Origin of the sequence: Acidicapsa ligni, from assembly GCF_025685655.1 — a bacterium.
Lineage (GTDB): Bacteria > Acidobacteriota > Terriglobia > Terriglobales > Acidobacteriaceae > Acidicapsa > Acidicapsa ligni.
Genome location: NZ_JAGSYG010000004.1, coordinates 402752 through 460422 on the forward strand (window position 1 = coordinate 402752; position 57671 = coordinate 460422).

The 57671-nt window shown below is 58.3% G+C and carries 53 protein-coding genes (2 of these 53 running past the window's edge); 33 read left to right on the forward strand and 20 right to left on the reverse strand.

Annotated features, from left to right (window positions below; translation table 11 throughout):
• Window positions 1-94 carry the final stretch of a translation initiation factor IF-3 gene (gene infC / locus OHL19_RS15930; RefSeq protein WP_263358944.1) on the forward strand. 521 nt of this gene lie to the left of the window's left edge, so the window shows 94 of its 615 coding nt (coding positions 522-615); its start codon lies beyond the left edge, outside the window; it ends in the stop codon at window positions 92-94.
• An 88-nt stretch (window positions 95-182) separates the two neighbouring features.
• Window positions 183-2360, forward strand: a complete 2178-nt coding sequence (locus tag OHL19_RS15935) for a S9 family peptidase (protein ID WP_263358710.1) — start codon at window positions 183-185, stop codon at window positions 2358-2360.
• A gap of 63 nt (window positions 2361-2423) precedes the next feature.
• On the opposite strand, the gene OHL19_RS15940 is transcribed toward OHL19_RS15935, so the two are convergent.
• Window positions 2424-4736 carry a carbohydrate binding family 9 domain-containing protein gene (locus OHL19_RS15940; RefSeq protein WP_263358711.1) on the reverse strand — a complete coding sequence of 771 codons (2313 nt, stop codon included), beginning with the start codon at window positions 4734-4736 and terminating at the stop codon, window positions 2424-2426.
• A gap of 490 nt (window positions 4737-5226) precedes the next feature.
• On the opposite strand from OHL19_RS15940, the gene rpmI reads away from it, so the two are divergent.
• The 7 genes from rpmI (at window position 5227) to OHL19_RS15975 (ending at window position 10980) form a co-directional block, all read left to right on the forward strand.
• Window positions 5227-5424, forward strand: coding sequence for a 50S ribosomal protein L35 (rpmI, locus tag OHL19_RS15945; RefSeq protein WP_263358712.1), 198 nt, complete (start codon window positions 5227-5229; stop codon window positions 5422-5424).
• Between the two features lie 186 nt (window positions 5425-5610).
• On the forward strand, window positions 5611-5985 hold the full coding sequence (gene rplT / locus OHL19_RS15950) for a 50S ribosomal protein L20 (protein WP_263358713.1): 375 nt from the start codon (window positions 5611-5613) through the stop codon (window positions 5983-5985).
• Window positions 5986-6152: 167 nt separating this feature from the next.
• Window positions 6153-7235 carry a phenylalanine--tRNA ligase subunit alpha gene (gene pheS / locus OHL19_RS15955; RefSeq protein WP_263358714.1) on the forward strand — a complete coding sequence of 361 codons (1083 nt, stop codon included), beginning with the start codon at window positions 6153-6155 and terminating at the stop codon, window positions 7233-7235.
• Complete coding sequence (locus OHL19_RS15960; protein ID WP_263358715.1) at window positions 7232-7594, forward strand: four helix bundle protein; 363 nt, start codon at window positions 7232-7234, stop codon at window positions 7592-7594. The genes pheS and OHL19_RS15960 overlap by 4 nt, the downstream gene beginning before the upstream one ends.
• A 68-nt stretch (window positions 7595-7662) precedes the next feature.
• Window positions 7663-9804, forward strand: a complete 2142-nt coding sequence (gene pheT / locus OHL19_RS15965; RefSeq protein WP_263358716.1) for a phenylalanine--tRNA ligase subunit beta — start codon at window positions 7663-7665, stop codon at window positions 9802-9804.
• A gap of 99 nt (window positions 9805-9903) precedes the next feature.
• Complete coding sequence (locus tag OHL19_RS15970; protein WP_263358717.1) at window positions 9904-10644, forward strand: hypothetical protein; 741 nt, start codon at window positions 9904-9906, stop codon at window positions 10642-10644.
• 9 nt (window positions 10645-10653) lie between these two features.
• Window positions 10654-10980, forward strand: coding sequence for a cell division protein ZapA (locus OHL19_RS15975; protein WP_263358718.1), 327 nt, complete (start codon window positions 10654-10656; stop codon window positions 10978-10980).
• Between the two features lie 31 nt (window positions 10981-11011).
• Here OHL19_RS15975 and OHL19_RS15980 read toward each other — a convergent pair whose 3' ends face one another.
• Together OHL19_RS15980 and OHL19_RS15985 are read right to left on the reverse strand one after the other, a co-directional pair.
• Window positions 11012-11242 (reverse strand): hypothetical protein, encoded by a 231-nt coding sequence (locus tag OHL19_RS15980; RefSeq protein WP_263358719.1) that lies wholly within the window; start codon window positions 11240-11242, stop codon window positions 11012-11014.
• Between the two features lie 114 nt (window positions 11243-11356).
• A complete protein-coding gene (locus OHL19_RS15985; protein WP_263358720.1) occupies window positions 11357-12457 on the reverse strand; it encodes a hypothetical protein in 1101 nt (366 codons plus the stop codon).
• 291 nt (window positions 12458-12748) lie between these two features.
• On the opposite strand from OHL19_RS15985, the gene OHL19_RS15990 reads away from it, so the two are divergent.
• The 3 genes from OHL19_RS15990 to OHL19_RS16000 all read left to right on the forward strand — a co-directional run bounded on the left by OHL19_RS15990 (window position 12749) and on the right by OHL19_RS16000 (window position 16779).
• Complete coding sequence (locus OHL19_RS15990; protein WP_263358721.1) at window positions 12749-13705, forward strand: catalase family peroxidase; 957 nt, start codon at window positions 12749-12751, stop codon at window positions 13703-13705.
• Between the two features lie 88 nt (window positions 13706-13793).
• Window positions 13794-15386, forward strand: coding sequence for a S10 family peptidase (locus tag OHL19_RS15995; protein ID WP_263358722.1), 1593 nt, complete (start codon window positions 13794-13796; stop codon window positions 15384-15386).
• Between the two features lie 334 nt (window positions 15387-15720).
• Complete coding sequence (locus OHL19_RS16000; protein WP_263358723.1) at window positions 15721-16779, forward strand: thioredoxin-like domain-containing protein; 1059 nt, start codon at window positions 15721-15723, stop codon at window positions 16777-16779.
• A gap of 1 nt (window position 16780) precedes the next feature.
• On the opposite strand, the gene OHL19_RS16005 is transcribed toward OHL19_RS16000, so the two are convergent.
• Entirely contained in the window at window positions 16781-17959 is a 1179-nt protein-coding gene (locus OHL19_RS16005) for an acyltransferase family protein (protein WP_263358724.1), read from the reverse strand.
• A gap of 460 nt (window positions 17960-18419) precedes the next feature.
• Here OHL19_RS16005 and OHL19_RS16015 point away from each other — a divergent pair, with 460 nt between their 5' ends.
• From OHL19_RS16015 to OHL19_RS16045, 7 genes are all read left to right on the forward strand, one after another.
• Window positions 18420-19226 carry a prolipoprotein diacylglyceryl transferase gene (locus OHL19_RS16015; RefSeq protein WP_263358725.1) on the forward strand — a complete coding sequence of 269 codons (807 nt, stop codon included), beginning with the start codon at window positions 18420-18422 and terminating at the stop codon, window positions 19224-19226.
• 10 nt (window positions 19227-19236) lie between these two features.
• The gene (locus tag OHL19_RS16020; protein WP_263358726.1) at window positions 19237-20319 is read left to right on the forward strand and encodes an RluA family pseudouridine synthase; all 1083 of its coding nucleotides are present in this window, start codon (window positions 19237-19239) and stop codon (window positions 20317-20319) included.
• Between the two features lie 16 nt (window positions 20320-20335).
• Window positions 20336-21367, forward strand: coding sequence for a VWA domain-containing protein (locus OHL19_RS16025; RefSeq protein ID WP_263358727.1), 1032 nt, complete (start codon window positions 20336-20338; stop codon window positions 21365-21367).
• 195 nt (window positions 21368-21562) lie between these two features.
• Complete coding sequence (locus OHL19_RS16030; RefSeq protein ID WP_263358728.1) at window positions 21563-22864, forward strand: MFS transporter; 1302 nt, start codon at window positions 21563-21565, stop codon at window positions 22862-22864.
• A gap of 126 nt (window positions 22865-22990) precedes the next feature.
• Window positions 22991-24244 (forward strand): tyrosine--tRNA ligase, encoded by a 1254-nt coding sequence (gene tyrS, locus OHL19_RS16035; protein WP_263358729.1) that lies wholly within the window; start codon window positions 22991-22993, stop codon window positions 24242-24244.
• A gap of 57 nt (window positions 24245-24301) precedes the next feature.
• Window positions 24302-24736, forward strand: a complete 435-nt coding sequence (gene parS / locus OHL19_RS16040) for a type II RES/Xre toxin-antitoxin system antitoxin (RefSeq protein WP_263358730.1) — start codon at window positions 24302-24304, stop codon at window positions 24734-24736.
• Window positions 24737-24739: 3 nt separating this feature from the next.
• Complete coding sequence (locus OHL19_RS16045) at window positions 24740-25219, forward strand: RES family NAD+ phosphorylase (RefSeq protein WP_263358731.1); 480 nt, start codon at window positions 24740-24742, stop codon at window positions 25217-25219.
• Window positions 25220-25234: 15 nt separating this feature from the next.
• On the opposite strand, the gene OHL19_RS16050 is transcribed toward OHL19_RS16045, so the two are convergent.
• Window positions 25235-25813 carry a hypothetical protein gene (locus tag OHL19_RS16050; protein WP_263358732.1) on the reverse strand — a complete coding sequence of 193 codons (579 nt, stop codon included), beginning with the start codon at window positions 25811-25813 and terminating at the stop codon, window positions 25235-25237.
• 23 nt (window positions 25814-25836) lie between these two features.
• Window positions 25837-26115, reverse strand: a complete 279-nt coding sequence (locus tag OHL19_RS16055) for a helix-turn-helix transcriptional regulator (protein WP_263358733.1) — start codon at window positions 26113-26115, stop codon at window positions 25837-25839.
• Between the two features lie 105 nt (window positions 26116-26220).
• On the opposite strand from OHL19_RS16055, the gene OHL19_RS16060 reads away from it, so the two are divergent.
• The 5 genes from OHL19_RS16060 (at window position 26221) to coaE (ending at window position 30391) form a co-directional block, all read left to right on the forward strand.
• Complete coding sequence (locus tag OHL19_RS16060; protein ID WP_263358734.1) at window positions 26221-27027, forward strand: ATP-binding cassette domain-containing protein; 807 nt, start codon at window positions 26221-26223, stop codon at window positions 27025-27027.
• Window positions 27028-27030: 3 nt separating this feature from the next.
• Entirely contained in the window at window positions 27031-27660 is a 630-nt protein-coding gene (locus OHL19_RS16065; RefSeq protein WP_263358735.1) for an ABC transporter permease, read from the forward strand.
• Window positions 27657-28538 carry a glycine betaine ABC transporter substrate-binding protein gene (locus OHL19_RS16070; RefSeq protein WP_263358736.1) on the forward strand — a complete coding sequence of 294 codons (882 nt, stop codon included), beginning with the start codon at window positions 27657-27659 and terminating at the stop codon, window positions 28536-28538. Before OHL19_RS16065 ends, OHL19_RS16070 begins: the two co-directional genes overlap by 4 nt.
• A gap of 226 nt (window positions 28539-28764) precedes the next feature.
• Window positions 28765-29679: a bifunctional 5,10-methylenetetrahydrofolate dehydrogenase/5,10-methenyltetrahydrofolate cyclohydrolase gene (locus OHL19_RS16075; protein ID WP_263358737.1), complete on the forward strand. Its 915-nt coding sequence runs from the start codon at window positions 28765-28767 to the stop codon at window positions 29677-29679.
• Window positions 29680-29683: 4 nt separating this feature from the next.
• Entirely contained in the window at window positions 29684-30391 is a 708-nt protein-coding gene (gene coaE / locus OHL19_RS16080; protein WP_263358738.1) for a dephospho-CoA kinase, read from the forward strand.
• A gap of 2 nt (window positions 30392-30393) precedes the next feature.
• Here coaE and OHL19_RS16085 read toward each other — a convergent pair whose 3' ends face one another.
• Window positions 30394-31950 carry an acido-empty-quinoprotein group A gene (locus OHL19_RS16085; RefSeq protein ID WP_263358740.1) on the reverse strand — a complete coding sequence of 519 codons (1557 nt, stop codon included), beginning with the start codon at window positions 31948-31950 and terminating at the stop codon, window positions 30394-30396.
• A 536-nt stretch (window positions 31951-32486) separates the two neighbouring features.
• Here OHL19_RS16085 and OHL19_RS16090 point away from each other — a divergent pair.
• Window positions 32487-33638 carry a S1C family serine protease gene (locus tag OHL19_RS16090; protein ID WP_263358741.1) on the forward strand — a complete coding sequence of 384 codons (1152 nt, stop codon included), beginning with the start codon at window positions 32487-32489 and terminating at the stop codon, window positions 33636-33638.
• Between the two features lie 86 nt (window positions 33639-33724).
• Here the strand turns inward: OHL19_RS16090 and OHL19_RS16095 are convergent, their stop codons facing one another.
• Window positions 33725-34003 (reverse strand): hypothetical protein, encoded by a 279-nt coding sequence (locus OHL19_RS16095; RefSeq protein ID WP_263358742.1) that lies wholly within the window; start codon window positions 34001-34003, stop codon window positions 33725-33727.
• 312 nt (window positions 34004-34315) lie between these two features.
• Here OHL19_RS16095 and OHL19_RS16100 point away from each other — a divergent pair, with 312 nt between their 5' ends.
• Both OHL19_RS16100 and OHL19_RS16105 read left to right on the forward strand, forming a co-directional pair.
• Entirely contained in the window at window positions 34316-34573 is a 258-nt protein-coding gene (locus OHL19_RS16100; RefSeq protein WP_263358743.1) for an antitoxin, read from the forward strand.
• Window positions 34570-34986 (forward strand): type II toxin-antitoxin system VapC family toxin, encoded by a 417-nt coding sequence (locus OHL19_RS16105; protein ID WP_263358744.1) that lies wholly within the window; start codon window positions 34570-34572, stop codon window positions 34984-34986. Before OHL19_RS16100 ends, OHL19_RS16105 begins: the two co-directional genes overlap by 4 nt.
• Before the next feature lie 21 nt (window positions 34987-35007).
• On the opposite strand, the gene purN is transcribed toward OHL19_RS16105, so the two are convergent.
• The 3 genes from purN to OHL19_RS16120 form a co-directional block, all read right to left on the reverse strand.
• Complete coding sequence (purN, locus tag OHL19_RS16110; protein WP_263358746.1) at window positions 35008-35631, reverse strand: phosphoribosylglycinamide formyltransferase; 624 nt, start codon at window positions 35629-35631, stop codon at window positions 35008-35010.
• A complete protein-coding gene (gene purM / locus OHL19_RS16115) occupies window positions 35628-36749 on the reverse strand; it encodes a phosphoribosylformylglycinamidine cyclo-ligase (RefSeq protein WP_263358747.1) in 1122 nt (373 codons plus the stop codon). Before purM ends, purN begins: the two co-directional genes overlap by 4 nt.
• A gap of 92 nt (window positions 36750-36841) precedes the next feature.
• A complete protein-coding gene (locus OHL19_RS16120; protein ID WP_263358748.1) occupies window positions 36842-37291 on the reverse strand; it encodes a thiol-disulfide oxidoreductase DCC family protein in 450 nt (149 codons plus the stop codon).
• A 120-nt stretch (window positions 37292-37411) separates the two neighbouring features.
• Between OHL19_RS16120 and hemL the strand changes: the two genes are divergently transcribed.
• Complete coding sequence (gene hemL, locus OHL19_RS16125) at window positions 37412-38704, forward strand: glutamate-1-semialdehyde 2,1-aminomutase (protein ID WP_263358749.1); 1293 nt, start codon at window positions 37412-37414, stop codon at window positions 38702-38704.
• A 342-nt stretch (window positions 38705-39046) separates the two neighbouring features.
• Here the strand turns inward: hemL and OHL19_RS16130 are convergent, their stop codons facing one another.
• Window positions 39047-39790, reverse strand: a complete 744-nt coding sequence (locus OHL19_RS16130; protein ID WP_263358751.1) for a polysaccharide deacetylase family protein — start codon at window positions 39788-39790, stop codon at window positions 39047-39049.
• A gap of 149 nt (window positions 39791-39939) precedes the next feature.
• Here OHL19_RS16130 and panB point away from each other — a divergent pair, with 149 nt between their 5' ends.
• Both panB and panC read left to right on the forward strand, forming a co-directional pair.
• On the forward strand, window positions 39940-40842 hold the full coding sequence (gene panB / locus OHL19_RS16135; RefSeq protein WP_317890581.1) for a 3-methyl-2-oxobutanoate hydroxymethyltransferase: 903 nt from the start codon (window positions 39940-39942) through the stop codon (window positions 40840-40842).
• A gap of 1 nt (window position 40843) precedes the next feature.
• A complete protein-coding gene (panC, locus tag OHL19_RS16140) occupies window positions 40844-41698 on the forward strand; it encodes a pantoate--beta-alanine ligase (RefSeq protein ID WP_263358752.1) in 855 nt (284 codons plus the stop codon).
• A 104-nt stretch (window positions 41699-41802) separates the two neighbouring features.
• Here panC and OHL19_RS16145 read toward each other — a convergent pair whose 3' ends face one another.
• The 3 genes from OHL19_RS16145 to bcp form a co-directional block, all read right to left on the reverse strand.
• Window positions 41803-42309, reverse strand: coding sequence for a c-type cytochrome (locus OHL19_RS16145; RefSeq protein ID WP_263358753.1), 507 nt, complete (start codon window positions 42307-42309; stop codon window positions 41803-41805).
• Window positions 42310-42382: 73 nt separating this feature from the next.
• Complete coding sequence (locus OHL19_RS16150; protein ID WP_263358754.1) at window positions 42383-43057, reverse strand: DNA-3-methyladenine glycosylase; 675 nt, start codon at window positions 43055-43057, stop codon at window positions 42383-42385.
• Window positions 43058-43059: 2 nt separating this feature from the next.
• Entirely contained in the window at window positions 43060-43524 is a 465-nt protein-coding gene (bcp, locus tag OHL19_RS16155) for a thioredoxin-dependent thiol peroxidase (protein WP_263358755.1), read from the reverse strand.
• Here bcp and OHL19_RS16160 point away from each other — a divergent pair.
• A complete protein-coding gene (locus OHL19_RS16160) occupies window positions 43499-45268 on the forward strand; it encodes a hypothetical protein (protein ID WP_263358756.1) in 1770 nt (589 codons plus the stop codon). The two genes, bcp and OHL19_RS16160, sit on opposite strands and share 26 nt — an antisense overlap.
• A gap of 127 nt (window positions 45269-45395) precedes the next feature.
• Here the strand turns inward: OHL19_RS16160 and OHL19_RS16165 are convergent, their stop codons facing one another.
• From OHL19_RS16165 to OHL19_RS16180, 4 genes are all read right to left on the reverse strand, one after another.
• Window positions 45396-46982 carry an efflux transporter outer membrane subunit gene (locus OHL19_RS16165; protein WP_263358757.1) on the reverse strand — a complete coding sequence of 529 codons (1587 nt, stop codon included), beginning with the start codon at window positions 46980-46982 and terminating at the stop codon, window positions 45396-45398.
• A gap of 2 nt (window positions 46983-46984) precedes the next feature.
• A complete protein-coding gene (locus tag OHL19_RS16170; RefSeq protein WP_263358758.1) occupies window positions 46985-48235 on the reverse strand; it encodes an efflux RND transporter periplasmic adaptor subunit in 1251 nt (416 codons plus the stop codon).
• Window positions 48232-51507 (reverse strand): efflux RND transporter permease subunit, encoded by a 3276-nt coding sequence (locus OHL19_RS16175; protein ID WP_263358759.1) that lies wholly within the window; start codon window positions 51505-51507, stop codon window positions 48232-48234. Before OHL19_RS16175 ends, OHL19_RS16170 begins: the two co-directional genes overlap by 4 nt.
• Window positions 51508-51714: 207 nt before the next feature.
• Window positions 51715-53175 (reverse strand): UbiA family prenyltransferase, encoded by a 1461-nt coding sequence (locus OHL19_RS16180; protein WP_263358760.1) that lies wholly within the window; start codon window positions 53173-53175, stop codon window positions 51715-51717.
• A 140-nt stretch (window positions 53176-53315) separates the two neighbouring features.
• Here OHL19_RS16180 and OHL19_RS16185 point away from each other — a divergent pair, with 140 nt between their 5' ends.
• Both OHL19_RS16185 and glpK read left to right on the forward strand, forming a co-directional pair.
• Window positions 53316-54710 carry a DUF2252 domain-containing protein gene (locus OHL19_RS16185; protein ID WP_263358761.1) on the forward strand — a complete coding sequence of 465 codons (1395 nt, stop codon included), beginning with the start codon at window positions 53316-53318 and terminating at the stop codon, window positions 54708-54710.
• A 185-nt stretch (window positions 54711-54895) separates the two neighbouring features.
• Window positions 54896-56419 carry a glycerol kinase GlpK gene (gene glpK, locus OHL19_RS16190; RefSeq protein WP_263358763.1) on the forward strand — a complete coding sequence of 508 codons (1524 nt, stop codon included), beginning with the start codon at window positions 54896-54898 and terminating at the stop codon, window positions 56417-56419.
• Between the two features lie 104 nt (window positions 56420-56523).
• Here glpK and OHL19_RS16195 read toward each other — a convergent pair whose 3' ends face one another.
• Window positions 56524-57671 carry the final stretch of an FAD-binding and (Fe-S)-binding domain-containing protein gene (locus OHL19_RS16195; protein ID WP_263358765.1) on the reverse strand. It continues 1753 nt past the right edge of the window, so the window shows 1148 of its 2901 coding nt (coding positions 1754-2901); the start codon falls outside the window, past its right edge; it ends in the stop codon at window positions 56524-56526.

The following is a 57671-nucleotide window of genomic DNA, read 5'->3' on the forward strand; positions in this document are numbered from 1 at the left end:
CGCGCCACAGCAGGCCGCTGCACCAAAGCAGGCACCGGCACCGGCCGCAGCACCGCAGGAACCTGTCGCAGTCGCCGCAGCCCCGCAAGTCTGATTCCCAAAAGCTGCACAATCAAAGCCGCCTCGGCAATCGAGGCGGTTTTTCTTTTGGACAGCCGTTTTTGCCCATGTATTCTGGCCAAATGAATCAGCGATTCTCCAGCTTGTCTCGTTTCTGCCTTGGCGCATGCCTGCTCGTCTGCATCTCATCGGCTCCCCTCTCAAAAGCCGAAAATCCACGCTTTCCCAACAGCGAAGATCTGCGTCACATCCGGGCCATCGGCGGTCAGCAACTCTCGCCAGACGGTAAGTCCGTCCTGTTTTCTCTGACGGATTCCACAGCCGACGGCGCCAAGACCCACATCTGGCTGGCCTCCGTCGATGGCAGCCCAGCCCGTCAGCTCACCTACTCTCCCGCAGCCGACAAACGCGGCGAACGCGGCGCAACCTGGGCTCCCGATGGCAGCGCCATCTTCTTCCTGGCCAAACGCGGCGAAACAACACAGCTCTTCCGTCTTCCCTTCATCGGCGGCGAAGCCATGCCCTACGACCTGAAAGTCGTTCCCACCGTCGATGACTCCAAAGAAAAAGACGCGATCCCACCAGCGAAAGTGGATGTGACCCCACTCCTCAAGCCAGAATCCAAACCCGATACCAAGCCTGAGCCCATCGCCATCAACGTAAGCGGATACGCCGTTTCGCCCGACAATCACTGGCTCGCCGTCTGGGCCTCCGATCCGGAAACACCCGGTGAAAAGAAGGCTAAAGAAGCCAAAGCCGATGCCGTCTGGGTCAACCACGAGCACCACGGCGAACGCCTCTACCTCGCAGCCTTCAAATCCGATGGCACTTTAGACGGAGCATTGAAGCTGGTATCCGTTGCCCCCGATGTGCAGGAGGCCTCATGGTCCCCCAAAAGCGATCGTCTCATCGCAGTCACGGAGGAGCCGAACGAAGTCAGCGACCTCGGACCGGCCGCCAAAGCCTGGCTCGTCCAAACCAGCGCGCTGAATAAGTCAGACGCTAAATCAGACGCCAAGCCAGTCGCCCTGACCAGTCTCCCCGCCACCATTCGCGGCGGCTTCGCCTGGAGCGAAGACGGCACGCAAATCGTCTTCGGCGCACAAACCCCGGAAGACGCGCCGCCCGGAGTGGAAGAACTTTTCGCCGTCTCCGTGGATGAAAGCGTCGCCAAACCCCGCCGTCTCATGGCCGACTTTATCGGAGGCCTCGGCTATGGAGAACCAGTCTTCCTGCCCAACGGCAAAGTTCTCGCTGCTACCTCCGAAGGCACTCGCCTCTCAGTCAAAAAACTCTCTCTGGACGGCAAATCCGCTCCCGAAACCATTCAGCAAGCTACCCCGGTTATCGTCGGATTAGCCACCAACCGCAAACAAACCGGCTGGGTCTGGCTGGCCGAGGGCAGCGACCATCCGCAATCGCTCTGCTACTCCGCGACACTCGGCGGCGACTGCAAAACCCTCTCCACGCCCGACCTCGCCGCCCAGCACTTCCGCGCCGTCAAATCGCAGCTCGTCCACTGGCAAAATGAAGGCCTCACCATCGAAGGCCTGCTCTACCTGCCGCCCGACACCGGCGACAAAAAAGTCCCTCTGATCGTCGATGTCCACGGCGGCCCTCTCGGCACCTGGGAAGATCGGTACGAAGAGTGGACCGGCTTCCTCGTAGGCCACGGATGGGCCATCCTGCGCCCCAATCCCCGTGGCTCCAGCGGCTACGGCGTTAAATTCGCCGCCGCCAACAAAAATGATCTGGGCGGAGCCGACTTCCGCGACATCATGACCGGAGTCGACACCGTACTGAAAAATTACCCAATCGACTCCAGCAAAATGGCGCTCATGGGCTACAGCTACGGCGGAGAGATGGCCGGCTTTACCGAAGGCAAGACCGATCGCTTCAAAGCCATCATCTCCGGCGCTCCCGTAATCAATCAGTTCAGCGAATACGGCACCGAACGCGGTTCCTGGTACGACCGCTGGTACTTCGGTAAGCCCTGGGAGCATGTCGAGGACGCCTGGCGTCAGAGCCCGCTTTCCGGCGCATCCAAGGCGAAAACGCCCTTCCTGCTCCTCCAGGGCGAAGCCGACGTAACCGACCCGCTGGGGCAATCGGAGGAAATGTACCGCGCACTGCGTCAGGCCGGTGTTCCCGTGGAGATGGTCACTTATCCTCGCGAAGACCACGGCCCACTGGCTCGCGGCATCTTCGGCTATCCCGTCCCCGAACCGTGGCACGGCTTCGACGGCCGCCAGCACATCGTCCAGTTCCTGCAAAAAGGCTTCGGCGAAGAGCAAAAATAACGAGAGCGGATGCCCGGAGTATGCCCAGATCTCAACCCCGGGATCTGGGCATACATCCAGCCTCTACAATCGGAAAGTCCACTGAATCTTGGCCGTAATCGACTCCGCATCCGGATCCAGATTCGCACCGGGATGCGTCACATCCCGTATCCATGTCCGATCCCAGATCACATAAAAGTCGTCCCCTGGCTTGAACGTCCAGCGCATGCGTGTGTTGCTGCTCAGGGCAAAAGAAACATTGTCGTACTGCACAAACGTGCTCAGGGAGAGATCCGGACTCCACGACAGCGCCCCATTGAACTGCCACAACTTCTCCACAAAATTCCCCTGCGGCGTGTGCCCGAAATAGTTATCGGCTGCCAGTCCAAACTGAGCCTTCCCGTGCAGCGGAGTCCAGTTCAGAGAATTCGTCTGGTGGTACAGGTGCCCGTTGTAATAGCCACCCACAGAGCTATCGTTCGTAAACTGAAGCACCCTCTGCGGACTGGTCGTAATCGAGATGCCATAGCGCTGAAAGTCGAAAGAGCCCACCGGATAACTCACCTTCGGAACAATCGCAAAAGGTGTGGTCAGCGTCTCATGATCCGTATATCCGCCCAGGAAAATGGAGTCCCCGGAATTCATCGTTAAATGCACCGGTTTGAACCGGATGATCTGCGATTGCAAATTGCCGCTGGTATCGGTGATCCGGCTAAAGGCCAAGTCATACGAAGCCTGCCGAATCGCCCCAAACGGTCCGGAAGGCAAAGGGCGCGGGCGATACGAACACGAAGCATCCGTCTGATGCGTCTGAGGCCTCGGAATAAACCCCAGCAACGGCTCGAAGCCATCCCCAAAGCGGCCCATTCCCGCCGTACAGTTCACCAGGTCATTCGGATAATCGAAGCGAACTCCCCACGCCTGCCTGGTCCCCAGCGGAACATCCCCCTGCGTCGTCGCCGCCCATCCGCCCAGTTGTAAACTGCGCTTCTTCAGAAAAGTAGAAGTCTGCCATATCGCATCCACTCCCGCCAGCGTGTTTGAAACCAGCGCTTCCGGATCGCCATGCGTCATCATCGTTCCCACCCGAAGATGCTTGTCCACGTCGTAGGCAATTCGGCTGGCAAAAAGATTGGTTGCCTCCACCCGCTGCGAGGGCAGCCCCAATGTCGAAACCACGATCTCCGGAACGTTCGTGCTCCCCGTCTCCACATCCAGGCCCGCTACGCTCCACCGCCCAACATGGCCATTCAGCTTCACGCCTCCGCGCAACGGAATGTCATATCCATCCAGCAGGCCGATATTGCGGCTAAAAAACGGTACAAACGTCGTTCCCAGGTCCAGCCCGAAGACATATTGGTTCGCGCCCTCCAGGAAAAACTCCCGCTTCTCCGGAAAGTACAGTGGAAACGGAGTGATATTGATTTGGCGCGAATCCACCTCCGTCTCGGCAAAATCGGTATTGACCGTAAACACGCTCGCCAGTTGCGGAGTAATTCTCCACGTCAGCTCGCCACCCCCTGCGCCAAGCCAGTTGCGATCCGGCCCCAGAAAGTTATGCAGCATCTCGCCGCGGGCATAAGGCGCAATCTCAATTCCATGCCCCTGCTTCAGCGGAGTCATCACCTCCAGCACCCCCGCCCGGCTCATATCGAAGAGGTCTGAATCCAGTGTCGGAGAAGCCCAGCGCAGCTCCGTCAAATCACGCGTGATTGACCGGTCCAACTGCAGACCCCAATGCGTAGTCCTGCCGCCAAACCCCAGCGTCTGCGCCGGAATCCAGATCTCCGCCGTCCACCCATCCGCAGTCTTCGATGTCCGCGCATTCCAGATGCCGTCCCAGTCCAGCGAAACATTCCCCGGCCCGGCCACCAGTCCATCCACCCGTCCAGCCGCCGCATTGATCTGGAAATAGTAGGCTGTCCGCTTGTCCCCAAACGAATCCAGCTCTACGGAAACAGTATCGTCCCCGCTCTGATCGCCATCCCTCGTCAACGTGTGTGTATTGATTGCCGATGGTTTTGGATCATGGCAGTTGAAGCCAAAAATCAACGCATCGCCCGAAACCAGCACCCGCACTTCTGTTAAATAAGGAGTCGGCTTGCCAGGAAGAGGAGATTGCTGGGTAAGCAATATTGGCTCCGCATCGATCCACGCCAGCTCATTCAATTTGCCATCAATCGTGATTTCCCCGCTTGCCTGTCGCGCATGAACCGTCGGAGCAGACGCAATGGAAGGCATCTCTGGAACCTGCCCAGCGGCAGCAACAGGGCAGAGCATCGCACCAGGCGCAGCCACCCCATACAGCAATACCCAAACCAATACCCGAATTTTCAGCGCCAACAAACGCACGTGTGCGCGCTTCTCATGAAAAATTCCTGGCACAGGTGGCCGCATCAGTTCGAATCTTCCCTGTTGGTTGCAAGTACTGATGCTGGATCCAAAGGATCGAATGGCTTTCAGTCTCGGTGGATGTAAATCTCCCATGCGGGGACACAAGTAAGCCCTGAACTCGACAATCGATCCATTGGGGGAGACGATTTCAGTGTGAATTTATACTATGCGCACGATTGCACTGGAAGCGATACAACTCTGGTCCTGCTCAACGGGCCAACCTGAAATATTTGAATAAAATTTTGTGTAAATTACTGAAATTCTACAAAATTGCAATAATTTGATTACTGTTAAGTAATTACGAAATTATTGTTTCAAAGCAGAAACAAGACCGGCAAATCCCGCCCCAATCTCCCCCTGATTTTCACCCGGCACGCATCGAATAGCAGTAAATCCCCGCTTGCGATATACTCAGTAAATCCGCTTTACGCGCAGGGGGATCCCTGTCCGTAGCGAGTTGCAGGGGCAACCCTGCTGGAATGACGAGAAAATCATGCCCAAACTGAAGACACACACGGGTGCTGCAAAGCGCTTCTCCAAGACTGGTTCTGGCAAGATCAAGCGCCACCAGACCAAGATGCGCCACATCCTTACGTCCAAGCTTCCCAAGACGAAGCGCAAGCTCGGTAAGAGCCTGATCGTCTCCGATGCTGACTACGATAAGGTAGCCCGCATGATCCCCTACGCCTGATAGGCTGCCGTCCCGCAAGGGACGAACAGATCGGGCCAGCGCAAATGCGTCGCGCAGCCCCGAAAGCCAAAGCTTTCGATTTAGGTAAGAAAAGCGAGTGAAGAGGTTCCAAAGTTTTGTTCCGCCAGGAACAAAGCCTCCTGCCTCCAGCCGCGAACACAGTAACGCAAAAAAGGAGCAAACACTATGCCTCGCGTAAAACGTGGCACTAAACGGTCTGACCGCCGTAAAAAGATTCTCAAGCGCGCCAGTGGATACTTCCTCACGAAATCCAAGCTGTATCAGGCCGCTCAGGAAGCCGTCGAGCGCGGACTCAAGTTCGCCTACACAGGTCGCCGCCAGAAAAAGCGTCAATATCGCTCGCTCTGGATCGTCCGTATCTCGGCCGCAGCTAAGCTCAACAAATTCAGCTATTCCCAGTTGATCAACGGCCTCAAAAAGGCCGGCATCGAGCTGGATCGCAAGATCCTCGCCGACATCGCAGTTCAGGATGCCCCCGGTTTTACACGCCTCGTAGAGCAAGCCAAAGCCGCTCTCGAAGCCGAAAAATCCGCAAAGTAGTTTCACTGCTCGAAAGCAATTGAAAGCAAAGGCCCGGAGCATTCCTCCGGGCCTTTGCTTTTTTCTCTTGAGCCATACCATTCGTAGTGCGGGAAACAGCCATCGCAACCTCTTCCCAACTCGAAGAAGCATCCGCCCCACGCAGTGATTTATCCTGCTGATTGCGCATGATGAACGACGAAAAACTCAACTACGACCAATCCTTCGCCCAACTTGAGGCAGAGGCCCGCCAGGCCGCAGCATCCCTGGCCTCGCCGGAAGCAGTAGAAAACTTCCGCCTCGAATGGCTGGGCCGCAAACAGGGCCGCCTCAAGCAGCTATCCGACCAGTGGCTCAAGTCCGCCCCGGTTGATGCCAAAAGGGAACTGGGCCAGCGCTTCAACGCCCTCAAGACCCTCGTCGAAGGCCTCCTCGAAGCCGCCGCAGGTGCAGGCCCAACCGACGCCGCCCTGGCTGCGGAAGCCATCGACATCACCCTCCCCGGCACCCGCCGTCTCACCGGCGCGGAGCATCCCATCACCCGCACCATGAATGAGTTGATCGGCATCTTCGCGGGTCTGGGCTACTCCGTCGGCGTCGGCCCTGAAGTCGAAACCGACTACTACAACTTCGAGTCCATGAACTTCCCGCCCGGCCACCCCGCGCGCGATACCCAGGACACGCTGGTCATCGCCAATCAGGATCGCCGCAGCCTTCGCGAACGCCTACTCCTGCGCACTCACACGTCCCCCGTTCAAATGCGGACGATGGAGCAGCAGCCGCCTCCGATCCGCATCGTAATCCCCGGCAAAGTTCACCGCAACGACGCAGCAGACGCCACCCACTCGCCCGTCTTTCACCAGGTTGAGGGTCTCTGCGTGGACACCAACATCACCTTCAGCGATCTCAAAGGCACCCTCGACCACGCCATGAAGGCGCTCTTCGGCTCCAGCGTCAAGACGCGTTTCTTCCCATCGTTCTTCCCCTTCACCGAGCCATCGGCCGATGTCCAGATATCCTGCATCTTTTGCGGCGGCAAAGGCTGCCGTAAGTGCAAGCACTCCGGCTGGATCGAGCTGCTGGGCTGCGGCATGGTTGACCCGGCAGTCTTCGCCTTCGCCGCAGAAAAGCAGCCCGGCTACGACCCAAAGAAGATCTCCGGCTTCGCCTTCGGCATGGGCGTAGAACGCATCGCCATGATGAAATACGGCGTCAGCGACATAGGCCAGTTCTACTCAGGAGACATGCGCTTCCTGGAACAATTCGCATGAGCAGAACCAGGAACTACCGTGATCTGCTCGTCTGGCAAAAAGCGATGGAGTTGGCACGCGAAGCCTACACCCGAACGGAAGAGTTTCCAGCCTCTGAAACCTTTGGCCTGCGGCAACAAATCCGCCGTTCCGCCGTTTCTGTGCCGAGTAATATCGCAGACGGCCACGGACGTCTCGCTGATGCCGACCTGCGAAAATTCCTGGCTGCTGCGAGAGGATCTGTCTACGAAATGCAGACACAGGTCGAGTTGGCAAAAGATCTAAAATTTCTGAATTCCGAAAATGCAGACCATCTGCTCAGCCTGTCCACAGAAGTAGCCAAACTGACAAACGGGCTGTTAGCCGTTCTGCAGAACTGATGCGAACTCCACAAATCTTGCTAACCAGCCAATGCGCGCAGCGCGCTAACTAGCTAAAAGGCAATCCCATGAAAATCCTAACCACCTGGCTCCGCGCCCTGCTTACCGACATCCCGGTCGACGACCACAAACTCGCCGAAGACCTTACCCTGCGCGGCATCGCCGTTGAGGGCATTCACAGCCTCGGGGCAACAAGCGGTGTGCCCAACGGCCACCTCTTCGAGATGGACATCACCACCAACCGCGTCGATGCCATGAACCACTACGGAGTAGCCCGCGAAGTGGCTGCTATTTACGGCCTGACTCTGCCGCCAGGCGCAGCCCCGCTGCCGCAATCTAAGCCGGCAGCCAGTCCATTCTCAGTCAGGATCGAAGCTCAGGACGCATGTGGCCGTTTCACCGCCCGAGTCCTCCGCAACGTAAAGATTCAAACCGGCGCAGCCGACGGCCCAATCAGCAAGCTCGCCGACCGCTTCTTCAAGCTTCTCGAACAGAAGCAAATCTCCAACGCCGTAGACGCCACCAACTTCGCGTGGCTCGCCATGGGCCAACCCACCCACGCCTTCGACCTCGACAAGATTGAGGGCGGCATCGTCGTCCGCCGCGCCGCCAAAGGCGAAAAGCTCAAGACCCTCGACGGCATCGAACGCACCCTCGACCCCGAAGACCTGATCGTCGCCGACCACGTCAAGCCGCTCGCACTCGCAGGCGTCATGGGCGGTTGGGAAACCATGATCACCCCGGCCACCACCAACATCCTTGTCGAAGCCGCCTGGTTCGGTCAGGTCGCCGTCCGCCGCACCGCACGCCGCCACGGATTGCACACCGACGCCTCCCATCGTTTCGAACGCGGCGCGGACATCAACGCCTGCATCCTCGCCTCCGATATCGTCTCCTCCATCATCCTTGAAAACGGCGGCCACATCGACGGCGATCTGGTGGATATAACTGTTCCCGCAATCCTCTCCAAAACCGCCAATCGCAAGTCCATCGAACTGGCTCTAAGCGAGGTCCACCGCCTGCTGGGAACAACACTCGACCAGAACGGCATCTCTGCCTCCATCGTCGAGCAGGTTCTGAATGCCCTCGGTTGCTCACTCGTCGAAACCCGCCCCAATCACTGGCAGGTCACCCTCCCCAGCTGGCGCCTCGACCTCGACCGCGAGATCGATCTCATTGAAGAGGTCGCGCGTGTCTACGGCTATAACCGCTTCGCCAACACGCTTCCATCCTTCGCCGGAGCAGTCCTCGAACTGTCCCATGCCAATAAGGAAACCGCCGTCCGCCGCACCCTCCTCGCCGCCGGTTTCCACGAAGCTATCTCCAGCACCTTCACCTCAGCCGCGGACGCCGCTCTCTGCGCTCCCCAGCCCAGCCAGATCGTCCCCCTCGGCAACCCGCTCAGCGAAGAAGCCGGAGTCATGCGCGCCTCACTCATCCCCGGCATGATCACCATGATCGGCGGCAACCTCCATCGCGACGTCAGCGATGTCCGCCTCTTTGAACTAGGTGCCGTTTTTTCAGGAGCAACGGAAAAAGGCACCGTAGAAAAAGTAGACGAGCGCCCGGCCATCTCTATCGGAGCCACCGGCAGCCTGCCCCAACAAGGCCCGCACCAGGCCGCCCGTGCCCTCGACTTCTACGACCTCAAAGGCATCGTCGAACAGCTTCTGGCTCGCTTCCAGGCCAAGACCGTCTATTTCGACAGCTTTCCAGCCGAATCCGGTATCACTCCGCAGTGGCTCCATCCCTACCGCGCCGCCCGCGCCGTGGTGGAGGGAACCACCGTCGGCTGGTTTGGCCAGCTTCACCCGCGTCTGGCCTCCGAACGCAAGCTCAAAGAGACCGTCCTGGTCGGCGAACTCTACCTCGACCGCCTCTACCGTCTGCCCTTGCGCAAGCCGTCCGTCCGCGAAATCTCGCGCTTCCAACCCGTCCGCCGCGACTTCTCGCTGGTGGTTCCAGCCCGCACGCAGTGGGCTGAATTGGACGCCGCACTCGCCGCCTCAGGTCTGCCCGAACTCATTGACTGGCGAGTCCGCGAAGTCTTTCATCCCGCCAAGCAACCGGGCATCTCCGAGGAATACGCACTGCTCCTCGGCGCCACCTTTCAGGCCTCCGACCGAACACTTCGCGAAGAAGAGCTGCAAGCCTTTTCCGCCCGTGTTGTCGAGGTAGTTTCAACCACCGGAGCCCGTCTGCGTAGCTGACCGGTTTTCCTCACCCAACGGTTTTATACTCACAGGGTGCCGCTCCGTTGTTTCCAGGAGAAAAGGCAAGAGACGCATCAGGCCCGCACGGAGGAAATTATGGCATTATTGCCCATGGAGCCACGCACTGGCGTGATCGAAAGTCAGGAAAGCATGTTCGACGAACCGATCCACTTTCCGGACCAGGAATTCGATGAGCCTGCAGAAGAAATCGAGCCCCTCGAACAGCCCGAAGCCATCGAAGATGAGATAGAAGAAGAGTTTCCCGCTGAAATTTCAGCCGAAGCGGAAGAAGAACCCGCACTTCACTCTTACGCACCAGAAGAGGCAGCCCCCTACATCGCGCCACAGCAAGCCACGCTTCTACAGGCAGCAGAGCCTAAGCAGGAGATTCCAGTTTCCTCTCAGCCTGCCGCCGAACATACTGCGGAACATGCCGCCGGGCAGGAAAGCCATTTCATCGCCTCGGAGCACGTCGCCTCTGAGCCCGTTTCTTCTGAGATAGCGTCCGAGACAGCCGTCGACGCCTCAGCCCTCCCGTTCACCGCCGACGATTTCACCGCCCTCGAAGAGCGTGTCCTCCGCGCCGTCGATCTGGTGCGCCGTGAACGCGTCGTGCGCAACACCGCCGAGGAGCGCGCCGCCGCCTCTGAAGCCCGCGCCGTAGCCGCTGAAGCCCACGCTACTACTCTCGAAGCTCAGCTCGAAGCCCAGATTTCGGAACAAAGCCCATTGATCAAACAGCTCAATCAGGAGATCGACGCGCTCCGCTCCGAGCGGGAACAGGTTCGCCTGCGCGTAGAGCGGCTACTCGGCCAGCTCGACGCACTCGAACTCTAAGAGGGCCTCATGACGAAAGAGAAAGCCGAAACTCCGTACGTCACCGTCGACATCTATGACCAGGCTTACCACCTGTCTGGTCAGGATCTCGCCCAGGTACGTGCCCTGGCCGCTCGCGTCGACGACCGCATGCGCGCCGTCGCTTCTCACGGACGCACCGCCGACTCCCTGCGCGTAGCCGTGCTGGCCGCGCTCAACTTCGCCGACGAACTCACCCGCGCCGAAGAAGAACTCTCCAAACTGAAAAACTCACTGGATGTAGTCGAAGCATCCCATCTCAAGGCTCGCGCCACCAACCTGCGTGGCCTCCTCGATATCGTGCTCGCTGAAGAATAAAAGACAGAATTTAGTCTTTTTCGGAAGTAAACTACTTCCCGCCCAGCATCACCGCCGAGCCGCAGAACGACTCAAACCATCGGCTGATATACACCTGTGCGTGAGCTTCGCCGCAAAAGTGGAGAGCATGGGGCTTCCCAGCCTGCTCCTCGGTCCATTTGCACACCGCCAGCTTCGCGTCACTACAGTGAATGACAAACCATCGAATCGGCGCCGAGCTTTCCAGGGCGCAGATTTCACACTTATAAATTGTACCGATCAAAACTTCCTCCAGCATATTCAGGAACGGGTAGACATAAGGTAGCGGAACAGCCCAATTGTACCGGCACCATGTGCGACTCTCATAGAAAAGTGCAATTGCCACTCCTACTCGGAGTTACTGCTTTATCGGGATGATGCCTGGGGAACTGGCTTCCGGAAGAGTTGTCCTCGTAAAAGATCGGATCAGGCTCTCAAGAAACGCGAAAAATACCTCCACCGCATATCCCACCAGAAATGCCAGCGCCAAAGGAGACGCGTTGGCGTGAGCCGTGAACCCTCCAAAGAGCCCAATCACCGTCCCACCTATCGCGGCAATCACAAAGCGGGCCGAGTTTGCAGCAGAAGGCGTAAATGTCCGGTTGCCCATCTGGTCTTCGAATGTTCGCAGCAGATACGCGCAGGTTCCCAGCAACGCGTACAGAATCGGCAAAATACACGAGTTCAAAGCCCCATAAAACGTCGCGGTATCGTTCATGATGTTCTGAGCGAAAAACCGCACGTCCTGATAAGTCAGGGTCATGTTATCTCTCTCGGCTGCAAGATCTTCGAGAGGGATATGCAACTCGAACTTTTTTTTGAGGTCCGCGGCTCGTTCTATCTCATTCGACCCCGTTGCATTCAGAGGCGGAGGAACCCCGACATGGGGAATCACAAACCGGTTCAACCTCCGCGAGCGGGCATAAATCGATCGCACCGTAGAGGCATATTCCTGCAAATCTGCAATCTCAGTACTTGTTCCCACATCGCTTCGTGCCGGAGGCCCAAGCTCTGTAGTCAACTTCACCACCAAAGCATTGGCCGTCGTGATATCGGTGCGAATCGCATCGGAGATATTCGACGTGATAAACATCAAAATCGAAGCGGGAATAATCACCGCCGACAAAATAACGGCCCATACCAGGTAGGTGCGCATCGTCGGGCGGCTATCGGAGTGACACGCGTATAGGCTCGCCGCAGTCACCGGCTTCAACCTGGCCGCCAGCCCGGTAAGAGCCAGCAATAGTTTTGCGACTGTATCGTCCGTCAAGCCGTGATGATACTCAGTCCTCGCTCGCAGAATCGCAGACCGTGTATCGGCATCGACCTCCACTCCAGTTTCGGCCGCATGCTTCAGCAGCCTCTCGGCATCTTCAAGTGCTTCTTTGAAATAAGAGGGGGATTCGCCTTTGACGCCTGTATGGCGGGGTTCTACTTCGACAGACTCCGTACCGTTCACTGAGTGCCTCGTCTCTGTTTCGGATAAGTCTGCCCTTTCGAGCCGCTATTCGCAACCAGATTCGTACTGAACCCCCAAAGCCGTATAAATAGCCAGCCGAGAATCATCCAATCAGCAGATCCAATTAACGGATCTAATCAACTGCTCGATCCAGCCAATCGAATGTATTCCAGCCCGCGCTGCAAATTTCACACCACAATCGAATCGTTCTTGACTAGAGTTATTCGACAGGGAAGCCTCAGGACAGCAAGCTGACCATGCCTTCCCATCCAGACTCAGAGGAGAACGACCATGCCATTGCCTACCGACGAAAAGCTCCTGGCCCTCGCACAGGATCTGCTGAACCAGTTCGACACCCTCTTCGGGGAACATCCTGGCTTCCGCCCTGCCCACGCCAAGGGAATTCTGCTGACGGGCAAATTCACGCCCACGCCCACGCCCGAAGCGAAATCCTTATCGCGCGCTCCCCACCTCAATCGCGAGTCGACGCCCGTCACCGTACGCTTTTCCAACTCGACCGGCATCCCCTTAATTCCAGATAACGATCCAAACGCCGACCCACGCGGCATGGCCACCCGCTTCCATCTCGCCGAGCGCGTCCACACCGATATCGTCAGCCACTCCACCGACGGATTCCCAACCCACACCGGCGCCGAGTTTCTGGAGCTTTTACGTGCCATCGCCACCACCAGCCCCGACTCGCCGCACCCCAATCCCATTGAGCAGTTCCTCGGCACCCATCCCGCAGCGCTCGCCTTCGTGCAGGCACCCAAACCCGCGCCCTCCAGCTTCGCCAATGAGGCATTTTTCGGCGTTACCGCCATGCACTTCATCAACGCCGACGGAGCAGCACGCTACGGCCGCTATCGCATCGTCCCCCAGGCGGGCGCAGATCATCTAAGCCCCGAAGCAGCCGCAGCCAAATCCGCAAATTATCTCTTCGATGAACTCACCGCACGCATCGCTCATAGCTCTATCCGCTTCGGCATTCATGTACAGCTTGCCGATCCCGAAGACATCGTCGATGACGCCACCATTCACTGGCCTGAAACCCGAACCCTGCTGGAGCTCGGCACGCTCGAACTAACCGCCCTCGTAGCCGACGACGCCCAGGAGCAGAAGCACATCATCTTCGATCCCATCCCACGCGTCGATGGCATCGAGCCCTCAGCCGATCCGCTCCTGGAGCTCCGCGCAGCAATCTATCTGCTCAGCGGCCGTCGCCGCCGGTCTGCCCCAGCGCAGTAACCGTCAAACCTTCGTATCCACACCAAAGTCAGACAGATCGACGAGTGCGTATGGACGAACACTTAACCCGAGGATGTATCGTATCCCTATGCTGCGTACATCCTCGCCCCAACGCCCTGCCATCGCGCTCCTGAGCGCATTGCTCTCATTTACCCTGCTGTGTTGTGTCGCATCGCCCCTGCAGGCAGCCGCCCAGTCCGATAAGGACAAGCCCTCAGACAAGTCGGCAAAATCAGATAAATCCGGCTCCGAAAAATCAGACTCCGACAAGTCTGCCACCGAGCGAAGCACCCGCCCGCCACTGCCCGCCGACGCCCATACGCAGCAGACGATTGAGTTCGAAGGCAAGACCATTCACTACACCGTCACCGTCGGCAAACTGCCCGTCTATGACTCCGAAGGCAAAACCAGTGGCGAAGTCGTCTACACCGCCTATACCGTCGATAACGGTGCGAGTTCCGGCACGCGTCCCGTCACCTTCGCCCTCAACGGCGGCCCCGGTGCCTCGTCCGTCTATCTCAACTTCGGCGCCATCGGCCCCAAAACGCTCCATGTCGGCAATGATGGCGACAGCCCCTCCGATCCTGCCACACTGTACGACAATCCCGGTACCTGGCTCGACTTCACCGATCTCGTCTTCATCGATCCCATAGGCACCGGCTTTAGCCGCTCGCTGGTCTCCAAAGAAGAAACCAAGAAGCAGTTCTACAGCCCCACTCCGGATATCGAATATCTCTCCCGCGTCATCTACGACTGGCTCGTGAATAACGATCGCCTCACCTCCCGCAAGTATCTCGTCGGCGAAAGCTACGGCGGCTTCCGCGGTCCGCGCATCACCCACTTCCTGCAATCGCAGCTAGGCGTCGCCATGAATGGTGTAGTGCTCGTCTCGCCCTACCTGAATCCGGCAATCGACGAGAACGCAGAAATGTCCCCCATCCCGTGGATGGTCACTCTGCCGCCCATCGCCGCCGCCCATCTTGAGCGCGAACACAAGCTGACCCCCGCCGCTATGGCCGATGTCATCGCCTATACGCGCGGAGAATACGCCACCGACCTGCTCAAAGGCCGCAGCGATCCAGAAGCCACACCCCGTCTGATCAAAAAAGTCACCGACCTCACCGGCCTCGACCCCGAATTCGTCAAATACTCCGGAGGACGCCTCGAAACCGGCGCCTACCTCCGCGAAGCGCATCGCGAAGAGGGCAAACTCAGCTCCATCTACGACTCGAATGTAACTTCCTTCGATCCCTTCCCGTTCTCGCCCGATCAGCGCGCCAACGACCCCATCCTCGCCAGCATTGTCGCTCCCACCACCACGGCAATGGTTGATTTCGTAACCCGTGTCGTTGGCTGGAAAGTCGATGCCCGCTACAACGCTCTCTCCGATGAAGTGAACAGAGAATGGGATCGCGGCGACGATCTCCGCACCGGCTCCGTTTCGCAATTGCGCGAAGCAGTTGCCGCCGACCCCAAGCTGCGCATCCTCATCGTCCACGGCTGGAACGATCTCTCATGCCCCTTCATGGGCTCCATCCTGACCGTCGATGAAATGCCCATCATGGGCGATCCAGCCCGCGTTTCCGTCAGGGAATACCCCGGCGGCCACATGTTCTACACTCGCCCCAGCAGCCGCACCGATCTGCACGCCGACGTAAAAGCAATGTTCAGCCAGCACTAAACTCAATACCCTCAAGTCAGCTAACTCACCGGCCACAAGACTTACTAACTAGCCCAGCAGCAAATCACCAGATGTAACAAACCAACAACGCCCTAGGACTTAAATCTCCGGGGGCGTTGTTGCGTAGTAGGCCAGTCCACATACAGCATCGACATTCAGAACCTTGCTCCCGCCCTTAGCCCTTGCCCTTGCAGTTGCCTTTCTGGCTGTCATTCCCGAAGGGAATCTGCTGTTAGCTCTCAAACAAAACAAAAACCAACCCAAACAACTCCTTCTTTTTATAAAAATCAAATCGAACAGCCATGTTACATTGAGTTCGATCCCCGGAGACCTCATGTATCGCATAGCTTCTTTAGCCTTGTTATTAACTGCTGCCTTCCCATCCCTGGTATTCGCGCAATCAGCCACAGCACTTACCTCCAATACCGCGCCCGCCGATTCCAAGGCAGGTAAGACTTTCGCCAGGGCCGCCAAAGAATTCGAAGATCGTAAGTACGGTCTCGCATCGGCCGACTTTCGCAAGGCAGATCAACTGGATGGCGGTCACTGTGTCTCCTGCCAACTACAGGCTTATAAATCCGCAAAATTGATGGGAGATTTCACCACCGCGCACGACGAGGCGACTCTACTGATGAACTCCGTCGTCACCCCCGAAGACAAAGCCGAAGTACATTACCTCATCGGCGACGTCTGTCTCGCTGAAGGTGGAGACCGCATCTTCGACAAGCCATTTCAGGATGCGGAAAGCGAGTTCCATGCCGCCCTGGAACTGCAGCCTGAAAAGCCGAACTGCGTTTACGGCGATGGACTAGCCCTGGCTCACCTGCACCAATACGAAAAAGCCCGCGAACGATTCAAGCAGTACATGAAGCTCTCCTCGCCCACCGATTTGCAATATGCTCACGCGAAGTTATTCGCCGTTCAGCCCGAGCTCGCGCGCAAACGCGTTGCTCCCAACTTTCACGTCGTGGCAATGGATGGCAGCCCCATCGCGATGGAGAGCCTAGCAGGCAAGGTCATCCTCATCGATTTCTGGGCCACCTGGTGCGCCCCATGCATGAAGGCCCTGCCACATCTGCGCGAAATCGCCGAAGAGTTCAAAGGACAGCCACTCGTAGTCATCAGCGTCAGCGTGGACAACGACGAATCCACCTGGAAAAACTTCGTCGCTAAAAATAACATGACCTGGCTTCAATATCGCGATGGCGGCTTTGACGGACCGATAGCCACCGCATTCAACGTCAAGGCAATTCCAACCACCTTCACCGTAGACACCGACGGCTTCGTTCAAGACCGGCAGGTAGGAGACGGCGACATCGAAACCACCCTCAAGCGATTAGTCACGCAGGCATCCGACGCCGCCAATCACAAGACGCTGGCAGAGATCCGCTGAATCACTGACTTTCCTCCGCCAGCCGAACGATAACTTCCTCTTCCGGAAGATGCCCCGGCGTGCCATCCTCTTTTTTTCGCATCAGGCGATGCCGAAGATTCTGCGCAGGCATTTCAATCAGCCGCCACGAGAGTTCGCTCAGGATAAGTGAAATGACGAGTATTGAAAGAACAAGCAAAATATCGACACCGACGCCCTGCGGTAAGTTAGCCAGGGTTCCATGAACGCGGCTGGCCTGAACCGCAACGCGTAGCGGTCCGTGAATCAGGTAAAGCGCATAGCTGCGTCTGCCCAGATAAGTCATGACCGGGTTTCCAAAAAATCTGGCCAGGCCGGAAGGCAATGCAGATTCAAGGGCTCCAAAGATCAGCATCGATGTCAGTACGATCGCAGGCGGAATAGCAAAAATCTGGCTCCACTTACTGATCGGGGCCAGGCTGCCATGAAAAGCAAAGAAGATGCAGCAAAGCAGAGCCGCCGCGACAATCGCGATTCTGCGCCACCAGTTTGCCAGGAAGCGTTGCACTTCAGGCAGAGTGATGCCCACCGCAAGCGCCGCGCCGATCGATAGCCCATCGATACGTGTCGGCGTAATTTTAAAGATAATTTCACCGCGCACATAAATTACCGCCAGCAAAACACGCAGCAACTCTGACGCCACCACAAGCGCTAACGCCAGCTTCAGCAGTGTTACCTTGTTCAGACGCTTTGCCGCCTGGGGCCACAGAAAATAAAACTGCTCTTCCACGGCGAGCGACCAGATGTGCCCCAGCCACGGCATCTCCGTCTGGGTCACAGCAGTCCAATTCGCCAGGAAAAAAATCGCCGGTAATACGTAGCCGCTCGTAACGTGAATCTGCGGTGCAAAATAGTGTGCGGCCACCAATGTGATCGTAAAAATGACAGCAAACGCTGGCAGAATTCGAAACGCTCGACGCAGATAAAAATTGCTCCAGAACCCCGGTTCCGAGCGATCTTTGAGAATAATGCCCGTAATCAGAAATCCGGACAAAACGAAGAAGACATCGACCCCAAGCCAACCTGCAAGCATGAGATTATCGATCGCGAGAAGGACCGGATTCCTGCTGATCCCCAGGCCAATAATCGAGCCCAGATGATCGGCCAGCACCGCAGCGATGGCGAAGCCACGAATGCCATCCAGTTGCGACAATCTCCTCAAGATAAACCTCCGGAATCGTTTATAAAATTTTGCTCAAACCAGCATGTGCCCTGCGATGGTTACCTCCATTGAAACGAAAGTACCTCCCAGATAGCTCCATCATATCCTCCGCCCGAAACCGATCTTTGTTTCGAAAGCAACAAGTAAGCTCCGCGATTTCCACCGACTTGCCATTCTGAGCGACATGCCATAGCATCCAACTCAGAGACCGACCTGCAAAGCAGGTGAGTTCGTTAACGCTGGTTGAACCAACATTCATTGAACAGGGACTCGACTCGAAAAATCGCTTCTGTGTGCCGTGCCCACCAGTCTGGGATGCCTAATGAAGCGCGGAGAGTCCCGCCGTCTTAGGACGGGTTCACCAGCGCACAGACTCACGGCCAAGTGGGTCGGTATCTACCTTTAAGCCAGGCGGCATCTGCCGTCTCGGAAACAGTTTCGCAAACCTAAATTCTCTCCCGTGCATCCAGTCCTCTTCCAGCTCGGTCCCTTCGTCATACCCACCTACGGAGCAGTCGCGGCACTCGGCGTCTTCCTCGCCCTCGCCCTTGCTCAGTTCACTGCAAAGCGTGTGAATCTCGATCCGCGCCACGCCTGGAACATGCTAGTTCTCGCCATCTTCGCAGCGCTCGCCATCTCGCGCCTGCTTCTCATCGTCATGAACCTGAGCGATCTCCGCCGTCATCCAGCCTGGCTGCTGGCCGTCGCCATGGTCCACCACCCGCTGCTATCCGCCGCTGGCATCGTCGCAGGATCAGCCGCGGTCCTCGCCTACATCCGCTGGGCAAAGCTGCCCATACGCGCCGTCGCCGATTGCCTCGCCGCACCGCTCTCCCTCGGCATGGCCGCCGAACAACTCGGCGCACTCCTCGCAGGCAGCGACTACGGCCGCGAAATCGAGGCCACATCCTCCGCCACGCATCTGTTCGTCGTTTACACCAACCCCCTCGCCGCCCGCTGGAGCGGAGCCCCGCTCAACGTCGCCGTTTATCCCGTCCAGGTCTACGCCGCCATCGGAGCCCTCGCCGTAGCCGTCCTCACCTTCGCCGGCCTTTTTTACAAGCGCCGGCAGCCAGGGGACATCGCCGGAATCTGGCTCATCGCCACCGGCATCGTTCTCTTCGCCACAGAACTCTTTCGCGACTGGGAAGGCCGCGGTGTTTTCGCCAATGCCCTCGTCGATACGCCGCAACTGGTAGCCTTAGGAATGGTGTTGTGCGGCGGCCTCTTACTGATCGACTGGCAGCCCGCGCATCGCACCGCCTGAAAGGCAATCTGTGCAAGAAGAAGAACTCATTCCCGAAGTAGAGACTTACCTTGTTCCCGTCGAAGTCGCAGGCTGGCGGCTCGACCAGTTTCTCGTTGGTGAACTGGACGGCGTCAGCCGCTCCCGCGTTCAGCAGCTCATCGAGCAGGGCGATATCCTCGTCGAAGGCAAGCGCGAAAAAGCCTCCTTCAAACTGCGCGGCGGAGAAGCCGTCACCGTCCACGGCCAGCAGCACGTAGAGCCGCTCCACGCTCACCCCGAAGATATCCCGCTCGAAATCGTCTACGAAGACGACGACCTCGCCGTGGTCAATAAACCCGCAGGCATGATGGTCCACGCCGGCTCCGGAGCCACCGACGAAGCCCGCAGCGGCGGCACCCTCGTCAACGCGCTCCTGCACCACTTCAAGCAGCTTTCCGGCATCGGCGGCGAACTCCGCCCCGGCATCGTCCATCGCCTCGACAAGGAAACCAGCGGCCTCATCCTCATCGCCAAAAACGATGCCGCCCACGAAGCGCTCGCCGAGATGTTCGCCAGCCGCGAAGTCGTCAAGACCTACATCGCGCTCGTTCACGGCGTTCTCCCCGAAGATGGAGCCACCATCATGGCCCCCATCAGTCGCGACACCGTCCGCCGCACCCGCATGACCACCCGCCGCCTTGAAGGCGCGCGCCACGCCGTATCCCACTACCGCGTCGTCTCCCGTCTCGAAAACCGCTTCGGCAAATTCACACTCACCCGCGTACGCATCGAGACCGGACGCACCCACCAGATCCGCGTCCACATGGCCTCCATCAGCCACCCCGTCGTGGGCGACAGCCTCTACGGAGCGCCCGCCAAAATCCTCTCTCTGCCTCTCAGCTCCACGCGCAAAGCCCCCATTGAGAAGCTGGAACTGGGCCGCAACTTCCTCCACGCCGCCGAACTGGAATTCACCCACCCCATCTCCCGCAAGCAGATCAAGCTCAGCGCGCCGATGCCTAACGAACTGGAATCCTTCCTCGTCCAACTGAAAGACCCGGTATCGGATCGAGTGGCGGAACCGTCCAGCCCCGAGGAACGGGAAGAATCGCGAGACATGGATGCGTATTGATAGAATGACCGTTGACATGACCAGACACCTCGTTCTTGCAGCCGGATTGGCCTGCATCCTGAGTTCCGCCCTCGGCACAACTGCCCTTTCTGCCCAACAACCGGCACAGCAGCCCGCCCCGCCGCAAGCTCAGCAGCCACAAGCGCAGCCTCAAGTTCAGGCCCCGCCGCAAGCCCAGCCGACGCAATCCGGCAATCCCGACGATTCCAGTTTCAAAATCACCACCTCGGTCAACGAAGTTAACCTGATCTTCACCGTGACCGATCGCCACGGTGCCTTCATTCCCAATCTCAAGCAAAGCGATTTCGCCCTGCTCGACGATCAGAAGGCCCCTGCGCGCGTTACCTCCTTCACGCAGCAGACCAATCTTCCCCTGCGCGTCGGAATTCTCATCGACGCCAGCACCTCCATCCGCTCTCGCTTCCAGTTCGAGCAGCAGTCGGCCAATGAATTCCTGCTCCAGGCCCTCCGAGCCAAAAGCGACCGCGCCTTCGTGATGGGCTTCGATTCAACCCCCACCGTCACCCAGGACTGGACCAACAATCTCGATGCCCTCCAGACCGGAGTCAGCAAACTCCGACCCGGCGGCGGCACCGCGCTCTTCGACGCCGTTTACACCGCTTGCCGCGACAAACTCCTCGATCAATCGCGTGGCCAGGAGCCCGTTCGCCGCGCCATGATTCTCGTCTCGGACGGCGCAGATAACCAGAGCCGCGCCTACATCGATGACGCCATCAAGATGTGCCAGCGCGCCGAAACCATCATCTACTCCATCAGCACTAACTGGACCCCCAGCCGTGGCAAAGGCGACGACATCCTCATGAAGATGTCCAATGAAACCGGCGGCCGCGCCTTCTTCCCGCCCTCCGTCGACGAAATCTCGCTCGGCTTCACCAGCATTGAAGAGGAGCTGCGCAGCCAGTACGCGCTCACCTACACCCCCGCCGACTTCCGTGCCGACGGGGCCTTCCGAACCATCTACCTCTTCGCCAACGACCGTCGCTACTCAGTCCGCACCAAAAAAGGCTACTTCTCCCCCAAACAGTAGCTTTTTCTCTCGGCACCCCAGCCTGATCGCAAAATTGCGATCAGGCTGGGAGAAGCAAATTCCTGTGATTTCATTTACTTTTCGACATGCCTTCCGTTCCTGGGCGTCTTCCCGCCCATCCCCAACGTCTCTACCTTGGCACCTGATATTTGTCCCTCCCCAACCAGCCAGAACAAGGTATAACCAAATCAGCCCATGACCCCTGAGCCCAACACTCCCCCTGTGAGTGGTCTCGCCGCCTTCGCCTCCCGTGATTTCCGCCGTTATCAGATGGCCAGGATGTCCGTGATCATCGGCGCCGAGGCACAGACCGTCGCCGTTGCCTGGCAGGTCTACTCCATCACGCATCGCGCTCTCGATCTCGGCTACACAGGCCTCGCCCTCTTTCTTCCAGGACTGCTCTTCCTGCTCCCCGCCGGGCACGCCGCCGACCGCTACGACCGACGCATGATCATCCTCATCTGCTACGGACTTCAGATCATCTGCACCACCGCTCTCTTGACCATTGCCGTCCTCGGCCTGAAAAACATCTGGCTCATCTACGGAGTCCTTTTCCTCATTGGCCTGGGTCGCGCTTTTTCTGCTCCAGCCAGCTCCGCTCTCATCCCGCACCTCGTTCCAGAGGGCCAGTTCGTCAATGCCGTCACCTGGGGAGCAGCCATCTTCCAGCTCGCCAACATCGCCGGTCCAGCCCTCGGAGGCCTGCTCTTCACCCTCCCGCTCGGCTGGCTTGCCAGCGGAAAGCTCACCGGCCCCGGCATCGTCTACATAGCCACCCTCTGCTCTCTGCTCATTTTCGAAGTGCTGATCAGCACCATCTCCGTCCGTCTGGGCCGCATGGAGCACCGCGCCGCATCCGTCCAGGTCATCCTCGCCGGTTTCCAGTACGTGCGCCGCTCACCCATGCTCCTCGGCAGCTTTTCTTTGGATCTGTTCGTAGTCCTGCTCGGCGGAGCCACAGCGCTCATGCCCATCTTCGCTCAGGAAATCCTCCACATCGGCCCCAAAGGTCTGGGCATGTTGCGCGCCGCCCCAGCCGCAGGAGCACTGGTAATCTCCCTCGTTCTCGCCCGTTTTCCCATGCGCCGTAAGGCAGGCAGACTCCTCTTCACCGCCGTCGGCATCTTCGGAGCAGGCACCATCCTCTTCGGCCTCTCGCACAATCTCGTCCTTAGCCTCATAGCCCTCGCCATCACCGGCGGAGCCGACATGATCAGCGTCGTCATCCGCAGCTCAGTCCTGCAACTGGCCACCCCGCCAGAAATGCGCGGCCGCGTCAGCGCTGTGAACTCCCTCTTTCTCGGAGCCTCCAACGAGCTCGGCGAATTCGAGAGCGGCCTGACCGCCCAATGGATGGGAGCCGTCCGCGCCACCGTAGTCGGCGGCATCGGAGCCCTGATGGTCACCGGCATCTGGCCCCTGATCTTCCCCAAACTAAGAAAAGCCGACCAGCTAACCGCAGCCGCCCTCCGCCAGGACCTCCATCCCAGGCCATAAATGCGGGTACCCATCTGAACAGCCTCGTCCCTCCCACCCAAACCAGCCCAAATCGAATACGTCTTAGAATCCTTCCACCTCGGATCGCTCCCCTCATCCCGCCAAAAAATCTATACTTGAAAAGCCATGTCCGAATTCCCACCCATTGAAGACCAGCTCGACCTGCTCCAAAAAGGCGCAGCCGAAATCATCCGCGTAAGCGACCTCCGCGAACGCCTCGAAGACTCCCGCAAAACCGGACGCCCTCTGCGCGTCAAAGCCGGTTTCGACCCCACTGCGCCCGACCTCCATCTCGGCCACACCGTGCTCATGCGCAAGCTGCGCCACTTCCAGCAGCTCGGCCACCAGGTCATTTTCCTCGTCGGAGATTTCACCTCGCTCATCGGCGACCCCACCGGTCGCAACATCACCCGCAAGCCGCTCACCCGCGAGCAAATCAACGAAAACTCCGAAACCTACCAGCAGCAGGTCTTCAAAATTCTCGACCGCGAAAAGACCGAGGTCCGCTTCAACTCCGAGTGGCTCGACAAACTAGGCTTCGAAGGCACCATCCGCCTCGCCGCCCACTTCACCGTCTCGCAGATGCTGGAGCGCGACGAATTCCACAAGCGTTACAATGCCGAGCAGCCCATCGGGCTCCACGAATTCCTCTACCCCGTCATGCAGGGCTACGACTCCGTTGCCCTCGAATGCGACGTCGAACTCGGCGGCACCGACCAGCGCTTCAACCTCCTCTGCGGTCGCGAACTCCAGCGCCACTACGGGCAGAAGCCCCAGATCGTGCTCATGACGCCCATCCTCGAAGGCCTCGACGGCGTGCAGAAGATGTCCAAATCCCTCGGCAACGCCATCGGCATCAACGAGCCGCCCCAGGAGATGTACGGCAAACTCATGTCCATCTCCGACGAACTCATGTGGAAGTACTGGATCTTCCTCACCGACCTCAAGCAATCTGAAGTCGAAGACCTCAAGGCCGAGGTAGCCTCTGGCGCCCTGCACCCCATGGAGGCCAAAAAGCGCCTCGCCCGCACCATCACCGCCGACTTCCACTCCCAGGAAGAGGCAGGCCGCGCCGACGAAAACTGGGCCCGCATGTTCCAGCAGAAAGTCACCAGCGAAGACCTCGAAGAAGTATCCATGACCTACGCCGATCTCGTCGGCCCATCCGGAGCCCCCGGCGCACTGCAAATCCGTCTGCCAAAACTGCTCGTCCAGCTAGGTCTTGCCGCCAGCGGAGCAGAAGCCAGCCGCAAAATTGCCGAAAACGCGGTAAAGCTAGATGGAGAACCAGCCTCCAACGCATTGATTCTGTTGGAAAAGCTGCCCGCACGCATAGCAGTTCGTCTGGGCAAACGTGCCAAGCTCGCAATTATCGAGTAATTTGGCTCTTGCAAAAAAGCCAAATGGCGCATACGCTATCTCCTAACGAGGTAAACCATGGCCACATACGCAGTCCCGGAGGTATTAGGCGGAGACATCCTGCTAGGCCGTTCCCTGGCCAAAAGTGGCGCTCTTGCCGACCTCGTGCGGGACGGCTTGCCCGTCAAAGCGCTCCTGCTCCTGGCCGAGCGTCTCGATCTTCGCCAGTCTGAGATCGCCGAAAGCATCGGCATCCCCCTCCGGACCCTGACTCGCCGCATGGCCTCAGACGCTCGCCTCACCTCCGCCGAATCCGACCGAACGGTTCGCCTGGCCCAGGTCTACGCCACCGCAGTCGAAACCCTCGGGGACGGCAATAAGGCCGCAGCATGGCTTAAAACTCCAAACCGAGCCCTTCGCGGCCAACGCCCGCTCGACCAGCTCGACACCGACCCCGGCGTTCGCGAAGTCGAAGACATCCTGGGCCGCATCGCCTACGGCGTCTACAGCTAGCAAATGCGAATCTGGCGGCTCTGCAAGGAAAAATACGCAGCAGACCCATTCTCCGGCGAAGGCGCACGCCTCTTCGGCGGTCGCTGGAACTCCCCCGGAGTCCCCATGGCCTACGCCTCTACCTCACTCGCCCTGGCCGCAATGGAACTCTTCGTCCACATCGAACCAAACCTGATTCCGAGCGACCTGGTCTCCATCAGTGCCGAACTCCCGGTAGACGAACCTGTCCAGCAATGGTCCATCGACACTCTGCCCTCAAACTGGTGGAGCGACGAACTAGGCCCCATCCGTGAGCTGGGCGACCAGTGGATTCGCAGCAAACAGTCTCTGGCCGTGCTCGTTCCATCCGTCCCAATCCGCCAGGAGTGGAACATTCTCATCAACCCGCTCAACCCCGGGATAGGCAAACTCAAACTCGAATCCGTCCAGCCCTTCACCTTCGACGCTCGCATGTTCTCCGCAAGCATGTTTGCCGCAAAGTAATTTCCAGCACTCTTCCTACTCCGGCTCAAACTCCGCCATATCCGGCTCCGTCCACAACAGAATGGCCTGCGGCAACGTAAGCATCAACACCACGGTCGCCAGCACCATCGGATAGAGCAAAGTCTCTCCAATCACGTGAAGAATCGGCAACTCAGCACTCTTCCAACGCGTCCACGCCGAGAGCAGCCACAGGATACCCACCGCACCGGAAATCCACTGATACGCCTGATAATGCGCACGGTCGCGCAACCCCAGCTCGCGCTCGTCACTCCGCCACTCGCCCTCCGGAGCAACATGCGTGAGCCGCAGATAAAGCCCCAGCGGTATCAGCGGCGAAGGCATCCCCGAGCTACGCGGAGCCTTATCTGTGAATGGGCGAACCAGCCCTCCGCGCCCATATCCCCCAAGCAGAAAATGGTTAACCCCGGCCGCGAGAAAGACAAGATAATAGCCGCTCGTCCGCCACGCATCCAGCCAACCCATCCCGGCCATCGCAACGATCATCGCCGCATAAATCCAAAGAACCAGCCATCGTCGCTGCGACCTGCGCGAAAGATCCACCGGCTTGCCCATCAACATCAGTTCCGCTCGCATCGTATCTCCTCGAAAACCGACTCTTACGTCCGCGCCCCGTAAACCTGCTCACTCAACGGCTGAAACGGCTTCGTAGAAAAGATCGCCTCCACCGGCAGTCCAAAAAACTCCGAAAGCCCAAACGCCAGCTTGAGACTCGGGCTGTAATCCCCGCGCTCCAGAAAGCCGATCGTCTGATAATTCACCCCGAGCGCATCCGCCAACTGCTGCCGGCTCACCCCACGCTCCGCCCGCAGCACGGCAATGCGGTTATAAATTCCGCTCTCGCCCGGCCCGGATCGTGTTTGGGTGTTTTCAGTCACATAGATATATTGCGTATACGCAACAGTATTGTCAATCTATAAAACGAATAAACTTTCCATTCCTCCCGCAAGTACACTAATCCTGCAGACGAAGAGGGAGACGCAATGTCCGCCGCAATCGAGTTCCGCGAAGTCTCCTTCGCCATCCCGCAAGGCCGCCTGCTCCTCGACAAAATTTCTCTGACGCTGGAAGAAGGCACCACCACCGCCATTCTCGGCCGCAGCGGCTCCGGCAAAACCACCCTCATGCGAACAGTCAATCGCATGATCGAGTACACCAGCGGCGAAGTCTTCGTTCACGGCAAAAGCAATCGCAGCGCGGATCTCATCCAGCTCCGCCGCAGCATGGGCTATGTCATCCAGGAAACCGGCCTCTTTCCCCATTTCACCGTCGAACGCAACGTAGGCCTCGTCCCCGAGATTCAAGGCCGCCCCAAATCGGAGCGCCAAAACCACAGCCGCGAACTTCTCACCACAGTAGGCCTGCCCCCGGAAACCTTCGCCGCCCGCTACCCCCATCAGCTCTCCGGAGGTCAGCGTCAGCGCGTCGGCCTGGCCCGTGCCCTCGCCGCCGATCCGCCAATCCTCCTCATGGACGAGCCCTTTGGAGCCCTCGATCCGCTCACCCGCGCCGAAATGCAGGACATGCTTCGCACCCTCCTGCAGCATTTGCACAAGACCGTCCTTCTCGTCACCCACGACCTCGATGAAGCCCTCTACCTCGCCCATCGCATCGTCCTGCTCGAAGAAGGCAAACTCATCGCGAACCTCACTCCACACGAATTCCTGAACTCTCCCCAGCCCCAGGTCCGTTCCTACATCCAGGCCTTTCACCGCGGCGAAAGAGGCAATGCTGGCGATCCAATCACCGCCTGTCTGCCGCAAACAAAATCAAATGCGCTAACCAGCTAAAAGATGACCCCGTTTCTGACCCAATACGGCAGCGAAATCGCCACCCTCACGCTGGAGCATCTCTGGCTCACCGCCTCAGCCATGCTCTTCGCCTCGGCCATCGCTATCCCCGCAGGAATCTGGCTCACCCGCGCCCCGCGCTGGGCCAACCCCATCCTCACGCTGGCCAACATTCTTCAGACCATCCCGTCCCTGGCCCTGTTTGGCTTCCTCCTGCCGCTCCCCTGGCTCGGAGATCGCGCTGCCCGCATCGCCATCCTCGCCCTCACCGCCTACGCCCTGCTGCCCATCCTCCGCAACACCTACGCAGGCATCCGTAACATCGACCCCGCCGTCATTGAAGTAGCCAAAGCTCTCGGCCTCACCGATTCCCAACGCCTCTTCAAAGTGGAGCTCCCACTCGCCGCCTCCTTCATCCTCGCCGGCCTGCGCACCGCCACTGTTACCTGCGTCGGCATTGCAACCATAGCGGCCGCAGTCGGTGCCGGAGGACTCGGCGAACTCATCTTTCGCGGCGTAGCCTCCGTCGATAACCGTCTCGTTCTCGCCGGAGCCATCCCCGCCGCCCTCCTGGCTCTCGCCGCAGACGCCGCTCTCGGCCTCCTGGAGCGCCACTTCAGAGCGCGCAAATGAGGCACCGGCTCGCAGCACTCATCCTCCTTCCATTGCTGGCTGTAATCTCCTGCGCTCCACCCCACCCCGACCACCCCGTCATCGGGGCCAAAAACTTCACCGAACAGGTAGTCCTCGGCGAACTGCTCGCCCAGGAGATTGAAGCCAAATCCAGCCTCAAAGTAGAACGCCGCTTCTATCTCGCCGGGAGCTACATCTGTCAGCAGGCCCTCGTTTCAGGCCGCATCGACGCCTACGTCGAATACACCGGCACAGCCCTGACAGCAATCCTCAAGCAGCCATTGGATCGCAACCCCGACTCAGTCTTGAACACCGTCCGAACCCTGTACAGCTCGCGCTATAACGTGGCCGTAGCCGACCCGTTAGGCTTTGAAAACACTTTCGCCATGATCATCCGCGGAGAAGATGCCCAACGTCTTCACATCGCAACGTTGACCGATGCCGCGCAATACGCGCCCCAATGGCGTCTTGGCGTAGGCTATGAATTCGAACAACGCCCCGACGGTCTCCCCGGACTCTCCGCCGTCTATGGCCTGCATTTCAAAGATTCGCCAAGAACGATGGATCTCGGCCTGCTCTACCGCGCCCTCAACGCCCACCAGGTCGACATCATCGCAGGCAACTCAACCGACGGCCCCATCCAGACCTTCGGCTTGACCGTCCTCCAGGACGACAAACATTACTTCCCGCCCTACCAGGCCGTACCGCTGGTTCGCAAGGAAGCCATCCAACGCTGGCCTCAAATCCAGACAGCACTCAACGCATTAGCAGGCAAAATCACCGCCAACGACATGCGCACCATGAACGAAGCAATCGACGGCCAACATCGCGATCCAGCAGAAGTAGTCAAAGAATTCCGCCACAACAAAGCCCTCTAAACATCCAAACAACATCCCAAACCAGCCCATTCCCCTAGCCCTTGCCCTTGCCGTTGCAGTTGCAGTTGCCCTTGCCTTTCTGTCTGTCATTCCCGAAGGGAATCTGCTGTTAGCCGTTGCCGTTGCAGTTGCCCTTGCCCCCATTCCCAAGCCAACCCAAAACCCACAAACAATCCCCATGCATCTCAGCGCGATACCATAAAGAGTCGGAGAGGATCAGAACCACATGGGCAAAATTCTGGACGGCGCATCCATCGCCACCGAAATCAAAAAAGAAGTAGCAGAAGAAGTAAAACTGTTAGCTGAAAAGGGAATTCGCCCCGGCCTCGCCGCCGTGCTGGTCGGCAATGTCGCGGCATCCGAGATTTACGTACGCAGCAAGGTAAAAACCTGCGCCGAGCTAGGCCTCTTCAGCGAGATGCTCACCCCGCCGGAATCCATCACCACGGCAGAGATGCTCGCTCTCGTAACCGCCCTGAATGCACGCGAAGACATCGACGGCATCCTGCTGCAACTGCCCCTACCCGCGCATGTCGATGCAAAATTGCTCCTCGATGCCGTCTCGCCAGAGAAAGATGTAGATGGATTTCACCCCGTCAATGCTGGTCGTTTGCAGGCAGGCCGTCCCGCTCTCGCTCCCTGCACACCAGCCGGAGTCATCGAAATCCTCAAGCGCAGCGGCATCCCGATCGCAGGCCAGAGAGCCGTCATCGTTGGCCGCAGCGACATCGTCGGCAAACCCGCAGCAATGCTGCTCCTGCATGAGAACGCCACCATCACCATCTGCCACTCCAAAACCCGCGATCTGGCTGCCGTCACGCGTGAAGCGGACATCCTCATCGCCGCCATCGGCCGCCCCGGATTCATCACCCCGGAGATGGTGAAGCCCGGCGCGACAGTCATCGACGTTGGCATCAACCGCATCACCGACAGGGCGGAGTTTGAAAAGTTCTTCGCCGGCGACGCCAAACGCGAAGAGACGTTCTCCAAGCGCGGCTCAACCATCGTAGGTGACGTGCATCCCAAGGCCTTTGAAGTAGCAGGCGCATATACGCCTGTACCGGGCGGCGTCGGTCCCCTGACAATCGCGATGCTCATGTCAAACACCGTTCGCGCAGCGCGTATGCGGCGAGGACTGTAAACCAGTGTTGCGCGTAGGCCTCACCGGCGGATTGGGCAGCGGCAAAAGCACCGTCGCCCAATACTTCCGCGAGCTCGGCGCAAACGTCATTGAGGCCGATGAACTCGGCCGCGCGCTCATGGAGCCAGGGCAGCCTGTCTTCGCCGAAATAGTACATGTCTTCGGCGAAGACATACTCGCCGCGAACGGCCATCTCGATCGCGCCAGGCTCGCCGGCTTAGCCTTCACCGGCGGGCGTCTGCATGAGCTGAATGCCATCGTGCATCCCGCCGTGATTGCAGCGCAGGTCCAGTGGATGAAGCAGGTATTCGCGCAAAATCAGGCCGCCGTCGCGATGGTGGAGTCAGCTCTGATCTTTGAAGTAGAGCGCGATGCCCGCCAGCGCGGCGAATCGGAAAGCCTTCTGACAGACTGGCGTCAGCGCTTCGATTGCGTCATCCTTGTAACCGCTCCAGACGATGTGAAGATTGCGCGATTCGTCTCTCGCGTCTCTCCAGGTGGCTGGAACGAACAGACCGCTGCCGACGCCCGTTCCCGTCTGTCCCGCCAGCTTCCCGATGCAGACAAGATTCCTCGCGCCGACTACGTCATCGAAAACGCAGGGGATCGATCGAATCTTCAGGATCAGGTAACACATATCTGGAGCGATCTCGTCCATCGCACCAATAAGTCAGACCGATCCCCAGTTACTAACATCACTAACATTAGCTAACATCAGATCCGCCCGGCATCCGGTAACTTCCATGCAAACAAAACCCCGCCACCACTGGTCAAAATGTACTGCTGACCGTCGAGTTCATAGCTGATCGGCGAACTCGCAATGCCCGCACCCGAGCCCGCATGCCACAGTGTTTTTCCATTGGCCGTGTCGAGTGCGAGAAAGTTTCCCGAAGCATCGCCCGTAAAAGTCAGACCCGAATCCGTAGTCAAAACTCCCGAACCCGCTCCCCCCGGACCAACCTCATGCGTCCAGCGAAGCTTGCCCGTCTGGTAGTCGATTGCCTCGATCACGCCCTTGCCCCACAGCCCATAATCCGCGCCTGCCCAGCCATAAGTACCATCCGCAGGCTTGGCAAAATAGATGCTCCAGCTCGGATGAGCATCCACGATAAACAACCCCGTCTTTGGATCGAAACTGGGCGAGCGAAAGTTCGTCAATCCGCCCTCATCCGGAGCGATCAGCACACCATCAGGAGATGGTTCTTTCTTCGGCTCAGGAATAGGCCGCCCCTGCTCATCCACATGAGAAGCCCAGTTCACAGGCCCAAACGGCACCGTCAGCAGGTTCTTGCCATTCGTGCGATCCAGCACAAAAAAATAGCCATTACGCGATGCTTGCATCAGCATCTTGCGCTGCTTGCCATGAAACGGACCATCCACAAGAACAGGAATCTCGACCGCGTCCCAATCATGCGTGTCATGCGGCGAAGGCTGAAACGCCCAAACCAGCTTGCCCGTATCCGGATTGAGAGCAACAATACTGCACGTATAGAGATTGTCTCCAGGGCGCGAAGAACCAGTAAGCACCGGCGTAGGATTGCCCGTCCCCCAGTAGATAAGGTTCAAATCCGGATCGTACGTCCCAGCCATCCACGTCGTGCCTCCCGTAATGCCCGCCGGAGTCACATCCCATTGCCATTGCGTCGCGCCGGTTTCAGGATCGACCGACCGCACAAACGTCGGCAGGTTATCCAGATCCCCGCCAACGCCGATGATGACATGGTTACTGACCACCAGCGGAGCCATGGTCGCCCAGTAACCCTTTTCAACATCGGCAATTTCAACGATCCAGCGCACCTTTCCCGTCTTCGCATCGAGTGAAATCAGATGCGCATCCGGAGAAGTAAAGAAGACCCAATCCTTGTAGATCGCCACACCGCGCTGTCCAATGTGGTCGCCTTTGTTCGGCGGATAAGTGTAGTGCCAGAGCTGATGTCCAGAGCGCGCATCGACCGCCCAGACATTGTCAGGAATCGAGAAGTAAAGTACGCCATCCACCAGGATCGGCGAAGACTTGATAGTAGCCGGAAGATTCGTCTGAAAGGCCCACGCAAGCGCCAGGCTGTTCACGTTTCGCGGCGTGATCTGCGTCAGGCTGCTATGCCGTCTCCCTGAGTAATCTCCGTGATAACTCGGCCAACTATCCGCCGGAGGCTTGAGCAACATCGACGTATCGACATTCTGGGCCAGCACAGCACAAGGACCGGCAATGACCACGACCAAAGCCAATACGCCTGCAATAACAACGAGAGCGTGTCTCAAAAGCTTCATATCGATTCGCGATCCTTCAAATAACAGATGCCGATGCCCGCCTGCTTCGCCAACCTGTTTTTCAACATGACAGTAATACTAAATCCGAAGCTCAGAACTTTGTTCTTGCCCTTGCCCTTGCCCTTGTCCTTGCCCTTGTAGTTGTCCTTGCCTTTCTGTCTGTCATTCCCGCAGGGAATCTGCTTCTTCCTTTGCAGTTGCAGTTGCCCTTGCCTTTGCAGTTGCCCTTGCCTTTGCAGTTGCCCTTGCCTTTGCAGTTGCCCTTGCCTTTGCAGTTGCAGTTGCCTTTGCCCTTGCCCTTGCCGTTCTGTCTGTCATTCCCAAAGGGAATCCGCTTCTATCTCCCCCCAACCCAATCAAACGTCCCCACAAAAATCAGATTCTCCTAACCCTGACAATCTCCCGGTCACCAGGTTATTACAATAGAAATGCGTATTCGAGATTTACCGTCTCATCTTTAACAAGAGCGATAGTCCCGTTTCAAGCATCGGATATATGCGCAGACCGAAAAGAAATTCCGGAGAGGCTTTTTGTTTATGAACTTTCGTAGAGTTTTGCTGGTAGTTGTCTTGCTGGGTGGATTCTGGTTTGTGACAACGCATCTCCCGGACGGCGTAGGGCATCTGGGAATGCTCAATCGCGCCGACGGAAAGTCTCCGCTCTCACTGACAGAGGCCCAGGCCGCTCCGGAATTCGATACCGAAGAGCAAAACAACATCGCCGTCTACAAACGCGTGTTGCCCTCCGTCGTAAACATCACTTCCACCGCGATGACCTTCAATTTCTTCTACGGACAAGTGCCGCAGCAGGGGCAGGGTTCAGGATTCATCCTCGACAAAGCTGGACATGTGCTGACCAACTTCCACGTAATCGCCGACGCCAATCGCATCGAAGTAATGCTCAGCGATAAGCGTCACTACAAAGCGACAATCGTAGGTTCGGACAAGGTGCATGACCTCGCCCTGTTGCAGATCAACGCCCCCAACCTGCAACCCGTAACCCTGTCCGATTCGACAGGCCTCGTTGTCGGGCAAAAGGTCTATGCGATTGGCAACCCCTTTGGTCTCAACGGCACCATGACCCGGGGAATCATCAGCTCCATCCGCTCCATCCGCGGCCCCGAGAATGCGCCCATTGAAGACGCAATTCAAACCGATGCTGCCATCAACCCCGGCAACTCCGGCGGTCCACTCCTCAATTCGCGCGGAGACGTAATCGGCATCAACACCCTGATTGCCTCCAACGGCGCCGAGCAGAGTTCCGGAATCGGGTTTGCAATTCCCGTAAACACAGCCAAAGCCGTGCTCGGTGACCTGACAAAATACGGGCGCGTACGACGCCCTTCTTTAGGCATCGTTTCGCTGGCCATCGGACCCGATCTGGCAGACCAGATGGGCCTGTCCGCTCAGTCGGGAGTGCTGGTACAAAAAGTAACTCCAGGCGGCGCAGCAGAGCGCGCCGGGCTCCGCGGAGGCGACCAGCAGGCGTATCTCGGGAACCAGCCAATTATTCTCGGCGGCGATCTGATCGTAGCCATCGACGGACACGAAATCACCGATACCTCAGACATCGCAACCCTCATGGAGAAGCATCAGCCCAACGACACAGTGACCGTAACCTTCTATCGCGGACGGCGAAAAATGACCGCACGGCTCACACTCAGCGAGGGAAGAGAAATCAGCACCTAAACGAACAATAAATACAAAAACAAAGGGCCGCTTCTGGTTGGAAGCGGCCCTTTTGTTTGATAAAAATTCCCTTTTGAAAAGGATGATTAGAACTTCACGCCAAGAGTCTCAAGGAATGCCTTCACACTCGGCCACACCGCCTTGAGATCGACAGCCGTCTGAATATCCAGCGGAATATTGAGCGGGCTGACCGCAACGCTGGAAAGCTCCATCAAAGGCTTCTCAACGGCAGCCGCCAGTGTCGCCAGCGCCGCAACCACCCCCGGCGCAGCAGTGAGCGAAGTCTGCGCTCTGCCAAGCCATTTCAGGGCATCCTCCGCGCCGATTTCGATACCCTTTTCAATATTGACAAGTATGTTCGCCATGCTTCCTCATTCTGCCCGCCGTCCTGTGGGCCCGGATTTGTGGCTAGGTAGCCGTACCGGCTCTCCTTCTCGACTTTCCTTGGAGGAGGGCCAGAGAGCCAGCCGACATTCCCAGCCACTCTCGAGACTAGGCCCCCGAAGCATATTCATACGCAATCAATAAAAATAGATAAACTTAATAGAATGTTATATTTATGAAGGAATACTCGGCAATTTTATTTTGAAGGTATAAGCGCCGCAGTAAAAACCGCCTCAGACTCATTGGCGGAGCTATACTGATATACAGCATGGTATATATCAAAAGGAGGCAGGATGGCTCAACTTGAAAAAGCGAAAGTTTTCATGAGCGGAAGAAGCCAGGCCGTCCGCATCCCGGCGGAGTTCCGTTTCTCCAGCGCTGAAGTTTACATACGGCGAGATCCCAAAAACGGCGACCTGATCCTGTCGCAAGCGCCGGGAAGCTGGGATGAGATATTTACCGCCCTCGATCAGGTAGGAGTGCCGGATGAATTCCTCACACCCTCCGACCGCGGACAGGTTCCTCCGCAAGAGAGACCCGAGCTGATATGACTTTGCTGTACATGCTCGATACGAACATGGTGAGTTATGTCGTCAGGGGTCGCTCCATCGCCGCCCGCACCCGGCTGGCCGCATTGCAAAACGACGAAGTCGCCTGCATCTCGGCCATCACCGAAGCAGAAATCCTGTATGGATTAGCCAGAAGACCTGATGCCACAGCGCTCAGAGCCGCAATAGAAGACTTCCTGGGCCGTCTCCGTATTCTTCCCTGGGGGCGCAGCGAAGCGCAGTCCTACGGCCAGCTGCGTGCGAAACTTGAGGCATCCGGCACTTCCCTGGGGCATATGGACATGTTGATCGCAGCTCATGCCGTTTCAACTGGCGCCATACTCGTAACCAACGACAAGGCCTTCACCCAGGTAGATCAGCTTCACGCCACGGTAAATTGGGCAACAGACATCTAGGCCTCAAATCTAAAGCCAGCCCTAACTCAAGCGGACTCGAACGTACCGCCGCCCCTCGATTGCATATTCCCCGGAAAGCACGCGTGCAATCGCCTCCGAATAGGCAATATGCTCCTCCACAAGAATCCGCTCCGCCAGCGAATGCCCATCATCCGCATCCAGCACCGGAATCGTTCGCTGCAGAATAATCGTGCCGTGATCGAGATGCTCATCCACAAAATGCACAGTGCATCCAGCCACCTTGCATCCATAATCAAAAGCCTGCTGCTGGGCATCGAGTCCCGTAAAAGCAGGCAGCAGCGATGGATGGATATTCAGTATCCTGTCCGGAAAAGCCTGCACAAACTCCGGCGAAAGCAGCCTCATATATCCGGCCAGAATCACCAGGTCCACCCCATGCTCGCGCAGGCAGGCCGCCACATCCGCGTCATGCTCAGCCCGCTTGCGACCCTTCGATTCGAAGAGCGCCGTAGTCAGCCCCAGCTCGCGTGCAGCCTGCAGACCAGGCGCATCAGGCACATTGGCAATAACCACCGCGATCTCCGCGCCGGGCACACCGCCATCCCGTATCGAACTGGCGATAGCCAGAAAGTTGGACCCTCGGCCCGAAAGCAAAACGCCAAGCTTTTTGCCGGTTGAACTCACGCGAAATGTACCTTGCGGCCGTCCTTGTCGTTCTTATCCGACTTGATGATGCGGCCAATGACGTGAAATTTCTCTTCGGCCCGATTGAGCAGCGCCTGCGCCTTGCGAAACTTCTCCGCAGGCACCACGACAATAAGTCCGATGCCCATGTTGAACGTGCGAAGCATCTCCGCCTGCGGCACCTGACCCAAATCGCGAAGATGCTCAAAGATCGGCAGCACCGGCCACGAACCAAGTTCCACCTGGGCCGCCGTGCCCTTAGGCAAAATGCGCGGCAGATTCTCCGTAATGCCGCCGCCCGTAATATGCGCCATCCCCGCCACCAGGCCTGCGTTGGCAAGCTTCTGCATGATCGACAGATAGCTGCGATGCACCTTCATCAGCGCCGTACCCGCCTTGTCGCCGATAGCCCCGATATAGGAGTTCGGTTTGTACCCCGCAACCTCAAAAAAGAGCTTGCGCGCCAGCGAATACCCATTCGTATGCAAACCAGTTGACGGCAGGCCGAGCAGAATGTCTCCCGGCACGATCGTCTCGCCCGTGATCACCTTGGATTTCTCGACAACGCCGACAATAAAGCCGGCCATATCGTACTCGCCATCCTGGTAAAAGCCCGGCATCTGCGCTGTTTCGCCGCCGATAAGAGCACAACCGTTAGCCTTGCACGCATCCGCCAGACCGGTAATGATCTGTTCCGTCACCGCAGGATCCATCGTGCCGCTGGCCAGGTAATCCAGAAAGAAAAGAGGCACCGCGCCCTGCACCGCAATGTCGTTGACGCAGTGGTTTACCAGGTCCTGCCCCACCGTATTGTGAATGCCGAGGTCAAAGGCCAGCTTGAGCTTGGTGCCCACGCCATCCGCGGAACTGACCAGGATCGGCTCCGTCCATTTCTTGAGGTCGAGTTGAAAAAGTGCTCCGAACCCGCCGATCCCTCCCAGCACATTGCGATTGAACGTGCGCTTGGCGAGATACTTGATGCGGTCCTTCGTCCGGTCACCCGACGAGATGTCGACGCCTGCGTCGGCATAGGTAACAGGCTTGGCGAGCGCTGAACTGGCTGTGCTGGCTGAACTGGACGGATTGGATGCGGCTTTGGTTAAGGCGGATTTGGGCAAGGGGGGCCTTTGAGAAGCGATAATTTTTGGGGTGGCTGTCTCAGCCTGAAACTAGATTCTATCGCGGATTGCCAGCAAAACTCATCTATTGCCTAGAGGAAGTGCCGCCGCTCATCTGCCGTGGGAAACGGGCAACTCTCGTAACGGCCCCAGATTTGATAGCGATGTTGAGCTACGAGCCGATACATCGCCTCGCGAAATGGCCGTGGAATCAGGCGCGCAATCGCCGCCAGCACCCTCCACGGCTGCGGCAGCGCACGCAGGCAAACAAGAATCGCATTCGAACGCACAAGCAGCTCTTCAATAGGAGTATTGATATTGCGCAGAACCAGGATCGTGTCCGGAGCCACTGAAATTCCATGATTGGACAGCAGTTCAGCAATTGCCGGATCAGTCGACGGCGCAAAGCGCAGCTTGTCTCTCCTGTCGCGCCGCAGAAGCCAACGCACAGTTCTATTGCATAAGCCGCAATGGCCATCGAAAACGACTAAGAGCTGATCGGTCTGAACGCGAGCTTCGAGATTCGGAATTAGAGATGCCACTCTCTTATGGTAGAGCTTTCCGGTCGATTCCGGATTGGTAACCACTCTTATACTTAACGATAGGGTCAACCATAGGCTATCTGGACAAAACGAGCGAGGGAAACCAACGTGGGAAATGAAATGAACCGGACGCATTCGCAGGCATTGCAATCAAGGGCAGAGAAACTCTTTCCCGGCGGCGTAAACTCGCCCGTGCGCGGCTTCCGTTCCGTAGGCGGCGAACCACCCTTTGTAGCCCGCGCCGAAGGAGCATATCTCTTCGACGCCGACGGAAACCGCTACATCGACTACTTCGGCTCATGGGGACCGATGATCCTCGGACACGCCTTTCCGCCAGTCGTAGAGGCAATCGAACGAGCCGCGCGAAACTCTGCCAGCTTCGGCGCTTCCACCGCAGCCGAAGGCGACCTCGCAGAACTGGTCATGGCCTGCTATCCCGCCATCGAACGCATGCGTTTTGTCAGCTCCGGAACCGAAGCAACCATGTCCGCCATCCGTGTAGCCCGCGCCGCAACCGGACGCAAGCGGATCATCAAGTTCGAGGGCTGCTATCACGGCCATGCCGATGGGCTGCTGGTAAAAGCCGGCTCCGGCGTAGCCACTCTTGGAATTCCCGGATCGGCTGGCGTTCCCGAAGAGATCGCGCAGTTGACCCTGGCCCTCCCCTACAACGATCTCGACGCAGTGCGCGCCGCATTCAACGAGTATTCCGGCCAGATCGCAGCCATCATTCTCGAACCCGTAATAGGAAATGCAGGATGCATCCTCCCCGCGGATGGCTATCTTCAGGGACTTAGGTCTATTACCGCCGAGCACGGCGCCCTGTTGATCGTCGATGAAGTAATGACCGGCTTCCGCCTGGCTCTGGGCGGAGCATTGGAGCTTTACCAGCTCGACGCCGATCTCGTCACACTAGGCAAAATCATCGGCGGCGGACTACCCTGCGGCGCCTTCGGCGGCAAGCGAAAATTCATGGACCTGCTCGCTCCCTTAGGCCCCGTCTATCAAGCCGGAACCCTGAGCGGCAATCCACTGGCAATGGCCGCCGGAGCAGCAACTGTCGGATATCTCCGCGAACACGCCGCCACAATCTATCCACACCTTGAGGCAACTTCCAAAGCAGTAGCCGAAGGAGTAGCCGCCGAGGCCCAAAAAGCCGGAATCCCCCTGACGACAAACCGCGTCGGCTCCATGTGGACCTGGTTCTTTACCTCATCTCCCGTATCGAACTACGAAGAAGCCGCCACGAGCAACACTGCAACATTCGGCCACTTCCACCAGGCAATGCTAAAAGCCGGAATCTGGCTACCCCCCTCACAATTCGAAGCCATGTTCCTAAGCCAAGCCCACGGCCCCACCGAAGTAGCCTCCACAATCACCGCCGCCAAAGAAGCCCTAAAACTCCCCAAATAAAAAAGGAACCCCCAAAACCTGCAGAAAATTACCATCTAGCAGCGCACAATAACCCTACAGCCACCCAACGACGTCCAGCCTAAGCCGCCGCCGTCGCCGTTGCTTTTGCTTTTGCCGTTGCCGTTCTGTCTGTCATTCCCGAAGGGAATCTGCTTCTTCCTTTGCAGTTGCAGTTGCTTTTGCGGTTGCAGTTGCAGTTGTAGTTGCCGTTCTGTCTGTCATTCCCGCAGGGAATCTGCTTCTTCCGTTGCAGTAGCCCAGCCCTTCACCACCCAGCAAAAACACCTACATAGCCCCCCCCGGGGGCAGAATTCCCCATCCCTTCGCCTTCAACCCCAAAAACTACCCCCAGGCATCCACCCGCACAAACCTCCGCTCAGACTGATAACTACGAATCAGCACCCCGGCAGCAACCACCGTGCGGGAGCGGTCAGCCTCCAGAGACAGGTGACCGCCATCATGGAGCACAAGGTTGGTGGCATACCCCTTGCGTAGATTTTTATCCATCAGCCGCGTAACCCGCGTTGTAATCGCCTCAGCCGACGGAGCATTCCAGTCGTTGCCGATGACATTCCATGTAATGGGAACCAGCCCAAGCTCGCCCGCAATGCGCATGGTCGCCACTCGACGCATCCCAAAAGGCGGTCGAAAGTAACGGACAGGCGCACCGATGATCTGCTCCAGCTCAGCGCTCGTTCGTGTCAGCTCTTCGCGAGTCTGCTTCGCATTCGTGAAAACGAGGTTGGGATGCGTCCAGGTATGGTTGCCGATGAGATGTCCCGCCGCATGAGTTTCGCGCACCAACGCATGCTGCGTGGCCGCATAGCGGCCAACAAGAAAGAAAGTAGCGCGAATGTTGCCTTTGGCCAGGATTTCCAGCAGTTGCGGAGTCCAGCGCGGATTAGGCCCGTCGTCAAAGGTCAGTGCAATTTCCGGCGGCCCATTTTCAGGGTTACGCGGAGCCGTCAGCGTGCGGCCAAAGAGTTGCGATGCCGGCGAGACCGCGGCATAGGCAAAACTGGCCGCTCCAGCCACGGCCAGTACGGCAGCGCTGCCGACTTCTACAATCGCTCGGGTGTCAGGCATCCGTTCCCATCCCAGTCCCAATCCTGTCCTGGAGCGTGGGACTCCTGAAACTATTGTCGCCGGTCGCTTTGCACCGGCCAAGTGTTCAGGCGTAGACTCAAGAAGGTTCGGACCGCATCCTGGGTACACGGAGCGGCACTGGAGAGAAAATGAGTCTAACCACCCCGCCGGAAGGGCGCAATTCTGCCGCCCCTACCCCCCTCACGACAACAAAAGTCACCATGCCCGCCCTGGCCGAAATGAAACGCCAGAGCAAGCCGATCACTGCCCTCACAGCGTATGACTATGCAACCTCGCGCCTGGTAGATGAAGCGGGTATCGACCTGATTCTGGTAGGCGATTCTCTGGCTATGGTTGTTCTCGGCCACGACAACACGCTCGCCGTGACCGTAGACGAGATGCTGCATCACACCCGCGCAGTACGCCGCGCGGTACGCCGCGCGCTGGTCGTAGCAGACATGCCCTTTGGCAGCTACCACGGCAGCATAGAAGACGCCGTAGCCAATGCCGTCCGCTTCGTGAAGGAAGCAGGCGCCGAGGCCGTCAAGATCGAGGGCGCACGAGTAGAACTGGTGCGCGCACTGACAGATGCCGAGATTCCAGTAGTTGGCCATCTCGGCCTGACGCCGCAATCCGTCCACCGCATGGGTGGCTATCGAGTGCAGGCCAAAACCGCAGAAACAGTCATCCAGCTCAGGGCAGATGCTGCGGCTCTGGCCGAGGCAGGAGCAGGAGCGATCGTACTCGAAGGCGTTCCGCGCGAAGTAGCTGCTGCGATCACGGCAGAGCTGTCTATCCCGATCATCGGAATCGGCGCCGGTCCGGAATGCGATGGCCAGATCCTTGTCTTCCACGACATTTTGAATATGACCTTTGCGCCGCACGCCAAGTTTGTACGGCAGTATGCGGATGTCGCAACGGTGATTCGCGAAGCAGTGGAGCATTATCGCGAAGACGTAGAGCGAAAAGTCTTCCCGTCGGACGAAGAGAGCTATCACCTGCCCGAGGCCGTGCGCGAAGCTGCGCTGTTGCCCGCCATTTCTCGCGACTGATATGAAAATCATTGAGACTGTTGCAGAACTGCGAGCATGGTCGCGCGAAGCCCGCCGATCCGAGAAGGCTACCGGGAAGATTGTCGGACTGGTTCCAACAATGGGAGCATTGCACGAAGGGCATCTCTCACTGGTGCGAGCGGCAAAGACAGACTGCCAGGCCGTAGTCGTCAGCATCTTCGTAAACCCAACACAGTTCGGGCCAAATGAAGACTTTTCCAAGTATCCCCGAACCTTCGACGCCGACTGCGCATTGCTTGCGACAGAAGGTGTCGATGCGGTATTCGCACCTCAACCGCAGGAAATCTATCAACCTGCGGCGGCAACGTTTGTCGAGGTAGAAGGTCTAAGCGAGCGGCTCGATGGAGCTTCGCGGCCAGGGCATTTTCGCGGAGTAGCGACTGTCGTTTCGAAGCTGTTTATCGCAGCGGAGCCGGATCGAGCCTACTTCGGCCAGAAGGATGGTGCTCAAGTGGCTGTTCTGCGGCGGATGACCGCAGATCTGCTGCTGCCGGTTGAACTGGTTGTGAGTCCGATTGTGCGCGAGAGCGATGGCTTGGCGATGAGTTCGCGGAACCGGTATCTTTCGCCCGAAGAACGCACGCAGGCTCTGGTATTGAGCCGTAGCTTAGAGACGATGCAGAAAGCGATAACCGCAGGCGAGCGCGACTCGGAGGCCCTGATTGCAACAGCGCGGGCGAGCCTCGCTACGGAGCCGGAGGTTCGAATCGATTACATTGCAGCGGTAGATTGGGGAACGCTTTTGCCGGTCGAGAAAGTTGTGCCGGGGAACCTGTTCGCAATCGCAGCGTGGGTTGGGAGCACGCGACTTATCGATAATTTTATCGTTGGTTAAATGTCGGGCAAGTTTAGCGTTTCTGCATAGCAGAAAGCCCAGCCCTGAGGTCAGGGCTGGGCTTTCTATTTGAGTCGGCATGTCATGATTTGGTACTTCAAAGACTAGTGAGCGTGGTCGTGCTCTTTTTCCGGAGCCGGAACGAAGGGTTCCGGTCCGAGATGACCGCGATGGCAGGTGCCGCAAGTGACAGGTGCGCCCGAACTGTCGATCTTGGAGATGTAGCTAGTGTTGATGTCTTCGACCATCTTGAACATCTTGCGAGCTGTTTGTTTTTCTTCCTTGGAGTCATCGGCGAAGTTGAGGCGTGGTTTGCCGTTCGGGCCAATGTTCTTCGGATCGACCGCGTGACATGTCTTACAGCCGGTGCCGAGTTCGCCTTCCCATTTCTCCATGATCTCGTGAACCTGCGGACCGGTAAGGTTGCGGGGCAGGACTTTGAGATTGGTTGGTGCTGGCATTTCATGTGGAGGCGGTGGTGCTGTCTGGGCTTGCGCGGCTTGAGCTTCCGGACCCTGCGCCGCAAATACCAGCGTGCGTCCGGCGAATAGAGAGACCGATGCGACCGCAACCACAATGGTGGTTGCTATGGTGAGACGAGAAAAGTTCATTCGCGAGAAGTCCTTTAGGTGAGTGAATGTCGCTCGAACGGAATGCGGCTTCTGCGTTCAGTTTACACAGCGGTTACGAATGCGCTGGCTTGATTAAGAATTTTGATTTGGGAACGCGGGAGACGCAAGGGTGATTGGCGAGCGTGAAACGCAAGGGAAGATCGGCGGCGTGGCGGATGCCGATGCGCGGAGTGATTTCCACTGGACCTGGAGTGTAACTATCCTGGCGAAGTTGTAGCGGCGAGTCGGCGTCCAGCAGGTCGAGGCCGTTGTCTTCAGGTCGGGTAATGGCGAGGGCCTTGCACAGGATGCCAGGACCTCCGGTGAGCCTGGCTTCCAGGGCGGTCGCGGGCAGGTTGCGGTTGATCGCCATTGCTTCGCGATTCAGAACTGGCTCCAGGGCACGAATGAGGATGCAGCCGGCTTTGCCCTCAGGCTCGCAGGTAACGTTCATGCAGAAGTACATGCCGTAGATGAAGTAGACGTATGCGTGGCCGGGAGGCCCAAACATGACGCGGTTGCGCGGTGTGACTCCGCGAAAGCTATGGGCGGCTGGATCGGGCGTAGTGGTGATGTGCGGGCCTAGATAGGCTTCCACTTCGACGATGCGCCCGGCAATCCAGCCGGCAGAGGTGTTATGCGCCAGGATTTTGCCCAGCAATTGCGGGGCGACGAGTTCGGGCGCGGCGGTGAGAAAGCGCCGTGAAACAGGCCGCCAGTTTTTGGGCAGTATTGCTGGCGGCTTCATGATCAGGCCTGGTGAGCCTTGATGGCTGCGAGAACTTCTTCCGCGTGTCCCTCGGGCTTGACCTTGGGGAAAATTTGGAGGAGAGTCTGATCGGGGCCGATGACGTAGGTGGTGCGTTCGATGCCCATGACTTTTTTGCCGTACATGTTCTTTTCCTTTAGCACCCCAAACTGATTGCAGACTTTTTCGTCTACATCTGCTAGCAGGGTATAGGGCAGATTGAATTTCTCGCGGAATTTGCGCTGCGCTTTTGGAGTATCGCGGGAGATGCCGAGAACTATGGCGCCTGCAGCCTGGAGCTGTTCAAATGTATCGCGGAAACCGCAGGCCTCAATGGTGCAGCCAGGAGTATCAGCCTTAGGGTAGAAGAAGAGTACAACGGGTTTTCCTGCGAAGTCGGTGAGGCTGACGGTTTTGTCCTGATCGTCCTGGAGTGTGAAGTTGGCTACTTTTTCGTTCAGTTCCATGCGGAAATCCTCGATTCGGTGCGTTGATGTTGCTGCCGATGGATGTGGCTCGCGGCTGCTCGGGGCTGCCTGTAAGGATTATTCCCGACTTGGGGCTGGTGTGTCATTCGGGCTGAGGGCGCTGCTTGGATTGCTTGTGGCTGGGGGCGCTGCATCGCAGGCTTTGGCGCAGTATCCGGGGAGGGTCGTTAAGACGACAAAGCCGGATTCTGTGCTGCGATCCATTGCTGTACTGGAGTGGACAGGTGAGGCGGGGAAACCGTCGGCGAGCCGCCTGGTGCCGGTGGCGGTGTTCGATGGGGAACAGTTGAATGACGGGACGATTTACCTGAATCGCCCTGAGCCGCTGGCGCTGCAGAATGGGGTTGAGTACGAGCTGCAACAAGCGGGAAAGCCGATGGGCTTATTCGATGTGTTTGCGGCGGGTGAATCGCAGGGCGCGTGGCGTGGATTCGGGGCGTGGAAGCCTTATTCCGAGGCGAAGATCAAATCGGATCAGGCGTTCAATCAGAGTTCGCTCTATGCGCAGGTGGACATAAAGGACGATGACAAGCCCGTGCTGAAGCGGAAGCATCCGAAGGGAACGGATGGTGATGATCCCAAGCCAAAGGCGGATGCGAAGCCGAGTACAGGTACGAGTGCGGATTCTGGAGCGACCAAAACATCTTCGACGGCGGATGATGATCCGGACCGTCCCAAGTTGAAGAGGAAGGCTTCTTCTTCCGGTGATTCGGCGAGTACTAGTTCTTCGGATAGTTCTAATTCGGGTTCCTCGGGCTCGGCTTCTTCGAGTACGACTACTTCAACGCCGGCGGCGGATGCCGATCCTGATCGGCCGGTGTTGAAGAGGAAGTCATCTTCGAGTGATTCGGGAACGACGACTGCTTCTGGGTCTGGAGCTGGAACGGGTGCTGCCGATCCGGATCGGCCTACGATTCGCCGTACGCGTAAGAATCTGGCGGATGCGGGGATGATGGAGACTTCTACAAGTAGTCCTGACCCGGATAGACCGCGGCTGATGCGGGGCAAGCCTACGAATCTGGGTGTGACGGAGGCTCCGCGATTGATGGGATCGCCGCCTGCAATGGAGCAGGTGGTGGCGGTTTCGGATGCGAGCAATCGTGCGGAACATCCGTGGAAGTATTCGTGGGCGAATCCGGATGACGAGTTGAAGATGAAGTCGGCGCTGGAGGATATGGCTCGGACGGCGATGGGGCTGGATGCGGCTGCGGCTCCTGCGGCGGCTGCTGGGAAACCGGCGCCGAAGGCTACAGTGCCAAAGACTGCGGTACCAAAGACGGGGGCGCGCAGGACTGCGGTCAAGAAGAAGGCTGCGCCAGCGGTTGTGGCTGCTCCGGTTCAGGTTGCTCTTGAGGATGAGAAGTTTCACGTATTTGAGCTGACGTATGGGTCTTCGGCGACGATGGTGCTGACGGCCAGTGCTCCGATAACTACGACGCTGGGTGCGGACGGAGTTATGAAGGCTGCGCCGCAAAAGTTTGTGACGTTGATTGCGCAGCCCGATCTGTATGGCGGAGTGCTGGTGGTATTCAAGAGTGTTACAGATTCGGCGCATTTGGATGAGACTCCGCGGATGCGGCTGGTGGACGCTGTGGATGCCGAGGGGGACAATCGCGGAGAGTTGCTGTTTGAACTGAGGGGTGCTTCGCAGCGGCAGTTTGCGCTATACAGGGTTTTACGTGGGTCGGCGGAACAGTTGTTTGCTACGGTGTCGATTCCGTAGTTGGGCTATATCTCAGGGTGTCTGGTTTTTAGGTAGCAGAAGTGCGTCTTTAGGGAAGCTAGTCGGTTTGCTGTCCCATCCTTTGTGCGGGGAGCACGAAGGATGGGATGGCCGATATAAGAAGCGGCTATTTCGGGATCTGGGTGGTGTCCCAGCCGCCGCCCAGGGAGCGAATCAGCTCTACGGTTTTGGCGTATTGCTCGCTCTTGAGGTTGGCTTCCGTGCGCTGGTTCTGGATCAGCGTGTTTTCGGCGGTTGTGACTTCGAGATAGCTGGTAACGCCGCCTTTGTAGCGCTGGTTGGAGATGTCGAGCGAGTTTTGCGCGTCGGCGACTGCCGCGCGTTCGGCTTCTTCTTCCTGCTCGAGAATGCGCAGGTCGGAGAGCTTGTCTTCGACTTCCTGGAAGGCTACGACGATTGTGTTTTTGTAGGTTGAGGCGTTGGCTTCAAAATTGTCGCGTGCCTGCTGGGTGACGGCATGGCGCAGACCGCCGTCGATGAGCAGTTCCGATGCCTGGCCGCCGAGCGACCACAGTGAGCTGGGGCCTTGCAGCCAGGTGCCGCCGTGGGTGCTTTCAAAGCCGCCACCGCCGCCGAGGGTGATGGTGGGATAGAAGGCCGAGATGGCGACGCCGATCTGCGCGTTGGCCAGGGCGGCGCGGCGCTCCGCTGCAGCGATGTCAGGGCGGCGCTCAAGGAGTTGTGAGGGCAGACCTGTCGGGACGGTGGGAAGCACTGTTTTGGAGCCCATCTCAAGCGGATCGGCTGCGATATTGAAATCGGAGAGTTTGTAGTAGGCGATGCTGCCGATGGCGTGTTCAAACTCGGTACGGGCGATGCCGACGTCGATGAGCTGGGCGCGCTCTGTATCGAGCTGAGTGAGAGCCTGGGCTACGTCGACTCCGGTGCCGATACCGCCTTTGAGGCGTCGGCGGGTCAGGTCGAGCTGATCGTTGAGTGCCTTGATATCGGAGTCGAGGAGTTGCTTTTGCGTGTCGAGGCCGCGCAATTCAAAGTAATCTTCGGCGAGCTCGGATTCAAGGCTGAGCTCGACGTTGGCGAGGTCAGCATTGCTGGCTTGAGCGGCAGCTTTTGCCGACTCCACGGTGCGGCGAATCTTGCCCCAGAAATCCGGTTCCCAGGATGCCTGACCTTCCAGGGTGAGGTCGTTGTAGTTGGTGATCGTGGATGTTGCCGGGATGGTGAGTGGCCGATGGGACGAGACTTTGGCGTGATTTACGCCGGGTCCGGCAGAGAGCGTCGGATAAAAGGCGGCGCGGGCTATGCGGACCTGTTCGCGGGCGGCGAAGTAGGTTTCGAGCGCGGCGTGAAGGCTCTGATTGTAGGTGGCGATGCGCTCTTCATACTGGTTGAGCTGGGGATCGTTGTAGATTTCCCACCACTTGCCTTTCAGCATGCCGTCCGAGGGATTAGCCGGGCTCCAGGAGCCATTCGCCGGATTGGGCGGCGGAGGGACATTGGACGCACCGGTCTCTTTATAGAGCGCTGGGGTTTCTGTCGCGGGGGCGGGGCGCTGGTAGTTGGGGCCTACGGGCTTGCATCCGGAGATGGCCAGAGTCAGGAGAAGAAGCGCTGACGCGGAAAGGGCGAGACTTGCCGGCCCCATCTTTTGCGTGGAGTTACTTCGCAAAAAATGGGGTGCCCTATCTTTTGTCGATAGGGGCAAATCCAGAACCGTTTTGGGAGTGCCCATGCTTAGTTGCCTCCCCGGGCGGTCTGGATTTCCTGCGGTGTCAGGACGTGGACTTTTTCGCCATCGATCAGGGAGTCTGGAGGATCCTGGATGACCTTGTCGTCCTTGGTGATACCGGTGATGACCTGTACGGTGCGGCCATCGTCCTGGCCGATGGTGACGGGTACGGTGTGGGCGGTGTCGCCTTTGACTATGCCGACCTGCAGGCCCTGGTTACGGAAGATCAGCGCGGAAACGGGAAGCACGAAGGCATTGCCGACAGGGTTGACGTTGAAGTGAACCTGGGCGAGGCTGCCGGCGAGAAGCTTGCCGTCGCGGTTGTCGACATCGATCTCTACGAGCAATGTTCGGCTGACGGGGTCGATCGCGTCGGCGGTGCGCACAAGTTTGCCGTGAGTTACCTGGCCGGGATGTTCGACCAGGGTGAGGTCGATGGTCTCGCCCTTCTTGATGGAACCGGAGAAGACGGATGGCAGGTTGGTGTAGACACGGAGGGTCTGCACGGCTTGCATGTGGAAGAGTTCTTTGGCGGCTCCGGTGTCGATGAGTTGGCCTACATCGACGTTGCGGGCGGTGACTACGCCGTCAAAGGGTGCGTAGATTTTTTCAAAGGAGGTTAGCTCCTTGAGGCGTTGGACATTGGCTTCCGCGGACTTGACCTGGGCGGAAGTGGATGATGCCTGGTTTACAAACGTATCCGTGTCCTGTTGCGAGACGGCGTTGGATGCGACGAGGTCCTTGTAGCGACCGGCCTGGATGCGGGCGTTGTTGGCATTGGCCTCGGCGGTGTTCAGGTCAGCCTGAGCCTGGGCGAGTTGCTGGTCCACTTCAGGGCTGGCGATTTCAGCGAGAAGCGCGCCTTTTTTCACCCTGGCGCCGATGTCGAAGTACCACTTGGTCAGGTATCCGGCGGTGCGGGCGTAGATAGGAGCGTCGGTGAAGGAAGTCACATTGCCCGGAAGGATGATGACCTGGACCGGTTGACCGGGCTTGGGGGCGATGGCGATAACCGACGGTGCGGCCTGCTCATTGGTATGAGTGGCCAGAGCAGCCATGGCGTGCTGGCGCGGCAGAATGCCTACGACTGCCAGGATGCCAAGCACCAGGAGGAGCACGACCACGGCGGTGATGGCGTGACCGGCCTTGATGGGCTTCTGCTCGGGCGCAGATTCATGATGCTCACTTGAAGGAGCATCATGAGCTGGGGCGTTTTGAGAAGGATTCGTGCGTGCGTTATTCGTTTCGGCGCTCATATGGACTCCGGGAACTGTTCGTAAGGGGTGGTGCTGCCCTGGGTCTTTTCACGCTTGCTGCGGGCTTTGCGTTCGATACGGCCGTGCAGGGCGGAGAAGAAGGTTGGGACGAAGAAGAGCGTAGCGACTGTGGCCAGCATCAGGCCGCCGATAACGGCGCGGCCGAGGGGAGCATTCTGCTCGCCGCCATCGCCTAGACCGAGTGCCATCGGGACCATGCCGATGATCATGGCCAGAGCGGTCATGAGAACGGGGCGGAAGCGGACGAAGCCGGCGTTGAGGGCGGCTTTGCGAGCATCCCCGACCAGTGCTTCGAGCTGTTCCCGGGCGAAGCTGACGACCAGGATCGAGTTTGCCGTTGCGACGCCCATGCACATGATGGTGCCGGTGAGAGCGGGAACGCTGAGACGGGTTCCGGTGAGAAAGAGGAACCAGACGATGCCAGCGATGGCTGCGGGCAGTGCGGAGATGATCAGGAACGGATCAAGCCACGACTGGAAGTTGATCACGATCAGCAGGTAGACCAGCAGGATGGAGAAGGCCAGTCCGGCAAGCAGTCCTATATAGGACTTGATCATGGTTTCGCTTTGTCCGCGGAGGACGACCTGGGATCCACGCGGCAACTCTTTTTTGTGCTTCTCGACGATGGTATTGATCGCGCGGGTGATGCTGCCGAGATCGGTGCCATTGACGTTGGAGTAGATATCGAGCACGGGTTGGATGTCGTAATGGCTGACAGTTCCAAGTTCAGTACCGGGAACGATAGAGGCGAGGTTGCCGAGAACCTGCACGGACTGCGGGCTGCCGGGTGCTCCGGTCGGGCTGCTGCCGGAGGGCATGGCGGGCGCGGCGCCAGTGCCGGAGGAGATGGTGACAGGCAGGCTCTGCAAGTCGGCAACGGACTGGATGTTGTATTGCGGCGACTGGGTGGCGATGTTGTACGAGACGCCGTTCCTGGGATCGAGATAGAAGTTTGGAGTGGTCTGGAAGCTGCCGCTCAAGGCCACGAGGAGACTGGTTGCGATGTCCTTCTGGCTGAGGCCGACGTCCTGAGCGCGGGTGCGGTCAACATTCACTGTGAACTTCGGCGCGTCGAAGGGCTGCTGGATGTGGCTGTCGACGGTGCCGGGCACGTACTTTATGTCGTTGAGGAGATGCTCGGCGAAGGTGCGGTTGTGCTGCAGGTCAGGGCCGATGACCTGGACGTCAATCGGAGCCGAGAGGCCAAAGTTGAGGATCTGGGTAACGATATCCACGGGCAGAACGTAGAAGGTCACGCCGGGGAACTCGCGGTTGAGGGAGTCGCGGAGATCATTGACGTAGTTGTCGGTGGGGTGATGCTTCTCCGTGAGCTGCACGGAGATATCGGCATCGGCGGTGCCGACGGTCGCAGAGGTGGAGTACGAAAGGTTCAATCCCGAATAGGGCAGCCCGATGTTGTCGATGATGGTGACGACTTCATCCTTGGGGATTTCGCGGCGGATGGCGTTTTCTACGTGGTCGCAGAGGGCTGCGGTGTCTTCAATACGGGTGCTGGTATGAGCACGGACGTGGATTTTGAAGGCGCCGGAATCGACGGACGGGAAGAAATCCTGCCCGAGGAAGGGAGCCAATCCCAGAGAAGCGACGCAGATGAGCAGAAACACCACGATGAACGCGCTCGCATGATCAACTGCGAAGGTAAGCAGGCGCAGATAGCCGTTGCGGATTTTTTCAAAGTAATGTTCGAAGCCGCGCTGGAAGGCGACGAAGGGATTACGGCTGGTCCTGCGCTTCTCTGCGTCGGCATCGGTGTGCTCTTTGAGCAGGTACTTGGCCATCGTTGGCACGACGGTACGGGAGAGCAGGTAGCTGGCCATCATGGCGAAAACCACGGCTTCTGCGAGCGGTGCGAAGAGATAACGCGAAACGCCGCTCAGGAAGAACATGGGTACGAAGACGATGCAGATGGCGAGAGTTGACACGAGCGCGGGGACGGCGATCTGCGCAGCGCCGTCGAGGATGGCCTGCTCGATTTCCTTACCGGACTCCAGGTTGCGATTGATGTTTTCGATTTCGACGGTGGCATCGTCAACGAGGATGCCGACGGCCAGGGCCAGACCGCCGAGGGTCATGATGTTGATGGTTTCGCCGAGCGCCGAGAGCAGGATGATCGAGCTGAGAATGGACAGCGGAATAGAGACGGCAATGATGACGGTAGAGCGCCAGCTCCCGAGGAAGATGAGGATCATCATGCCGGTGAGGCAGGCGGCGATAACCGCTTCGCGGACCACTCCATCGATGGCGGAGCGGACGAAGATGGACTGATCGGAGAGCGCGTTAACCCGCAACTGCGGAGGCATCTGCGCCTGGACGATGGGAAGTTTTTTCTTGATATCGGAGATGATTTGCAGCGTGGATGCTGAACCGGTCTTCAGGATCGACATCAATGTGGCACGCTGGCCATCGACGCGCACAATGTTGGTCTGTGGCGGAAAGCCGTCGCGTACGTGGGCTACATCCCGCACGTAAATGATTGTGCCATTCACCGTGCGAATGGGGAGGTTGTTCAGGTCGGCGACCACCGAGGGCGCGGAGTTGGTCTCGATGGTGTATTCGTATGTGCCAACCTTCATGGTACCGGAGGGCACGATCAGATTCTGCGCGGAGACGGCGTTGACAACGTCGCTGGGTGAGAGTCCTTTTGCCTGCAGCGCGTGCAAATCGATATCGACCTGTACCTGACGCTGCTTACCGCCGAAGGGGTAGGGAATCGACGCGCCTTCCACTGTTGCAAGCTGGGTGCGGATGCCGTTTGTCCCGATGTCATTGAGCTGCGCTTCGGAAAGCCCCTGTCCGGAAAGGCCGAGTTGCAGGACTGGAACGCTCGACGCGTTGTACTGAATGATGAACGGCGGAGTGGTTCCAGGAGGCAGGGAACGAAGCTGCACCTGGCTGATGGCGGTAACCTCGGCGACGACTGAACCAATGTCCACATGCGGCTGGAAGTAGATCTTGATGACCGCAATACCATTGAGCGATTGAGACTCAATGTGTTCGATGTCGTTGACCGTGGTGGTCATGCCGCGCTCGCTGTTGCTGACGATGCGGTCGGCCATCTCCTGCGCGGAAAGTCCGGTGAACTGCCAGACGACGCTGACGACCGGGATATTGATGTTCGGAAAGATATCCGTCGGCATCGAGAGGATGCTGACGGCGCCGATAATCAGAAGCAAAAGCGCAAATACGGCGAAGGTGTAAGGGCGCCGTAACGCAAGCCGGACAATCCACATAGAGTTTTAGGTCGCTCCCGGAGACTCGAAAAAATGGTCGCTATTGAATTCAGTCTAAGGGGTAGAGTCAGACTGGGGAAGATTGCGAGCGTCAAAGTTTGAACGCGTATTGATTTGGACGGATGAGAAGTCTCTCAGGATGCATCATCCTGAATTGGTCCCGCTGGCGATTTTTGATCATCTTCGAATAATTACAATTCGAGACTTTCAGATGGTTGCGAGGATGGCCAGGGCGGCAACACAAGCAGCAATGACCTGACTGATGCGATCACGAAGGGCGAAGATCACCGGATCTTCATCGAGTTCTCCGCGAGAGGCCAGGAGCCAGACGCGGTTGAGCCAATAGAGCATGAATGGCACGATGAGCCAGAGGCGTCCGGAGTGGCGATAGTAGGCGTCGACGTCGGGACGGGTGATGTAGAGCGAAAAGACGACGACAGCGGCGTAGGCGCTGGAGGTTCCGAAGCTGCGGATTTGCTCCAGATCGGTAACCATGTAGCCCCGGCCGTGGGGCTTTTCGATGCCGCGCTCTTTCATGTTTTGAAGCTCGCTGAATCGCTTGACCATGGCGAGGGAAAGGAACAGAAAGACGGCGAAGCTGGAGAGCCAGGGCGAAAACGGGGTTTCCGTTGCTGCCGCGCCCGCGAGCATACGCAGGTCATAGAGGCCGGAGAGCACCAGGACATCGATGATCGGAATGCGTTTGAGAGCGAAGGAATAGGCGGAAGTTGCTCCGGCGTAAAGCAGCAGCCACAGGGCAAAGCTGCCGGGCAGCAGCGGCAGCAGGGAGCAACTGACTACAACCAGGGCAAACGCGGTTGCGATACCGAGCGGGATGGAGAGATCGCCTGCGGCAAAGGGTCGAAGGCGCTTTTTGAGGTGGCGACGGTCGCTTTCGATGTCCAGCAGATCGTTGATCAGGTAGTTGGCGGACGCGATGAAGCTGAAGGCGACGAATGCGGCGATGTCGGAAACAGCGTTCTGCCAGGAGAACTCGTGCGAGAGCAGCAGCGGCACGAAGAGGAGAATGTTTTTTGCCCACTGGTGAATGCGAATGGCTTTGAGGATGGTGGGGAGAGCCGCTTTCTGATCCTGGAAACGGCGGGTGATTGGAAGTTTTTGTGTTTGCAGGCCGCGCAACAGGCTGCGCGTGGGATTGGCTACGAGTACTTCGCGAGAGTGAGCCAGGACTTGCAGGTCGGGCGTGGCGTTGCCGATGTAGTCGAACTCGGGAAAGCGCTGCTGCAGACCGGAGAGTTTGTGGCTGCCGGTCATATTGGTGACGCCGTCGGAGGCGATGACTCCGGTGAAGAATCCAAGGTGCACGGCTACGCGGTTGGCGAGGGAGTGATCGGCGCCGGTCGTGAGATAGATGGGGCGGCCGAGGCGGTGCTGTTCCAACAGAAATTGCAGTACCGGCTGGTTGTAGGGCAGGTATTCGACGTCGAGCTCGGCGAGTGCTGCGACTTCAGCTTTGACTTTGGCTTTGCCTCCGGCAAGCCACGATGGGAAATGGAGCAGTGAGAGCGGCTGGTTGCGCAGGAGAGAGAAAAGCGCGTCGTGGAAGGTGTCGGATTTCACGAGGGTGCCGTCGAGATCCACGCAGAGGGGAATCATCGAATCGTTCGTATTGGCGGCGGTCGCTGCGGTTATGGCGGCTGCGGGCAAGGCTTCCTCGTTTTTGAAATTGCCGCAAAGACCCTCTTGGCTGAGCGACGACGGCAACAGTTTGATTCCGTTCAGTATAGCTTTTTGCGTGATTTTGTTAGCAGAGGATCGATGCGTACTTTTCATGGGAGAGCCGGGCAGTGTATGGTCCCGACATGCATTGGGTGAATTCAGAAGAGCGACGCAAGAGGGGCCAGGCGCGGCGTAAGCAACTGGCGCGGCAAAAACATAGTGAGTTTAGCGCGAAAGACCGGCTTACTTCTCCATTGATACTGTTGCAGCGCGCGGCGAATGGCCGTGTGCCCGCACTGGTGAAGCTGAAATATGAGCTGATGATGGTTTCTCCGTTCGGGTACTTTCGCGGGGCGGTGCCGGTGATGGCTGCGGACCTGGCGGCGCAACCGAATACCGGGCTGCTCGTGCAGCTTTGCGGGGACGCGCATGTGCGGAATCTCGGTGCGTATGCTTCTGAGGATGGGCGGCTGATCTTTGATATCAACGACTTCGACGAGACGTTTCGTGGGCCGTTCGAGTGGGATTTGAAGCGCATGGCAGCTTCGTTGTTCGTGGCTGGCCGTGAGGCAGGCAATAAGGATGGCGCCTGCAGGCGAGCGGTTGAGGGGTTTATTGCCAGCTATTGCACGATGATGCGCGCGTATGCGGCGATGCCGGTGCTGGATATGGTGCGCTACCAGGTAAGCCGCATGGAGCAGGTGGCTCCGGTGCATCTGGCGCTGCAAAAAGCGGTTCGCGCAACGCCGCAGCATACGCTCAGCCAGTTGACGGAGCTTGTGCCCGCTAAGCCTGTCAAGCCTGTTAAGCCGAGTAAGCCTGTCAAGCCTGAGGAGCCTGGCGCGCCGGATGCGCCGCGGCGGTTTCGCGAGAGCAAGCCGATGCTTACGCGCATAACGGGCGCAAAGGCGGAGGAGGTGCTGGCTTCGCTGGCTGCTTACAGGCGCACACTGGAGCCGCAACGGCAGCATTTTCTGGACCAGTATCAGCCTGTCGATGTGGCGTTCAAGGTGGTCGGCACGGGATCGGTCGGTTTGCGGGATTACTGCGTTTATATGGAAGGCAATGGCGGGCTTGATCCGCTGTTTTTACAGATCAAAGAAGAGGCCAAGTCAGCCTATGTGCCGTACCTTGTCGATACAAAGGTGGCACGGCACCAGGGGCAGCGGGTGGTTGATGGGCAACGATTTATTCAGAGGGGTAGCGATCCGTTTCTGGGATGGACGACGATTGCAGGGCGAGATTACCTGGTGCGTCAGTTGAACGATCACAAGGCTTCGATTGAGATCGGAGATCTGAATGGGGATGGTCTGCTGGAGTATGCGCAGCTTTGCGGCGAACTGCTGGCGCGTGGGCATGGGCGTTCGGGTGATCCGCAGGAACTGGCCGGGTACCTGGGATCGGGCATGAGGTTTGCCTCTGCGGTGGGGGATTTTGCTCATGCGTATGCGGATCAGACAGAGAAAGACTGGATGGCTTTGAAGCGAGCGAAAAGGGTTTCGGCGCAGACGGAGAAGGAATAACGGCTGGATGTTCGTATCGCAATTTGCTGGGAGCGGTTGCGATGTTTACTTAGCGGCGTATCCACTTAGCCACTTATTTACGCGGCCACTCAGGCTTGCAGCCTTTATTGCCTGGGGATTGCTCGGGGTCAGGGGCGCGTGATACATCGGGTTTAGTTCGATAGACCAATTTTCTGAGGAATTGCATGTCTTACATTCTTTCGCTGGATCAGGGAACGACGAGTTCTCGCGCTATTCTTTTCAATCATGCCGGGGCGATTGTTGCGGTGGCGCAGCAGGAGTTCAAGCAGATTTATCCCAAGCCGGGATGGGTCGAGCATGACCCGATGGAGATTTTGACTTCGCAGATGAGCTGCGCGGTGCAGGCGTTGGTGCGTGCGGGAATTGAGCCGCATGATGTCGCGGCACTGGGTATTACAAATCAGCGCGAGACGGTGATTGTGTGGGACAGAGAGACAGGCAAACCGGTCTACAACGCGATTGTGTGGCAGGATCGGCGCGGGGCCGGGCATTGCGAACAATTGGTTAAGGATGGAGCCGAACCCTCTGTTCGCGAGAAGACCGGACTGGTGCTGGACCCGTATTTTTCGGCGACAAAAGTGACGTGGATTCTGGATAACGTGGCAGGCGTGCGGGAGCGGGCTGAAGCGGGCAAGTTGGCAATGGGTACGGTGGATAGCTGGCTGATCTGGAATCTGACGAATGGCGAAGGCAAACAGCCGATCCATGTCACGGACCAGACGAATGCTTCGCGGACGCTGCTCTACAACATTGTGAAGGGTGAGTGGGATGAAGAGATGCTGCGGATGTTCCGGATTCCGGCGAGCATGCTGCCGGAGGTGCGGTGGTCAAGTGAGCGGATCGCGGAGGTCAATACTTCGCTGGGGCTGGGCGGCATTGTCATTGGCGGTATTGCGGGCGATCAGCAGGCGGCGTTGTTTGGGCAGCTTTGCTTTCGTGCCGGTGAGGCGAAGAACACTTACGGGACCGGGTGTTTTCTATTACAGAACATCGGGACTGGATTTTTGCAGTCGAAGAACCGGTTGATTACTACGCTGGCGGCGAGTGCGGATCGCAGGCTGGAGTACGCACTTGAGGGCAGCATTTTTATTGGTGGCGCGGTGGTGCAGTGGTTGCGCGACAATCTCAAGCTGATCCATTCATCGGCGGAGGTGGAGTTATTGGCGGCTTCTGTGCCGGATACGGATGGAGTGGTATTTGTGCCGGCGTTTGTGGGACTGGGTGCTCCGCATTGGGATCCTCATGCAAGCGGTCTGCTGATTGGACTGACGCGCAACACGCAGCCGGGGCATATTGCGCGGGCTGCGCTGGAGAGCATTGCTTTTCAAGTGGCGGATGCGTTGGAAGCTATGCAGCAGGATTCGGTGGCGGGCACGGGAACGAAGCTGCCCGCGTTGCGCGTGGACGGCGGGGCGGCGGTGAATGACCTGATGATGCAGTTTCAGGCGGATTTGCTGGGGGTTCCGGTGCTGCGGCCGAAGGTGACGGAGACTACGGCGCTGGGAGCGGCGTATCTGGCGGGGCTGGCTACCGGATTCTGGAGCGGTGAAAGCGAGTTGCGGGCGCAGCGGACGGATGATGTTCGCTTTGAACCTGGTATGGGTTCGGGAATGGATTCAGGGAAGGTTGCCGAGCGGCGTGGGCGATGGAAAGAGGCTGTAGGGCGGTCGCGGCGGTGGAACGGGTAAGTCGTCATGGCATGCGCAGATGCAGTAGAAGTTTGCTATACAGACATAGTGCAACTTTGCGCAAAGCTGATTCGCAGAGAAGTAGCTACATCTATTACAACCTGTTAGGGGCGGGAGGCGTGGTCGAGCAGGTGCAGGTAGGAGCGGTAGATGTGGTTTGTGGCGCGGGTCATGCCGATTTCGCAGGTACGGCTTGATGAGAAATAGCCGTCGTGGTTCTGCTGCTTGAGCTCGGCGGCCTCAATGCTGGTGGCGGATGCGGTGAGTTCGGGGTGAAGAAAACCGCGATCTCCGGCGAAGGCACAGCAGCCTGCCTCTTGTGGCACTGTGACATGGATGCTGCAGGCCTCAGCGATGGAGACAAGTTTGGATGTGATGCCAAGCTTGGTTGCCGAACAGACGGGATGCAGTGCGATCGAGGCCAACTGGCGATGGATGGGCAGTCGCGGCAGGATGTGGCTGTGTGCGAATTCGACTGAGTCGAGGATGCGAAGCTGGTCGAACTTCTGTTGATTCTCTGGCGATAGCTGTGCGCGTGATGTTTTGAGGCCATAAGTGCAGGGGCTGGTGTCGATGACGATAGGGAGCTGGCCTGCGTTGGACCAGCGATAGAAGCTCTCGATGGTGTGATCCATTGCTGTTTGATGTGCGGCCTCAAAGCCTTTGGATGAGAAGGGTACTCCGCAGCAGTGGCCGGAGAGATCGCGGGGGATGTAGAGATTGACCTGCGCGCGTTGCGCGATGTTGAGGAGCGCCTGCATGGGCGTGACGTCCTCCGGCTCGCCAGGGAGCGCGCCCATGACGCGACTGATACAGGCAGGAAAATAGACCGCCTCTGCGCCTGAGCTCGATGTGGTTGGCAGAGCGCCTTTGCGTGGGCGCGGCATTGGGTCTCGCCATTGCCAGAAGGGTTCGTCGAGGAATCTTCTGGACATGCGATCCATGAGTTTTGTGGTTGCGGTCATGAAGCTGAGACCGAAGATCTTTTGAATAAAGTGACCGGCTCCGAGAGCGAAGCGTGCGCCGAATTCAACAAGCGAAAAATTGCGGGCAAAGAGGGCTGCGGTCTTGTTGGCAAACGAAGTGTGACGCAGAGCGCGAAAGCGCTTGGTGAGCTTGCCGGTATCGATGCTGACGGGGCAGTCGGTGGCGCAGAGGCCATCGACTGCGCAGGTGTCGAGGGCCATGTAGGGGAAGTCGCGATCCAATTCGTTGTAGGCGGTGGGGTCGGGTGCGTCCTTGAGGCGCTGCA

What these genes read in the sequence shown, in the direction of transcription:
- OHL19_RS16060 (WP_263358734.1), top strand. Translation starts at nt 26,221, where the DNA reads ATGTCCGCCGCAATCGAGTTCCGCGAAGTCTCCTTCGCCATCCCGCAA.
- OHL19_RS15935 (WP_263358710.1), top strand. Translation starts at nt 183, where the DNA reads ATGAATCAGCGATTCTCCAGCTTGTCTCGTTTCTGCCTTGGCGCATGC.
- OHL19_RS15995 (WP_263358722.1), top strand. Translation starts at nt 13,794, where the DNA reads ATGCTGCGTACATCCTCGCCCCAACGCCCTGCCATCGCGCTCCTGAGC.
- rplT (WP_263358713.1), top strand. Translation starts at nt 5,611, where the DNA reads ATGCCTCGCGTAAAACGTGGCACTAAACGGTCTGACCGCCGTAAAAAG.
- OHL19_RS16085 (WP_263358740.1), bottom strand. Translation starts at nt 31,950, where the DNA reads ATGAAGCTTTTGAGACACGCTCTCGTTGTTATTGCAGGCGTATTGGCT.
- OHL19_RS16095 (WP_263358742.1), bottom strand. Translation starts at nt 34,003, where the DNA reads ATGGCGAACATACTTGTCAATATTGAAAAGGGTATCGAAATCGGCGCG.
- OHL19_RS16070 (WP_263358736.1), top strand. Translation starts at nt 27,657, where the DNA reads ATGAGGCACCGGCTCGCAGCACTCATCCTCCTTCCATTGCTGGCTGTA.
- hemL (WP_263358749.1), top strand. Translation starts at nt 37,412, where the DNA reads ATGAACCGGACGCATTCGCAGGCATTGCAATCAAGGGCAGAGAAACTC.
- OHL19_RS16025 (WP_263358727.1), top strand. Translation starts at nt 20,336, where the DNA reads ATGACCAGACACCTCGTTCTTGCAGCCGGATTGGCCTGCATCCTGAGT.
- OHL19_RS16130 (WP_263358751.1), bottom strand. Translation starts at nt 39,790, where the DNA reads ATGCCTGACACCCGAGCGATTGTAGAAGTCGGCAGCGCTGCCGTACTG.
- OHL19_RS16090 (WP_263358741.1), top strand. Translation starts at nt 32,487, where the DNA reads ATGAACTTTCGTAGAGTTTTGCTGGTAGTTGTCTTGCTGGGTGGATTC.
- bcp (WP_263358755.1), bottom strand. Translation starts at nt 43,524, where the DNA reads ATGGAACTGAACGAAAAAGTAGCCAACTTCACACTCCAGGACGATCAG.
- parS (WP_263358730.1), top strand. Translation starts at nt 24,302, where the DNA reads ATGGCCACATACGCAGTCCCGGAGGTATTAGGCGGAGACATCCTGCTA.
- OHL19_RS16000 (WP_263358723.1), top strand. Translation starts at nt 15,721, where the DNA reads ATGTATCGCATAGCTTCTTTAGCCTTGTTATTAACTGCTGCCTTCCCA.
- OHL19_RS16165 (WP_263358757.1), bottom strand. Translation starts at nt 46,982, where the DNA reads ATGGGCACTCCCAAAACGGTTCTGGATTTGCCCCTATCGACAAAAGAT.
- glpK (WP_263358763.1), top strand. Translation starts at nt 54,896, where the DNA reads ATGTCTTACATTCTTTCGCTGGATCAGGGAACGACGAGTTCTCGCGCT.
- OHL19_RS16100 (WP_263358743.1), top strand. Translation starts at nt 34,316, where the DNA reads ATGGCTCAACTTGAAAAAGCGAAAGTTTTCATGAGCGGAAGAAGCCAG.
- rpmI (WP_263358712.1), top strand. Translation starts at nt 5,227, where the DNA reads ATGCCCAAACTGAAGACACACACGGGTGCTGCAAAGCGCTTCTCCAAG.
- OHL19_RS16175 (WP_263358759.1), bottom strand. Translation starts at nt 51,507, where the DNA reads ATGTGGATTGTCCGGCTTGCGTTACGGCGCCCTTACACCTTCGCCGTA.
- OHL19_RS15970 (WP_263358717.1), top strand. Translation starts at nt 9,904, where the DNA reads ATGGCATTATTGCCCATGGAGCCACGCACTGGCGTGATCGAAAGTCAG.
- OHL19_RS16050 (WP_263358732.1), bottom strand. Translation starts at nt 25,813, where the DNA reads ATGCGAGCGGAACTGATGTTGATGGGCAAGCCGGTGGATCTTTCGCGC.
- OHL19_RS16105 (WP_263358744.1), top strand. Translation starts at nt 34,570, where the DNA reads ATGACTTTGCTGTACATGCTCGATACGAACATGGTGAGTTATGTCGTC.
- OHL19_RS15990 (WP_263358721.1), top strand. Translation starts at nt 12,749, where the DNA reads ATGCCATTGCCTACCGACGAAAAGCTCCTGGCCCTCGCACAGGATCTG.
- panC (WP_263358752.1), top strand. Translation starts at nt 40,844, where the DNA reads ATGAAAATCATTGAGACTGTTGCAGAACTGCGAGCATGGTCGCGCGAA.
- OHL19_RS15940 (WP_263358711.1), bottom strand. Translation starts at nt 4,736, where the DNA reads ATGCGGCCACCTGTGCCAGGAATTTTTCATGAGAAGCGCGCACACGTG.
- OHL19_RS16065 (WP_263358735.1), top strand. Translation starts at nt 27,031, where the DNA reads ATGACCCCGTTTCTGACCCAATACGGCAGCGAAATCGCCACCCTCACG.
- OHL19_RS16075 (WP_263358737.1), top strand. Translation starts at nt 28,765, where the DNA reads ATGGGCAAAATTCTGGACGGCGCATCCATCGCCACCGAAATCAAAAAA.
- OHL19_RS16145 (WP_263358753.1), bottom strand. Translation starts at nt 42,309, where the DNA reads ATGAACTTTTCTCGTCTCACCATAGCAACCACCATTGTGGTTGCGGTC.
- OHL19_RS16045 (WP_263358731.1), top strand. Translation starts at nt 24,740, where the DNA reads ATGCGAATCTGGCGGCTCTGCAAGGAAAAATACGCAGCAGACCCATTC.
- OHL19_RS16030 (WP_263358728.1), top strand. Translation starts at nt 21,563, where the DNA reads ATGACCCCTGAGCCCAACACTCCCCCTGTGAGTGGTCTCGCCGCCTTC.
- panB (WP_317890581.1), top strand. Translation starts at nt 39,940, where the DNA reads ATGAGTCTAACCACCCCGCCGGAAGGGCGCAATTCTGCCGCCCCTACC.
- pheT (WP_263358716.1), top strand. Translation starts at nt 7,663, where the DNA reads ATGAAAATCCTAACCACCTGGCTCCGCGCCCTGCTTACCGACATCCCG.
- OHL19_RS15960 (WP_263358715.1), top strand. Translation starts at nt 7,232, where the DNA reads ATGAGCAGAACCAGGAACTACCGTGATCTGCTCGTCTGGCAAAAAGCG.
- tyrS (WP_263358729.1), top strand. Translation starts at nt 22,991, where the DNA reads ATGTCCGAATTCCCACCCATTGAAGACCAGCTCGACCTGCTCCAAAAA.
- OHL19_RS15975 (WP_263358718.1), top strand. Translation starts at nt 10,654, where the DNA reads ATGACGAAAGAGAAAGCCGAAACTCCGTACGTCACCGTCGACATCTAT.
- pheS (WP_263358714.1), top strand. Translation starts at nt 6,153, where the DNA reads ATGATGAACGACGAAAAACTCAACTACGACCAATCCTTCGCCCAACTT.
- OHL19_RS16170 (WP_263358758.1), bottom strand. Translation starts at nt 48,235, where the DNA reads ATGAGCGCCGAAACGAATAACGCACGCACGAATCCTTCTCAAAACGCC.
- OHL19_RS16150 (WP_263358754.1), bottom strand. Translation starts at nt 43,057, where the DNA reads ATGAAGCCGCCAGCAATACTGCCCAAAAACTGGCGGCCTGTTTCACGG.